A 57,671-nucleotide genomic window follows, 5' to 3' on the forward strand; every position below is an offset into this window, starting at 1 on the left:
CGGCATCGACGCCAACCTGGTGGCCTACTGGGCGATCCTGGCCGACCGGGTCGAGGTGCCGCACCTGCAGAAGTTCGAGAAGCGCCAGGTCAACGACCTGAGCGAGGCCGAGTGGGCCGAGTTGCGGGCGGCCTTCGGCAACCAGCGGATGCTGGGCATGTCGCTGGACGCGGGCGGCCACCTCACGCACGGCTTCCGGCCGAACATCTCGGGCAAGATGTTCGACCAGCGCAGCTACGGCGTCGACCCGGCGACCGGCCAGATCGATTACAAGGCGCTACGGGACACGGCGAAGGAGTTCCAGCCGCTGATCATCGTGGGCGGCTACTCGGCGTACCCCCGGAAGGTGAACTTCGCGACCATGCGCGAGATCGCCGACGAGGTGGGCGCCACCTTCATGGTCGACATGGCGCACTTCGCCGGCCTGGTCGCGGGCAAGGTCTTCACCGGCGACTACAACCCGATCCCGCATGCGCACATCGTCACCACCACGACGCACAAGAGCCTGCGCGGCCCGCGTGGCGGCGCCGTCTTCGCCCAGCCCGAGCTCGCGTCGCAGGTCGACCGCGGCTGCCCGATGGTGCTGGGTGGCCCGCTCAGCCACGTCATGGCGGCCAAGGCGATCGCGTTCGCCGAGGCGCGTGACCCGTCCTTCCAGACGTACGCGCAGAACATCGTCGACAACAGCCAGGCGCTCGCCGAGGGGCTGCGGCGCCGCGGGGTGCAGCTGGTCAGCGGCGGCACCGACAACCACCTGGTGCTGATCGACGTGCACCCGTTCGGCATCACCGGGCGCCAGGCCGAGGCCGCCCTGCTCGACTCGGAGATCGTCACCAACCGCAACGCGATCCCGCAGGACCCGAACGGCGCGTGGTACACGTCGGGCATCCGCGTCGGCACGCCCGCGCTCACCTCGCGCGGCCTCGGCACCGCCGAGATGGACCAGATCGCCGAGCTGATCCACACGGTCCTGTCCAACACCAGCCCGGCCGAGGGATCCAAGGCCAAGTACGTGCTCGACCCGGCCCTCGCCGACCGCGTCTCCAAGCAGGCGACCGAGTTGCTGGCGCCGTTCCCGCTCTACCCGAGCGTCACCATCTGATCCGTACGGGGTGTCCCGCCGCCGAGCGGGGCACCCTCACACCTGCAGGGCCAGCCAGAGCGCCAAGACGCCGGCCACCAGCGCGAGCGGCACGGTCACCGAGCCGAGCCGCAGGAACTCGCCGGCGTCCGGGCGGGCGTCGCGGGTGTGCAGGATCTGCCGCCACAGCAGCGTGGCCAGGGAGCCCACATAAGTCAGGTTCGGGCCTACGTTGACGCCGATCAGCACGGCCAGGATCAGGCCCGGCGACTGATGGACGGCCGGGAGAAGCACCAGCGTGGCCGGCAGGTTGTTGAGCACGTTCGCCAGGACGGCCGCCAGCGTGGCCACCGCCAGCAGCCCGAGCAGGCCCTCGTGGCCGGGGACGAGAGCGTCTACCAGCCGGCCGAGCCCATGTTCGCGGACGGCGAGCACCACGATCCCCAGCGCGACGACGAAGGCGCAGAAGGCCGGGTTCGCCTCCCGGATCAGGGTGCGGGGAGAGGGTCGCAGCGGGACGGCCAAGGCCACGGCGCCGGCGACCGCGATCCACACCGGGGCGACACCCAGCGGTTCGGAAACGGCGAATCCGGCGAGTGTCAGGGCCAGCACCGTCAAGGCGTACCGGGGCAAGGGTTGATCGGTCTGTTCCTCGACCAGGCCGGGGGGCTTGTTCAGGTCGGCGCGGAAGAACCAGCGGAAGACCGCGTATTCGACGGCGATCACGGCGAGCCAGGGCAACGCCATCATCGCCGCGAAACCCAGGAACGTCAGGCCGCTCGCGGCGAAGACCAGCAGATTCGTCAGGTTCGAGACCGGCAGCAGCAACGACGCCGAATTGGCCAGGTGGGCGGAGGCGTACGAGTGCGGTCGCGGCCGGGACCCGATGCGCGCCGCGGTCGCGAAGACCACCGGTGTGAGCAGGACCACGGTGGCGTCCAGGCTGAGCACCGCGGTGGTTACCGCGGCCACCACGAAGACGGTCGTGAGCAGGCGTTTCGGGCTGCCGCGGGAGATGCGGGCGGTGACCCCACCGGCGTACCGGAACACGCCGTGCGAGCCCGCGAGATGCGCGAGGACCAGGACCGCGGCCAGGAACCCCACGGTGGGGCCGAGCTCGCGCACCTCGTCGACCGCGTCGTGCCACGGCACCAGGCCGGTGGCGAGGACGAGTAACGCCGCCGGAACCGCGACGACGGCCTCGGGAAGTCCGCGTGGCCGGCCCACCGCGAACGCCAGGATGCCGGCGAGCAACACCGAGGAGACGACGAGCGGCATGGTTACGCGGCTCGCCTGGTCATGCGCGCGTTAGTTCCCGGAACCCCGGGGGGCTCAAGCACGGGAGTGAGGCTCGTCGCAATTCGGCACCGAGGGTGTTTTCCCTGGCCGCGGAGGGTAATCGTTGACCTGCGGTGTTGCGGATCCCGCCCTCAAGATCCGCTGGGGATATTTGCATTCACGCAAAGTCACTCATACTTTCGGCTAGTCTATGCTCGTCTTCTCGGCTAGGGTCGTCTTATCCGAACGGCCTAATATGCGTGGCCGGCCGGTGGTCCATGGATCACCGTCGACCAGTGATAGGGACACCCGCCCGACCCCCGGGTCCAGCAATGGACCGGCTCTCCGGACAGGTGCCAGGGAGGACCAGAGCATGACTGTCACCGAGACTGCTTCGCCCGCGACCGAGGCGGAGGCGCTCGCCGAACGCGTCGCTTTGACCGGCGCTGCGCTCACCGACAGCGCCGCCGAGCTTCTCGATGCGATGGCGGCGTTGCCGCACAATCACCCGTCGCGCGCCATGCTGCGCGACCGTGCGATCGAGGCGTGGTTGCCCCTCGCACGCCACCTCGCGCACCGCTACTCGGGCCGCGGCGAACCCACCGACGACCTCGTGCAGACCGCGACCGTCGGGCTGATCAAGGCGGTCGACAAGTTCGACCCGGACCGCGGCGTCGACTTCGCCGGGTACGCGATCCCGACCATCATCGGCGAGATCAAGCGTCACTTCCGGGACCGTACGTGGAGCGTCCGCGTTCCCCGCCGGCTGCAGGAGCTGCGGCTCTCGATCACCGAGGCCAACAGCACGCTGACGCACTCGCTCGGCCGCTCGCCGACCGTGGCCGACGTCGCCGGGCACCTCGGGATCAGCGAGGAAGACGTGCTGGAGGGGCTGGAGGGCGCTCGCGCCTACAACGCCACCTCGCTGTCCACGCCGATCTCGGCGGACGGCAGCACCGAGCTGGGCGACACGCTCGGCGGCGAGGACTACGAGTACGAGCTGGCCGAGACCCGGGTCGCGCTCGGGCCGGCGCTCGCCTCGCTGGACGAGCGCGAGCAGAAGATTCTGACGCTGCGCTTCTACGGCAACCTGACCCAGTCGCAGATCGCCGACCAGATCGGTATCTCGCAGATGCACGTTTCCCGGCTGCTCACCAAGGCGCTGACCAAGCTGCGGAACCAGCTTTCGAGCGACGCTCTGTAGCCGCGCTTGATCGCGAGAGCCGGCCCCTTTCGGGCCGGCCTTTCGCTGTGCGGATCAGGGCAGTGAAAGAGCGCTTTCCCGACGCGTACGGGTAAGGAGTATGAGCGCGACGCCGATTGCCGCGGCCTCCATTGCGGCGCCGACCAGCGGGGTCGCGTCGTAGCCCCAGCCCGCGGTGATCGCCCGGCCGCCCAGGTAGGCGCCCGCGGCGTTGCCCAGGTTGAAGGCCGAGACCGCGGCCGAGGAGGCCAGCAGGTTCTGCCCGTCGTCGCCGGCTGCGGTGAGTACGCGCGTGGTGAGGCCGGGGACGGTGGCGTAGGCGGCCACGCCCAGCAGGAACAGCGTGATGGTGGCCGGGGCCTTGGCATGCGAGGTCCAGCCGAACGCGATCAGCACGATCAGCATCGCGATCGAGGCGGTCACGATTGTCCCCATGAGACGGTGGTCCGCGCCGCGGGCGCCGAGGACGTTGCCCAGGACGAGGCCCAGGCCGAACAAAGCGAGCAAATAGGGTAAAGCATCCTTGCCGAATCCCGCTATGTCGGTCATGAGGGGTGCGATGTAGGTGAAAGGCGCGTAGACGGCGCCGAACGCGAGCGCTGTCATCGCGAGGGCTAGCCAGAGCTCGGGCTTCCGGAAGGCGAAGAGCTGGGCGCGGACCGGCGCGGTCGTTGCGGTCGTTGCGGCCCCGGCGGTCGTTGCTTTTCCAGCGGTCGTTGCGGCCCCGGCGGCCCTTGCTTTCCCGGCGGCCCTTGCTTTCCCGGCCGCCGTTTCGGTCCCGGCGGCCGATGGCACCAGCAGCGCCGTCGCGAGCGCCGCCCCCAAGCCGAGCAGCGCCATCGCCCAGAACGTCGCCCGCCAGCCGAGCTGCTGCCCGAGCACGGTGCCGAGCGGCACGCCCGCGACATTCGCGATGGTCAGGCCGCTGAGCATGGCGGCGATCGCGCTGCTGCGGCGCTCCGGGCGTACGAGATCCCCGGCGACAATGGTCGCGAAACCGATGAAAGAGCCATGGCAGAGAGCGGCGACGATCCGTCCGGCCAGCATGATCCCGTACGCCGGTGCGAGCGCACAGATGACATTGCCGGCCACGAAGAACGCGAGCAACACGACCAGCACCGGTTTACGCGGACGCCGCGCGACAAGGGCCGTCACCACCGGTCCACCGATCAGGACGCTGATCGCGTACCCGGAGATCAGCAAGCCGGCGGTGGGGATCGAAACCGCGAAGTCGGCGGCGATGTCCGGCAACAAGCCGGTGATCACGAACTCGGTCATGCCGATCGCGAAGGTGCCGGTGGCGAGGGCGGCGAGGGCGGGTCCCGATCGCGTGCGCACCGGGAAACCTTCACATCTGAGAGCGGTTTTGTCACGACTTGAAAAAAGCCGGGCTGTCACTCTCCCAGGTAACGGAGCCGAACCTGCGGCTACCGTGTACCCCGATGCCTCCTACAGCGGACCTTCCCGGATTCCTCCACGGAGTCGCCCCGATCCTCGACCGATGGGGGTACCTCGCCGTCGCGGCGGTCATCGGTGTCGAGAGCTTCGGGGTCCCCGCGCCGGGTCAGACCATCATGGTGGCCGCGGCGATCTATGCCGGGGCGGGCCGGCTGAACATTGTCGCGGTCGGCGCGATCGCCTTCATCGCTGCCGTGGTGGGCGACAACATCGGTTATTGGATCGGCGTCCGCGGTGGCCGCAAGCTCGTGCACCGCTGGGGCAAGTACGTCTTCCTCACGCCGGAACGGCTCGCCCGGGCGGAAGGGTTCTTCGCGCGTCGCGGCGGCCGGGTCGTCATGATCGCCCGATTCATCGACGGCTTACGGCAATTCAACGGGGTGATCGCCGGCATCTCGGCGATGCCCTGGCGCACATTCCTTCTCTTCAACGCGATCGGGGCGGCCCTCTGGGTCGGTTGGTGGACGACGATCGCCTACTTGCTCGGGACGCATTTGGTGGAAATCATCGAACATGCGCACCGATACAAATGGTGGGCGATCGCGCTGGCCGCGGTCGCCGTCGCGACTTACGTGACGCTGCATGTCCGGCACATCAGACGACGCCGAGCCCGGTCCGCCGCAATAGTGGTCGAAAAGACAACCACCTGAGAGATTTGCGGAGAGCCGCCCGGGTAGGGCGACAAGGGAGTACGGAAGGAGACACCGTGACCCAGACACAGCTCGACCGGCGCCGCGAACAGTCCGCGGCCGCGAAAGACGCCGCCGAGAAGGCCCGTTCGGCCGTAACGGACTTGGCGAACCGGCTCCAGACGAACGCCGATCTCACCGAACAGCAGACGCTGGCGCTGCGCAACGCCGAGGCCGAGGCGAAGCGGCTCAAGCGTTCCTTGAAGACCCAGCAACGCGACCGCGACCGCCTGGCGAAGGCCCATCAGAAGGCGGTCGGCAAGGCGTCGAAGGCGTCGCGCCGCGCGGAGAGCATGGACGACAAATACTCCAAGAGCGTGCTGGACGACCTGGTGCAGCGCGAGAAGGAGAAGGACCTGCGGGCCGCCGGGGTCACCTCGTCGCCCGCGCCGGAACGGGCCGCGGCCACCGAAAGCCCGGCCCGGCAGACCGCCGCGCGCACGACGACGGCCCGCGCTGCCAAGACGGCGAGCTCGTCCGCAACGACCCGGTCCGCAAGCACGGCGAGGTCCGGTCGTACGGCGTCCGGCCGCGCCACCAAGGCGACCAAGGCCACGAAGACGACCGGAACCCGTACGCGCCGAAGCTGATTCGTCCGGTGTGACGGCCCCGACCTTTGGGCCGGGGCCGTCCGCTCCGCGTGCGAGTCTTGAGGCATGTCCGACTTAATCGCATCCGAGATCGAGGCCATCCTTTTCGACATGGACGGCACGCTCGTCGACTCGGACAAAGCGGTCGAGCGCGCCTGGCTGACGTGGGCTGGGGAGTACGGAGTGGACGGCCCGACGGCGTACCGCTTGGCGCACGGGGCCCCGAGCCAGTACGCGGTCCGCCGCCTGTTCCCCGCCTTCGACGACGCGCAGATCGAGGCCGCCTCGGCCCGCCAGCTGGAACTCCAGTACGACGACCTGGCCGACGTGGTCGCCACGCCGGGCGCGCTGCCGCTGCTGGCCGCTTTGAAGCTCCCGTGGGCGGTGGTCACGAGCGCCGACGCGCGCTTGGCGAAGGCCCGCCTGGACGCGGTCGGCATCGAGCCCCCGGTCCTGGTGACGACCGACGACGTGGCCGAGGGCAAGCCCGACCCGGCCGGCTACCTCCTGGCCGCCCAGCTCCTGGGCGTTCCGGCGGCGAGCTGCCTGGTGGTCGAGGACGCCGAGGTCGGCCTGCAGGCGGCCCGCGCGGCGGGCGCCCACACGGCCGCCGTCCGCGGCCTCCCCGCCGACCTCCCGCTGACCTCCCTCACCGACCTGGCCACCTTCCTCAACGAGGGATAGACGGCTCACTCGTGCGGCCATTCGGGGGTGCGGAACCGTAAGCTGCGGCTCATGACCGAGCCCCGCTCCCTAGCGCCGCGCGTTGACCCGCAGGCCGTGCTGGCCCCGCTCACCGACGCGGCGATTTTTCTCGTGGTCACCGTGCGGCCCGGGGGTGAGCCCGTCGTACGCGAGCTGCTGGAGGACCTGAGCGCGTTACAGCGTACGGTCGGCTTCCGCCTGCCCGCCGCGAAGCTGTCGTGTGTCACCGGCATCGGCTCCGACCTGTGGGATCGGCTGTTCGCCGGGCCCCGGCCGGCCGAGCTGCACAAGTTCCGCGCCTGGAAGGGCCCGCGGCACGTCGCCCCGGCCACCCCGGGCGATCTTCTCTTCCACCTGCGGGCCACCCAGATGGACGTCTGCTTCGAGATGGCCGCGAAGATCGGCGAGCGCCTCAAGGACGTGGCCGACGTCGTCGACGAGACCCACGGCTTCAAGTATTTCGACGAGCGGGACCTGCTCGGCTTCGTGGACGGCACGGAGAACCCGACCGGGCACACCGCCGAGAACGCGGTGCTGGTCGGCGACGAGGATCCGGACTTCGCCGGCGGCAGCTACGTCATGGTGCAGAAGTACGTGCACGACCTGACCGCGTGGAACAGCCTGAAGGTCGAGGACCAGGAGGCCGCGATCGGCCGCACCAAGCTGGACAACGTCGAGCTCAAGGACAAGGCACCGAACTCGCACGTCGCGCTCAACACGATCGAGGACGCGGACGGCAACGAGCAGAAGATCCTGCGGGACAACATGCCGTTCGGGTCGATCAAGTCGGGCGAGTTCGGGACGTACTACATCGCCTACGCCGCGACGCCGGACGTGCCCGAGCTGATGCTGCGCCGCATGTTCATCGGCGAGCCGTACGGCAACTACGACCGGATCCTCGACTTCTCGACGGCCATGACGGGCACGCTGTTCTTCGTGCCGACCGCGGAGTTCCTCGACGACCTGCCGGACGCGCCCTAGAACACCGCAAACCGGCGCCGCTCCTGGCCGGCGATCAGCGTGAAGTCGCCGCCGGCCTGGAGCGTGCCCTTGCTGAGCGCGAGCACGCGGACCCCGATCACCCCATTCGCCTGCGGCGCCCACGAGGCCAATTTCCCCGTACGCGTCACCGCCGCCAGCTTGTACCGAGGCTCGGACCCGTCGGTGCACGCCCCGTGCGCGCCGTTCTTACTGGTCAGGCAAGCGCTGTCGAAGTGGCCGCCGACGTAGGTGAGCCCGCCGGCCGTGACGATCGCCGCCGCGTCCCCGTCGAAGACCCGCTCCCAGCGCACCTTCCCGGCGTACGAGTAGGAGATCGCCCGCCCGCCCACGCCCGCGGTCGCCGCGTACACCCCGTCGCCGTCGACCGCGATCGCCCGCACCTCGGCCGGCGCCCGCGGCAGGAAGTCGTCGTCCACCTCGCCGGTGGTGCCGTGCACCGCGGCCAGCCGTAGCGTGCCGGTCACCTCCGCCACGGTGTGGAAGCCGCCGCCCAGGAACACCTTCGGCCCACGCACCGCCAGCGCGTGCACGGCGTCGTCCGCGTCCGGCCGCCACCGCCCGTCCAGCTTCCCGGTCACCAGCGAGAAGGCGGCCAGGTTGGCGCGCCGGTGATCATCCACGCGGGTGAAGCTGCCGCCGAGGTAGAGCAGCCCGTTTCCGCTCGCCAGGGCGTACGCGGTGCCGGTCAGATCGTGCCGGAAGGACCGCACCGCGCCGGTGTCCGGGTGCAGCCGGGCCAGCGAGTCCCGGTCGAGCCCGCCGACCCGGTGAAAGTCGCCCGCGGCGTAGACGCTGTCGCCGGCGGCGGCCAGCGCACGCACGGTCGCGTCGGCCGGCGGCGCCCAGGGCAACAGCGTGCCGCTGCGCGTGTCGAAGGCGGCCAGCCGCAGCCGCGGATAGGTGCGGCCGGCCGAGGTCGCGGTGGTGAACTCGCCGCCCACGTAGGTCACGTCGCCGCGGTGCGCGATGGCGTACACGCTGCCGTTGAACGCGGGTGTGATCTCGCGTGCCCGGACGCCGACCGCGGTCGCCGGGAGTCCGGCGAGGACGAGGACAGCGACCACCGCTGCCCGTGGCACGAAATATCGAACGAAGGGCACAAACCACTAACCGTCGTGCGTACGGGAAAGTCTCGGGTTTTCTTGATCGAGAGTCGGCGGTTGCTCGAGGTGGGTCTCCAGGGCCGGCGGCGTGTGCTTGCGCAGGCCCAGCATGGCCAGCCACTCGACCAGCTGCTTGTGGATGGTGTCCGGCCCGTCGAGTTCGGGCTGGGTGATCGGCCAGCGGGCCGGGTGGACCAGCACCGCGTCGGTCTGCCAGCCGCCGAGGCCACCGTGCGACCCGACCAGTTCCTCGAACGCGGCGACCTCCTCGGTCACCGGGTCCACCGAGCTGATCAGCACCAGATCGCCGTTGTGCACCGCTTCCTGGTGGCGCAGCAGGTCGCGGCGGGCGTGCGGACCGTACGGGAGCAGCGGGTCCAGCCCTTCGACGCGGCCGTCACGCAGGTGGTGGCTGCCGGAGGTGCCGAGCGCCACCGGACCGTCCGCGTCGCGCACCACCACCAGGCCGATGCCGGGATGCCCGGCCAGCCCGTCGATCAGCCGCGGGTAGGCGCTGTCGATCCCGGCCCGGTCCGCCCGCTCCTTGATCTTCGTGAGGTAGACCAGTGCCAGGTTGCCCGACGGCACGACCAGCAGCGGCGCGACCTCACCCAGCATTTCCGACTTGTCGCTCTTGACGGTCAGGGCGGCCTCACCACCCAGCCGGGTCACCACCTCGCCCAGCGTCTCGCCGTACCGCTGCCGGAACGTGGAACCCTGACTCTGCCCGTGGTCCGACAGCACGACCAGGTGATAGCGCCGAGCGGCTTCGGGGGCGAGCCGTTCCAGCACCCCGAGCATCCGGTCCAGGCTTTCCAGCTGCCGCATCGACTCCGGCCGGGCCGGGCCGGCGTGGTGCGCCACCTCGTCGTAGTCGACCAGGTCGCAGTAGACGGCCGGCGCGCCGAGCGCCATCTGCTCGGCGATCAGCGAGATGTTCACGTCGCGCAGCAGCATCGAGGCGGGCCGCAGCGCCAGGTACGCCCCGGACCGGCTCACCCGCGGCAGCAGGTTGCGCCGGCGCTGCAGACGCGCCTGGTGCAGTTCGGTGATGACCTCGCCGACGCCGAGCACCAGCGCGCGGGTGAACCCGTACGGCGAGGCCATGAACGCCGCCCAGCCACGCGCCGAGCGGCCGGGCAGCGCCGCGTGGCTGACCGTCAGCAGGTTGACCGCCGCGTCGCCGCTGAACGCGTTGCCGATGCTGACCCCGCCGTCGCGCAGCAGACCCTGCCCGTTGCTGAGCCGCGGCTGCAGCACCGCCGCGTCGCGCGGCCGGCTGGTGACCAGGAGCTTGCCGGAGTCCTTCTCGAACCAGCGGAACGCGGGGATCTGCCGGGACGCGCCGTGCAGGATCCCGGCCTGCGAGGCGGGGGTGGTGGAGGGCAACCCGGTGTGCCAGCCGCGCATCACGTGGCTGCCGGAGCGCAGCCAGTGCCCGAGCGTCGGGAGGTTTCCGGCCCGGACCGCCCAGCGCAGCACCGGCTCGGAAAGCCCGTCGAACTGCACCATGAGCAGGCCCGGCTCGGTGCCCTGACGCGGCCGGCGCAGGGTGAGCAGCGGCCCGCCGTTCTGCCGGGCGATCCGCCGCCGGATGCCGCGCATCAGCCGCTTCGACTCCCGGACGAACGTGTCCTCGGTACCGCTGTCGAGCATCCAGTCCAGGATCGCGGCGAAGATCACAGCGAGGATCGCGGCGATGACCAGGGACGGCAGCCCGCTGATCCGATTCGCCGGGTCGAGCTCCAGGGCCACCACGATGACGGCGATCTGGGCGACCACGCCGAGCAGCATCGCGCCCCAGCCGCCGAGCGCGACGATGCCGACCAGCAACAGCGGACGCAGGACCGCGCCGACGCCGGCCACCACCAGCACCAGGCCGATCGTGTCCAGAATGTCCGCTCCGCCCACTCCGGGCATCAACCAGAGGGTCGCGGTCAGTACCACAAATGTGACGAGCGCCGCTCGCAGCACAGCTCGCAACCGATTGACTACACGGTGCAGGCTGAGCAGGGCGCGAAGATCCTTGCGCCAATCCCGCACTGTGGGTGCGGACGGGGGTTCATGCGGGCTGATGGCCACCGAGAAACGATCGCATAACTGAGAGTTTTCTTTGCCCACCGTGCCGGGAATCACCCCGGCATGGATCTGATACACATTCGAGGGATGGCCTGACCGCCGGTCCCCCTAGCCCGGATAGGTTCAGCACGGTGCGCCTTCGACCAGTATTGCTCGTTATCGCCTTGTTAGCTCTCGTGGCGGCGTGCAGCGACGATCCCGCCCAGACCGCCAAACCTACCGAATCGACGAAAGTCGTCGGATACTTCACCAATTGGGGCGTCTACGACCGCAACTTCCAGGTGAAAGATCTCGACACGGACGGCGCCGCCGGCAAGCTCACCCATCTCCTGTACGCCTTCGGGACCGTCAAGGACGGCAAGTGCGCCGCCACCGACGCCTGGGCCGACTACCAGAAGCCGATCACCGCGGCGGCCAGTGTGGACGGTGCCGCGGACGCGCCGGACGCCCCGCTGCGCGGCAACTTCGGTCAGCTCCGCAAGCTGAAGAAGAAGTACCCGCAGCTCAAGGTCGTCTGGTCGTTCGGCGGGTGGAACGATTCGGGCGGCTTCACGACCGCCGCGAAAGATCCGGCCGCGTTCGCCGACTCCTGCCGCCAGCTCCTCGACGATTCACGCTGGAAGGGCGTCTTCGACGGGGTCGACGTCGACTGGGAGTACCCGAACGCCTGCGGCCTGACCTGCGACAAGAGCGGGCCGGACGGGCTCGCGAAGGTGCTGACGGCGCTGCGGTCCGCGCTCGGCAAGCAAGCGGTGGTGACCGCGGCCGTGCCCGCCGACGTGGAGAAGCTCAAGGCCAGCGACTACCAGGCCGCGGCCGCCCAGGCGGACTGGCTCGGCGCGATGACGTACGACTACTTCGGTACCGGCGGCGACGGTGACGCCAACGGTGCGGACGCGCAGGACGAGCACCACACCGCGCTCCAGTCCCCGCTTTCCGGATATTCCGGCATTCCCCGGGCGAACGCCACCACCACCGCCACCATCGACCAGCTGCTCAGCATGGGCGTCCCGCCGGCGAAGATCCTGCTCGGCGTCCCGTTCTACGGCCGCGGCTGGACCGGGGTCAGCTCGGCCGCACCCGGTGGCACGGCGAGCGGTCCGGCCAAGGGCAAGTACGAGACCGGGCTCGAGGACTACGCGATCCTCGCGGACCGCTGCCCGCCCACCGGTGACGCCGGCGGTACGGCGTACGGGCACTGCGGCAGCGAATGGTGGTCCTACGACACCCCCGACACGATCAAGGCGAAGATGTCGTTCGCCGCGAGCAAGTCGCTGGGCGGCGCGTTCGCGTGGGAGCTGTCCGGTGACACCGCGAAGGGCGACCTGCTCAACGCCGTCGTGACCGGCATGGGCCGCTAGCCGATTCGCACCCAGACGTTGTCCAGGGCCCCGTTGAACTGGTCGTTGTCGCGATAGGCACCCTTGCCGCCGATGCTCAGCGGCCGGCTGTTGCGCACCGACAGGTTCGCCGGGACCCGGACGCGTCCGGACACCCCCGCGTCGACGCGGACGCTCAGCGTGGTCCGCGTCCGCACGCACTCCACCCGGTGCCAGCGCCCGTCGGCCACGCTGACCGCGCTGGTGGCGATCCAGATCTTCAGCGTGTGCCGGTCGACCAGCACGCAACTGGGGCGGCCGGCCACGCCGTCGACCTGCAGCTTCCACTGGCTGCTCGTCGCCGAGTAGCCCTTCTGCATGACGTTCTGCCCCTTGCTGGTCTCGTCCGGCTCCAGCAGGACGTCCGCCCCGTACGCGATGTCCCTGGTCCCGGGGTTGAGATCGGCGGTGGTCGGGGCCTGCAGGGCGACGTGCGGGCAGACGTGCGCGGCGCACCGCGACGGGAAGGCGATGGCCGTGCCGCGCCCGTGCACGACCGTGCGCACCCGCCCGCCGTGCCGGGAGATCACCCGCAGGGTGTGCCGGTTGCCGGCGTCGGAGAAGATCGACCCGCGCCCGTTGAACAGGTATCGGGCGATGGTGGTCGGGTCGGCGTCGCCGGGCGGCCCCGCGTGGGCCGGGACCGGACCGGCGACGGTGAAGACGGCGAGCAACACGCCGAGCCAACGTGATCGCATGCCCGAATTATGTCTTGTGTGGTGATTGGCGGATGAACCAGCCGCCGGGTCACCCGACCGGGGCGCCGGCGTTCTCCACCGGCAGGTCCTCCTTGTGCGCCCGGACCAGCACCGCGGTCACCACCGCGGCCCCCAGGATCAACGCGGCCGCCCAGGTGAACGCCGCCGAATAGCCGTCGATCTGGGCGAGCAGCCCGGTCCGCACGGCGCCCTGCGGCGAGGTCGGCACGTGGCTCACCAGGTATGCCGCGATGGCGCTGGTCGCGATCGTGTTCAGCAACGCCGTGCCGAGCGAGGCGCCGACCTGCTGGGTCGCGTTCAGCGCCGCGCTCGCGGCACCCGCGTCATGCCCCGGCACCCCGATCAGCGCCAGACTGGACAGCGGCACGAAGGTCAGGCCGAGCCCGAGCCCGAGCAGGATCTGAGCGGGCATGAGATGCAGCCAGAACGACGTGTCCAGGCCGACGAAGCGCAGCAGGAACATGCCGCCGGCCGCGATCACCGGGCCGACGATCATCAGCGGGCGCGGGCCGGTACGCGGTATCAGACTGCTCGCCAGCGTCGCCGAGATCAGCACACCGATGGTGACCGGCAGCGCGGCGAACCCGGCCTTGAGCGGCGTGTAGTGCAGCACGTTCTGCACGTACAGCGTGAGGAACAGGAACGCGCCGAGCAGCCCGGCGCCGACCAGCATCGAGGCGATGTACGCCCCGCCGCGGTTCCGGTCGGCCAGGATGCGCAACGGCAGCAACGGATTCTTCACCTTGCGCTCGATCAGGAAGAAGATCGCGATCAGCGCGAGCCCGCCGAGGATGAACGCCAGAGTCACCGGTGCGTCCCAGCCCTTACCCGGCTTGGCCGCCTCGGTGAAGCCGTAGACCAGCGACGCCAGCCCGGCCGTGACGATAACCGCGCCCGGAATGTCGTACGAGGTGTCGCCGCTCGCCTTGCTCTCCGGCACCAGCGGGATCGCCAGCCCGAGCGCCAGCAGCGCGACCGGAATGTTGACCAGCAGGCACCAGCGCCAGCTCGCATACTCGGTGAGCACGCCGCCGAGCAGCAGCCCGACCGCCGACCCGCCGCCGGCGATCGCGCCGTACACGGCGAACGCCTTGGCCCGCTCTCGCGTCTCGGTGAACAGCACGGTCAGCAGGGCCAGCGAGGCCGGGGCGAGCAACGCACCGAACGCACCCTGCAGCGCCCGCGCCGCGAACAGCATCTCGCCGCCGTTGGCCAGACCACCGATCGCCGAGGCGGCCGCGAACCCGATCGCGCCGACGATGAAGGTGCGCTTGCGCCCCCAGTAGTCGGCGACCCGGCCGCCGAGCAACAAAAGACCACCGAAAGTCAGCGTGTACGCCGTGACGACCCACTGGCGGTCGGCGTCGGTGATGTCGAGAGCCCGTTGGGCGCTCGGTAACGCGATATTCACGATCGTCGCGTCGAGCACGACCATCAACTGGGCAATCGCGATGACTCCGAGGGCCACCCAGCGCCTCGGATGCAGATTATTGCCGACGGAATCGGTTCCCTGAACTTCCGCGGTCGCAGACATATAGCGATCCCTCCCCCAAGGCTCGGCTATAGCCGTCGATGCTAGGGACAATCAAAGATCACTTATATGCCCTGACCAGGGAATGTGTCGCGCGTCTCGTTATTGACGATCTTATTTGGCTGCCGTCATCCCGGTGTTCGGGGCGGCGCTGTCCAGCGGAACGGCCTCGCTCGGCACCAGTCCGAGCTGGACACCCTGCCGCGGCAGGACCGCGTCCAGCAGCCAGTCGGCCGCCACCCGCACCCGGTTCCCGGGCATCGACAGCAAGTGATAACCCCTGGTCACCACCTTGGCCGGAAGGCCCTTCAGCGGGACGCCCACCGGATTGGCCGCCGAGTCCAGGCCGCCGAGGTCGACCACGAAACCCAGATCGTGATGCCGGTACGGGCGACGGCTGCCCTGCCCGTACGAGGCCGCGATGTTCTTGGCCGCGGTCTTGCCCTGCCGGGTCGCGTGCTGCGCGGTCATCCCGGTGATTTCACCCGGCCGGGTCAGGTCGGGCACCGCGGCCGCATCGCCGATCGCGTACACGTCCGGGTGACCGGGCACGTTGAGGAACTCGTCGACGACCAGCCGGCCCTGCTCCAGCGGCAGGCTCAGCCCCGCGACGACCGGGTCGGGCCGCACCCCCACGCACCAGATCAGCGACTTCGTCGGCAGCATCTCCCCGGTGGACAGCAGCACGCCGTCCGCGGTGGCCTCCTTGACGCTCGTCCGCATCAGGACCTCGACGCCGCGCTCGCGCAGCACGTCGTCGGCCGCGGTGCCGAGCCGCTCGTCGAGCGTCGGCAGCACCCGGTCGGCCGTGTCGAGCAGCAGCCAGCGTGGCTTGCCCCAGAGCGCCGGGAACTTCTTGACCAGCGTGTCCGTGTAGAGCACGCCCTGCGCGGCCACCTCGGTCCCGGTGTACCCCGCGCCGGAGACCACGAAGGTGCAGCGGGCGGCCTGCTCGGCCGCGTCGGTGGCGTTGGCCGCCATCTCGATCTGCCGGGTGATGTGGTCGCGCAGGTAGAGCGCCTCCGGGATGCCGCGGAAGCCGTGCGCGAACTCGGCGACCCCGGGCACCGGCAGCAGCTTGTTCACGCTGCCCGCGGCGATCACCAGCCGGTGGTAGCCGATCGTGGCGAGCGCGCCGTCCGGATCCCGGTAGGTGACCGTGCGCCCGTCCAGGTCGAAATCGTCGACGTGGCCCAGGATGACCTGCGCCTCCGGCAGGGTGGCGGCCAGCGACACGCTGATCCGGCGCGGCTCCAGGATCCCGGTCGCGACCTCGGGCAGCAGCGGCAGGTAGAGGAAGTAGTCGGTGGGGTTGATGACGACGATCTCCGCGCCGCCGCGAGCCAGCTTGAGCAGTTCGCGCGCCACCGTGAAACCGGCGAAACCGGCCCCGACGACCACGATTCGAGCTCGTGCCATGCGCGTCCTCCGTCCTCCCGGGCGCGATCGCCCTTGCAAACAGGTCCGGATTGCCCATCCCACGCTAGTGGAAACCGCCGGGTGCCCGAACGGTCGAGCCGGAATTGGGCCGAACGGCCGTCGTCCGTCCATCGACGCATGCGCGTCTGAAGATGTGCCGCGCGGTGCCCACACGGGGAGGCATCGAACGGCGAACGGCGGAGGGGGAGACGTGAGCGACGGCACGGTGGTTGAGCCGCGACGGTACGCTCACGTCTCCCCGCACTCCCCGATCGGACATCTCCGCATGGACGCCCGCGAGGCCGACTACGCGCTCTTCGTCCGTACCCGGACACACGCGTTGTTGCGCTCGGCGTACCTGCTGACCGGCGACCAGCACCTCGCCGAGGACCTGGTGCAGGAGGCACTGGCCCGCACCCATCGGGCGTGGGCGCGGCTGGAGCGGGCGGAGAACGCCGAGGCGTACGCGCGGAAGGTCATGTACCACGCGCAGGTCTCGCTGTGGCGCCGGCCGAAGGTGGCCGAGGTGCTGCCCGGCGAGCTGGACCCGTCCGCGGGCGGCTTCGACGACCCCACCGAGGCGGCGGTGCAGCGGCTCGCGCTGCAGCGGGCGCTGCTCACGCTGAGCGCCAAGCAACGCGCGGTCATCGTGCTGCGCTATTTCGAGGATCACACCGAGGCCGAGGCTGCCCAGCTGCTCGGAGTCTCGATCAGCACGGTCAAGACGCAGACCGGTCGCGCGCTGGACAAGCTGCGCACGCTGGTGCCCGAACACCGGAGCCCGGCCGATGACCTCTGAGCAGCACGGCGACCTGCGCGAGTCGCTGCACGAGCTGGCCGGCACGGTCGAGCCTGCCGACCTCTACGACCGGGCTATCCGCCGGTCTCGCCGCATCGCCCGCCGCGAGGCCACCGTGGGGGGCACCGCCGCCGTGCTCGCCCTCGCCGCGCTGACCAGCGGCCTGTGGTGGCTGCCGGCACGCGTCACCGACGCGCCCTCCGGAGCGCTGCCGGCGCTCTCCCCCGGCCCGGCCCAGCCCACCTCGGGCCCGGCCAAGGAGTCCCACGCGTACGCCTCCCCGTACCACCCGACCCGTTCGGTGGCCTCGCCGCGACCCTCGCCGAGCCGATCCCGCGATGCCCGGCGGATCCCGTCGAGTGCGCTGGCCGACCTGCCCGGTCACGTCTTCTACGAGCGGCCCGGCGACAACCCGGACGTGCTACGCCTCTCCCCCGGCGACCGCACGGTCGAGACCGTGCTGTCGGACGCCCCCTCGCCGGTCGGGGTCTCGCCCGACGGCGACAAGATCGCGTATACGGACGACGGCGCCCTGGTGGTGCGGGACACCGAGGACGGCCGGGCCGAGCGGGTCGCGGACGGCGTGACCACCACCGACCAGCCGCCGGTGTGGTCACCCACCGGCGACCGCGTGCTGGTCGACCTGGACACGCCCGCGGTCGTCGACGTGGGCTCGGGGGCGATCACCCGGCTGCCCGACGACCTCGAGACCAAGAGCCTGCATTGGTCGGCGAACGGCAGCACGCCCGAGCCGACGATGACCCGGACCCCGGCGCCGCAGGCCACCCTCCCGGTCCGCGGAACGGTCATCGGCGAGGTCGCCACCCCGGACGGTGAGCTGCTGATCCGCACGGTGACGGCGGACCGGACGCGCCTCTGGCTGATCGGCGCGGACAACACGCTGGTGCTGGCGGCGGACGAGCCGCCCGGCCTGCGTGATCTCAATCTCCTGGCCTACACCCGCTGATCGGCCGCACGGCCCACCGGGGAATGCGAGCATTGTTCCGATGGCCGTGCAGCAGGAGAGCGCCCGGCCCGCGACCGACCCTCCGCCGTGGTGGCGACGGGGACCAGCCGTGGCCGTGCTCGCGTTGGTAGTGATCGGCGTCGAGCTGTGCATCGGCTGGCGCTCGCTGGTGGGCGCGTTCACCCAGCTCCGCGAGCCGCGCTGGGGGTGGGTGGTGGCCGCGCTCGCCGCCGAGATCGCCTCGATGGGCATGTTCGCCCGGATGCAGCGCACCCTGTTACGCGGGGCCGGCACCAAGGTCAAGATCTCCCGGCACATCGCCACGGCGTACGCGGCCCACTCGATCAGCTCGACCCTGCCCGGCGGCCCGGTCTTCTCCACCTCGTTCAACTTCCACCGCATGCGCAACTACGGCGCCTCGGCGGCGGTGGCGTCCTGGTGCATCGCGCTCAGCGGCGTGCTGTCGACCGGTGCGCTGGTGGTGATCGGCGCGGCCGGCGGCCTGCTCACCCGCGACGCCGACAGCTGGCACACCCTGGTGGCGTACGGCGTGGGTGCCGTCGTGATCGCTTTTGGCGTACGCCTCGTGGCCGAGCACCCGGAATGGCTGGATCCGCCGGTCCGGTTCGTCCTGGGCGGCGTGAACCGGATCCGCCGGCGTCCCGCCCGGCAGGGGCACGACACCCTGATGGCGTTCGTGGACCAGCTGCGCGAGGTGCGGGTGCATCCGGTCAACTTCGTGCTGGCCGTCGTCCTGGCGCTGCTGAACTGGCTGTTCGACGCGCTGTGCCTGTGGCTGTGCTGCGTCGCGGTGGGGGCCGGCAGCATCAACCCGGTGCACCTGGTGATCGCCTACTGCGCCGGGATGGCCGCCGCGAGCGTCCCGATCGTGCCGGGCGGCCTGGGCGTGGTCGACGGCGCGCTCATCCTCGGCCTGGTCGCGAGCGGCATGAACGGCACCTCCGCCACCGCCGCCGTGGTGCTCTACCGCCTGATCAGCTTCGGCTTCATCATCGGCACCGGCTGGGTGTTCTGGCTCGGCATCAAGTCCCGCACCCGCAAAGAACTCACCGCTTCCCGAACATCTTCCAGCCGCCGCGCTTCTTCTTCTCCGGATGTTCCGGCTGGGCCTCGCCGTTGAGCACGGCCAGCCGGTGCTGGGCGACCGGGTTGCCCGGTTCCATCCGCAGCGAGGTGAGCAGCGCCTGCCGGGCCTGATCGATGTGCCCGAGCTGCTCCAGCGCGACGCCGTGCGTGAAGTGGTGGTGCGCCTCGTCGGGGGCCAGCCCGATCGCCGTGCGGGCGGCCTGCTCGGCGTCCGAGATCTGCCGGTCGGCGGAGATCAGCGCCCAGGCGATCCGGTCGTGCCACAGCGGGTTACGCGGGTCGGAGACGACCGCCCGGTAGGCCATGTTGATGGCTTCCTCGTGCCGGCCGAGCAGCGTGAGCGCGCGGCTGGCCAGCGCGAGCGGCCGGGAGTCCTCGGGGGCGAGCGGCATCGCCCGGGTCGCCGCCTCCAGCGCCTGGTCCGGCTGGGCGAGTTCGAGCTTTAGCCGGGCCATCAGGATCCAGCCGTCGGCCGAGTCGGGCAGGTTGTTGAGCACCGGCTCGAGGATCGTCCGGGCCCGCTCGAAGTCGGACTGTTCGTAGAGCGCCGCCGCGCGCGCGACACCGAGATCGGTCCGGGCCGCGGCGGGGGCACGATCCGTCATCGGCCGGGTCCGGGGTAGGCGGTCACACGGACATCGTCGGACGTCCCGATCGCTTTATGAGGTGATTTCCGGAAAAGTCGCCTTAGGGGGGCCTAGGTGCGGACCCGCGTACGCCGGCGGCGGACCAGGGTGGCGAAGGCCATCGCGGCCACCCCGAGCAGCACCACCCCCGCTCCCAGCAGCACCAGACTGGCGTCGCCCAGCCCGCCCACCAGGAAAAGCAGCCCGATCGTGCCGCACCCGGCGGCGACGATCCAGAGCGTGGCCACGCTGACCCGGGGCACGTCGATGCCGGCCGACCGCACGTGCGCGTTCGACGCCGACACGGTCAGCAGCCGCGCCGCGAACCCGCCCGCCGCGGCCAGCCCGAGCAGCCAGGACAGCCACGGCCGGGGCGCCGCCGTCGCGGTCAGCAGCATCAGCACGCCCACCCCGGCGACGATCGCCGATCGCGTAGGTGATCCGGAAGTCGGCCTCGTTCGGGTCCAGCGCCACGGCCTGGCGGGCGGCGTGCTCCGCCTCCACGGCACGGCGGCCGTCGCCGAGCATGGCCCAGGCCAGCCGGTTGTGCCGGTAGGCGTTCTCCGGTTCGATCCGGGCCGCCTGCAGCGCCAGCTCGACCGCCTCGTAGTGCCGGTCCAGCCCGGTGAACGCCCGGCTGAGCGCGCTGAGCGCCTCGGCCGACTCGGGCGCGACCTCCACCGCCCGGTACGCCGACTCGTACGCCAGTTCCGGCTTCTTCAGCGCGAGCTGGGCGTGCGTCATCAGGACCAGGGCGCGGACGTTGTCCGGCTCGGCGGCCAGCACCGGAGCGAGCAGCTCGGCCGCGGCCGCCGCGTCACCGAGCTGGAACCGGGCGGCCGCCATCGCGATGGCCGCTCCACTCTCACTCATGTCGTCGGTTGCCAGCCCGCGGACCGGGTGTGGTCGTGCGGTTCGAAGTACGGCAGGGAGGCGTACGCGCGTACGGGAAAGGTGCCGAAAGCGGTGATCCTGGGCGGCACCGCGGTGAATCGGGCGCCGGTAGGCGGCAGCTCGGCGAGGTTGGTCAGGTGCTCGACGATCGGGATGCCGGCCGCCAGCAGCACCGTGTGCACGGGACGCTCGCCGTTCGGGGTCATCTCGTCGATGTTGATCGAGTCGATGCCGACCAGCGCGGCGCCGCGTTCCACCAGCAGCGCCGCGCCCTCGGCGGTGAGATAGGGCGCGTCCGTCGTGTACTGCGGGGTGCCGAAGTGACGATCGTTACCGGTGTGCAGTAACACCGCCCGGCCCGCCACGGTGAGCGGTTCGAGATCGGCCGCCTCGACCACGCGGCGACCGGTGCCGGCCAGCCGGAGCACGACCGCGGGCAGGTCGGCGAGCCGTTCCAGCGGCAGGCCGGCCAGGTCGGTGCCGCCGCGGTAGCGATGCCGGGGACTGTCCACGTACGTACCGGTCTGTCCGACCATGGTGATCCGGTCGACGCTGAACTCGGTGCCCTCGGCGTAGTGCGAGCGCGACTGCTCCCAGGTCTCGTGCTCCTCGACGATCGGCCCGGGCAGCCCCGGGAACGTCGGCATCCCGCCGCTGATCACGTGGTTGAGCTCGACGAAGCGCATGCGCACCGGGTTGGGCGCGCCCACCGGCACGCCCTCCTCCTCGAACACGCGCAGGCCGGTGATCTCGACACTCTCGGCCGCCGGCCGGCCCAGCGCCTCGACGAAGAGCCGGGTGATCTCGGCATGCGTCGCGTCGGCGCTGGGCACCGTCAACCGGAAACCCCGCGTCCGCAGGTCGCCGCCGCTCGCGAAAGTGATCTCCGCGTCGAACTCGGCTCGGTACTGCACCATGCCGTCCAGCCCCCTAGAGCACCTTGATGAAGCCTTCCACGATCAACCAGATGCCGAAGATAGCGAAGAGTACGGCCGCACCGTACTTGATGAACTTTTCCGGCAGGTGGCGACCGAGAAGGCGGCCGACCAGGATGGCGAGCGCGTCCGCCACGACCATGCCGAGCGTCGAGCCCAGCCAGGTGCCGAACCAGCCGTGCTGAGTGGCCAGCGTAATCGTCGCGAGCATCGTCTTGTCGCCGAGCTCGGCCAGGAAGAACGCGCCGCCGACGGCGAGGATGGCCGAGCCGGTGGTGCGTTCGGCCTTGCCCTTCTCCTCCTCGGTGAGCTCGTCACCGCGCAGCGTCCAGGCTCCGAAGATCAGGAAGGCGACGCCGGCGATCAGCGAGATCCACCCGGTCGGCAGGGTGGCGCCGAGCCCGTAGCCGATGCCCACCGACACCGCGTGGACCAGGGCGGTGGCCGCGGTGATGCCGACGAGCACCGGCCAGGGCTTGAATCGGGTCGCGAAGGTCAGGGCCATGAGCTGTGACTTGTCGCCCAGCTCAGCCACGAAGATCACGCCGAAGCTGAGCACCAGCGCGGCGACGAATCCATTCAACGGTGACTCCCGGTATCGAGGACCGGGGAGAAGTTGCGCAGGGCGACCTCGACCCGGCCGTCATGTGCACAACGACCAAGCCGAAGGTCTCGCTCGCCTCGTTTGGAGGCCGTGCGGCCGGACACCAGAGAACCGGGCGTCAGCATGTCGACCGCGACGTTAGGAGCTACTCCCCTTCGCGGGCACCAGTCTATCTCACCGACCCAGGACCTCCCGACGAAGATCACCATGTTCGGCTGTGACCGGCACCATAGCGGCGGCCGGCGGCGGGATCGGGTCGCAGCGCTTGTCCGACCGCTCGCCGCCGCGCCGCTTCGGCAGGGCGCCGGTGGCCAGGTACTTGGCGATCGTGCTGTCCACACACGCGGCGCCGAACAACGACCCGGCGTGCGTGGTGCCGCCGACCCCCTCGACCAGCACCGACCGCGGGAACCGTTTGCGCACCTCGAGGGCGCCGCTGAACGGGGTCGCCGCGTCCTTCGTCTCGCTGATCAGCAGCACCGGGGGCACGGTCTCACCGGACACGTTGGCCGGGATGCCGGGCTTCGCTGCCCAGTCCAGGCAGGGCGCGTTGTACCAGGCGTTGGCCCAGGTCTCGAACGGCGCCTTGCGGTGCATCTCCCAGTTGTCCGAGGTCCACTTTGTCCAGCTCCGCGGCCAGGCCACGTCGGTGCACTGCACGGCCAGGTAGACCGCGTAGTTGTTGTCGGCGTCCTTGGTCCGCGGGTTGTTCGCGTCGTAGAGCGCCTTCATCGGGGCGGCGTCCCGCTTGTGCACCCAGGTGCTGAACGCGCTCGCGATCTTCGCCCAGTCGAAGACGTAGTAACCGGCCTGCAGGAACACGTCGGTGAGCTCGGACGGGCCGATCACCCCGCCGGCCGGCTTGGTGGCCAGGCGGCTCTGTTCGGTGTCGAAGCGGCGCTGCACCGCGTGCACGGTATTGCCGAGGCCGTACACCTTGTCGTTCTTGGCGATCCAGCCGAAGTAGACCTTCATGTTGCGGTCGAACGCGAAGTCCTGGTCCAGATTGGCGTCGTACCAGACCCGGGCCGGGTTGACCACGCCGTCGAGCACCATCCGCCGCACCCGCTCCGGGTAGCGCGTGGCGTAGACCTGACCGAGGTACGTCCCGTACGAGTAGCCGTAGAAGTTGATCTGGCGGGCGCCGAGCAGCTGCCGGATCAGGTCCATGTCGCGCACGGTGTCCAGCGTCTTGAGATGCTCGAGCAGATCGCCGCCGGCTTTCGCGCAATCCTTCGCGTACGCCTCGGTCCGCTGCAGCCACGTCTTCTCGATCGACGCGGTGGACGGCACGTACCGCGGCCGGTTGTACCCGGCGTAGTCGCTGTCGCAGCTCAGCGACGGCTTGCTGGCGCCGACACCCCGAGGGTCAAACCCGATCCAGTCGTACGCCGCCCCGGCTCCCTCGGGCACCAGCGAACCGACCACGGACAGTCCGAAGCCCTTCCCGCCCGGCCCGCCCGGGTTGACCAGCATGACGCCCTGGTACTTGGCGTCCGGCACGGTGTGCTTGACCCGCGAGACGGCCAGCTCGATCCGCTTGCCGTCCGGCTTCGCGTAGTCGAGCGGCACGCTGGCGAAACCGCACTCCGCCTGGTGGGCCCGCAGCGTCGGGTCCGTGCACGCCCCCCATTTGATCGGCGTGTACGGGGTCCGGACGCGCACCTGCTCGGCCTGGGCGCCGGTCGCCGCAGCCCCGACCATCACCAGGGCAATCGTGGTGGCCGCCGCCAGAAGTCTTCTCATGCCAGCCTCTCGTGTCCGTTACGCCCCCATATGCTGCGGCGTGGACGGCCCCAAAGGGGACCGCCCACGCCGGGGCGTCACGAAAGAGCTAGGCGAGGCGCTGCGTGTTGCGCTTCCGCAGGGCCTGGGCGCCGAGCGCCAGAGCGCTGAGCACCGCCACCCCGAGGCCGTAGACCAACGCCGTGCTGTGCAGCCCGTACGAGGTGTCGGCGAACCCGGCGATCACGGCCGGGATACTGAAGGCCACGTACGCCACGGTCAGCGCGACGGCGAGCAGCTCACCACGCTCGTGCGGGGCGGCCATGGCCGCGACCGCGCCGAACTGGGCCAGCGCCGCGGCACCGAATCCGATGCCGGACAACACGGCTCCGACGGCGGCGACCCAGATGTTCTCGACCTGGACGCCGAGCACGCCCACCAGGCCACCGACGGTCAGGAACGTCCCGGCGAGCGCCAGCACGGTCTGCGGACGCAGCTTGCGCATGGCGAACGAGGTGATCGCACCGCTGGCGCAGAGCAGCGTGACGACCAGGCCGCCGATCACGTGGTTGGTCAGCCCGAAGACCGAGGCCGCGACGGACGGGCCGAGGGCCAGGTACAGCCCGGCGATCGCCCAGCTGGCGATGATGATCGGCACGATGGCGAGGAAGTCACCGCGCAGGTGGCTGGGCACCTTGGCCTTCGGCGCGAGCGAGGCCTTCGCGCCCGGCTTACGCGCCGACGTCTCCGGGATCCCGGCCAGCGAGATGCCGGCGAGAATCATGGCGGCCAGCAGCAGGCCCCAGATCAGGTGGGTGGGCGCGGGACCGAACTGGACCAGGAACCCACAGCCGAGCGCGCCGATCGACAGACCGGTGGTCGGCGCGATGCCGTTGATCAGACCGGCGCGACCAGGCGAGTGCGGCGGGTTCAGGTCCACCAGGGTGGCGCCGAGCGTGGTGAACGCCGCACCGGTCGCGATGCCCTGCAGCAGTCTCGCCACGAGCAGGACGGTCACGTCACCGGCGGTGAGGAACAGGATGAGCGAGACCGCCTCGAGCGCGATGGCCGCGGCGAGCACCGGCCGGCGCCCCACGTGATCGGAGAGCGCGCCGAGGGTGAGCAGCGCTCCGACCAGGCCGACCACGTACACCGCAAAGATGAACGTCAGCGTGATCGCGGAGAAATGGAAGAGCTGCTGGTAGACCACATACAGGGGGGAGGGGGCCGCGGAGGCCGCGGCAAACGTCACCAGGATCGCGGCGATCGCGGCGAAGGCGACCGGCCGGGACAGGCGACGGGAGCCCGGGGTGGCAGGCGGTGCGTCGACAACGGTGGTCATGGGACTTCCTCCCCGAAAAGTGACAGACAGATCTGTCTGTTCGCACAACACTAGACAGGTCTGTCTGCTATCGTCAAACGCATGTCTGCTGCATCACCCATCGCACCCGCCAAGGTCTCGGCGCGAGACCGATTGCTGGCGGCTGCGGACGAGTTGTTCTATGCCGAGGGCGTGCACACGGTCGGCATCGACCGGATCATCGAGCGCGCCGGCGTCGCCAAGGCCTCGCTCTACAGCACCTTCGGCAGTAAGGACGAGCTGGTCCGGGCATATCTCGAAGCCCGGCACGAGCGTCGTCGCTCCCGCATGCTGGCGGGGCTCGCGCAATTCGACTCCCCGCGGGAGCGGTTGCTCGGCGTCTTCGACGTCCTGAGCTCGCAGACGGTCAAACCTCAGTACCGCGGCTGCGCCTTCTACAACGCTACTGCGGAGTCGCCGCCCGGCAGCGTCTCGGAGGACGTGGCGAAGAAGTCACGCGCCTGGACGCGGGGGCTGTTCACCGAGCTCGCCGCCGACGCCGGCGCGCACGACCCGGCGGCGCTGGCCGGCCAGCTCCTCCTGCTGTATGACGGCGCCATGGTCGGCGGCCGGATGGAACCGGAGCTGGACCCGGCGGTCGCCGCCCGCGCGATCGCCGCGACCCTCCTGGACGCGGCCACGGATTAAGCGGGTGGCAGCGGTGTGGGGATTCCCGACGCCCGAAGCGGTCTGAGTCCCCACACCAACATGCGTGCCTGCCCGGTGTGGGGAGCGGCGACGCCCGGAGCGGCCGGAATCCCCACAGCGCTCAGCGTGACCGGACGGCGTCGTCGTCGCCCTCGTCCAGGGGCTCGGCCACGGCTGTGGCCGGGTTGAGCGGCTCCGCCTCGGACAGCTCGGCCGCGATCTCCGCCTCGCGGGCCACGAGCTCGCCGTTCGACGACTCCAGCCCGCCGTCCAACGGCTCCGGCAGGGCCACCGGCTTGCGGCTGCGCAGCAGCGAGAACCCGGCGCCGATCAGCGACATCGCGATGGCGAGCCAGAACACGATCACCAGTCCATCGTGGAACGGGCCGGAGATCAGCGACGGGAAGTACTCCAGGCCGGTCAGCTTGTCCGCGTTCGCCTTCGGCAGCGAGCCGAGCACGTTCGGACCGAGGAGCTGGGCGATCGGGTTGTAGCCGAGGAACGCCGCGAACAGCGTGCCCACCGGCGGCAGGTGCGCGATCGACGACGCGGTGTCGGCCGGCACGCCCTGCGCGGTCAGGCCGGCGTTGAGCGATCCCGGCAGAGCCTTCGCCAGGCCGGCCACCATGAGCGAGAAGAAGATGCCGATCGACAGGACCTGTCCGGCGTTCTGGAACGTGGCCCGCATGCCGGACGCCGCGCCCCGCATGTGCGCCGGAACGCTCGACATGATCAGCGACGTGTTCGGCGCCGCGAAGAGCCCGCCGCCCAGACCGTTCACGAAGATCAGCAAGCCGAAGATCACGTAGTTGAAGTCGCCGGGCAACAGCAGCAGGCCGAGGAACGAGATGGCCATCATGATCAGCCCGCCGGAGGCGAACAGCCGCGACCCGAACCGGTCGGAGAGCGCGCCGGCGACCGGACCCGCCACCAGGAAGCCGATGGTCATCGGGACCAGGTAGATGCCCGCCCACAGTGGAGTCGACTCGAAGCTGTAGCCGTGCAGCGGCAGCCAGATCCCCTGCAACCAGATGATCAGCATGAACTGCAGACCGCCACGGGCCACGCTGGCCAGCAGGTTCGCACCGTTGCCGCTGGTGAACGCGATGTTCTTGAACAGCTTCAGCGGGAACATCGGCTCCGCGACCCGCGACTCGATGATCGTGAACACGGCCAGAACCGCGACGCCGCCGATCAACCCGGTCAGCACGTACGGGTTGGTCCAGCCCATGGTGTGTCCGCCGTACGGCTGAATCCCGTACGTGATGGAGGCCAGCACCGCGGTGAGCCCGATCGCGAAGGTTGCGTTGCCCCACCAGTCGATCTTGGACTTGCGCCGGACGCCGGTGTCGTGCAGCGAGCGGTACGCCCAGATCGTGCCGAGCAGGCCGAGCGGGATGTTGACCCAGAAGATCGAGCGCCAGTCCCACTCGGCGAGGATGCCGCCGAGGACCAGGCCGATGAACGAGCCGGCCAGCGCGGACACGATGTTCACGCCGAGCGCCATGCCGCGCTGCTTGGCCGAGAACGCGTCCGTGATGATCGCGGCCGAGTTGGCCATCAGCATCGCGCCGCCGACCGCCTGCAGCACCCGCCAGCCGATCAGCCAGAGCGCGCCGCCACCCCCGTCGAACGGGTCGAGCGACAGGATGACCGAGGTGACCGTGAAGATCGCGAAGCCGGCGTTGTAGATGCGGACCCGGCCGAACATGTCGCCGAGCCGGCCGAGCGTGACCACCAGGACCGCGGTGACCAGCAGATATCCCATCAGCATCCACAGCAGGTAGCTGACGTTGCCCGGCTCGAGCGGGTTGACGTTGATCCCCTTGAAGATCGCCGGCAGCGAGATCAGCACGATCGACGCGTTGACGGTCGCGAGCAGCGTGCCGAGCGTCGTGTTCGACAGCGCGATCCACTTGTAACGCGGATGGTCCGCGGAAAGCATTACAAATCTCTCTTTTCTGTCGCGGCGGTTGGTCGGCCACGCCGTGGTGGGGGAACCGCGTCGTTGCGGATTTGACTCAGGCGGTGGGCCCGCCCTTGGCCAGCTCGACGAGCTTCCGCAGCGCGGGCAGGGCCGCCGCCACCGAGGCGTACTCCTCCTCGGACAGCCCTTCGAGCAACCCGGCCAGCGCCTGGGCGCGACCCTCCTGGCGATGACCCACCGCGGCGCGGCCCTCGTCGGTGACACTGACGACCACCGCGCGGCCGTCGGCGGGATCGCTGCCGCGCTTCGCGAGACCCTCGCGCTCCAGTCGGGTGACCAGCTGGGTCATGGCCGGCTGCGAGATGCCCTCGGGGCCGTGCAGGTCACAGAGCCGCTGTGGGCCGCCGTGTGAGAGCCGCCACAGAGTGGACGCGGCGGTCAGGCTCAGACCGCTGCGCGGGGTGAGCCGCCGGAGCACCTCGAACAGGCTCTCGAAGCCGCCCGCGATCGCGGCATCCTCCGCTGACATGCTCATTACCGCCGGTCGAGTCACAAGAAAATTTATATCACTTCCTTATACAACTAGTTCTGCGGTGTGACGAATCACGCGGCCGGCAACGGACCATTCGCCCGTACGCGCCACCGGGGAAATCCGGCGACACCGCGCCCGGGATGTCACCATGCGGACATGGACGAGCAGACCTTCTGGGAGCTGGTCGACACGATCGGCCACGACCCGGCGGACTACGACCGGCTGGCCGACGAGCTCTCCGACCACGGCGCCGCGGACATCCGCGACTTCGCCGACCACCTGTCGCGGGCGCTGCACGCCCTGGACACCCCGGCCCACTACCGCGCGGTGGACACCTCCGGCACGTCGTTCCTGGGCGTACGCTGCGCGGTCGTCGCCGCCGGCGCGAACGCGTACCGGAAGGTGCTGAGCGCGCCGACCGCCCTCGCCTCCTACGCCGGGCGCCCCGGCTCGCAGCTGCTCCCGGTCGCCGAGCGGGCCTACCGCACCGCCACCCGTACGCCGTGGCAGCACGTCTGCGCGTTCGGCACCGACACCGGCTCCAACGCGGACGCGTGGCGTGACACCTGGCTGCACCCGCACATGGGCACCGCGACCGGCGACGGCCGGGCGCCGCAGGACTATATGGTCGCGCTGCGGCACGTGGCGCTGACCCTGGACGAGGACCCGGACTGGCGGGCCTGGTGGCGGCACTCCGGCCTGGTCGCCTGCGAGCTGGGCATCGTCGCCGAGGGACGGCTGGACCATCTGCGGCCGAGCGCCGACATCCGCCGCTGCGGCGACCGGCTGAAGGCGAACTTCACCTGCGCGCTGCCGACCGGGGTGGACGGCCGGGCCGAGATGCTCGCCCGGGCGGCCGTCGAGGTGCGGGCGATGTTCGAGGTGATCCGCGAGGCGATGACGCTGCCGTCGCTGCCGGCCACTCCCCCGGCGCGGCCGTTGCCACCGGATGTCGACGACGTGCCGGTCACCGCCCGTCCGCTGCCCTCGGTGCCGTACGAGCTGGAACCGCAGGGCTACCTCACGCTGGCCCAGATTCAAGAGTTCTTCGGCTGACTGTCGATCCGCTCCGGCCGGTGCGCGCCCGGGTGGCGCTGCTCGGGCAGCGTCGGCGTGACCACGACCGGCACGCCCGCGTGCCCGATGCCCGCGTAGATCACCGGCCGGGCCAGGCGCAGCACGAGCGCGTGCAGCAGCCCCAGCAGCGCGGCCACGGCGATCGCCACGGTCCAGCGATCCCACCCCGCGCCCAGGTACGCCACCACCCCGAGCCCCACCGCGGCCAGGCTCGGCGCGACGAACCGCGTCCACACGCCCTCGCCGTCCGGAATCCGGTTGAGGTGCAGCAACGCGGCCACCGAGGTAGCCGTCAGGAGGGCCAGCACGCCCAGACCGCCGGCGACGGCGAGTCGCGTGTCGGGCCGGCCGAGCGCGAGCAGCAGCAACCCGCCCATCGCCGACTGCGTGAGGGACGCGAGGTGCGGGGCCCTCGCGCGTCGTGAGGTCCGGCCCAGGTACGGCGGCAGCACGTGCTCGCGGCCCAGGGCGAACAGGTAGCGGACCATCGCGTGATGCACCGCCAGCGCGGCCGCGACCAGGGCGGCCAGCAGCGCGATCCGGCCCAGCGTGACGGTCCAGCCGGGCAGCCGCGCCGCGGCGAGGCCGAACACGAGCTGGTCACCCTGGGACCGGGCCAGGCCGGCGATCGGCGCGGGGCCGGCGGCGACGCTCATCGACCAGGCGCCCGCGGCGCTCAGCATGCCGAGGACGATCACCGCGGCGAACGTCGCGTTGCCCGGGTCACGCCGGGGGCGCATCGACTCCTCGGCGTACGCACCGGTGGTCTCGAAGCCGACGAAGGTCATCGCCCCGATGACCAGTAACAGCCCGAGAATCGGACGGTCCACGATGGAGGGGGTGATGGTCTCGGCGGGGATCCGACCGGCCTCGATCAGGTTCGCCGCCGCGTAGCCCACCGTGACCGCGATCTCGGCCAGCACGATCAGCGCGAGCAGCGCGCCGGTGATCTCGATCCGCACCAGGCCGAGCAGCGTGACCAGCAGCCAGCATCCGCCGGCGACCTGCCACCACGGCACGCCGTCCATCAGTGGCGACAGGGCGGCCGCCGCCAGGCCGTAGAGCGCGAGCTGGATCGCCTGGTAGGACGCGATCGCCACCCAGGCGGCGGCCAGTCCGGCCGGGCGGCCCAGTCCCCTGGTGACGAACGTGGACAGAGCACCGGCGAACGGCGCCCGGCGGACCATCGCGGCGTACGGGGAACTGAACACGAGCAACAGGACGCCGAGCGCGAGAAAGACGAGGGGAACGAGGGGTCCGCCACCGTCCGCGTAGGCGGCGGGCACGACGGCGATCAGGGTGAGGAGCGGTGCGCTCGCGGCGAGCGCGATGAAGGTGACGGCGGACATACCCAGGCGACTCGGGGCGAGGGTGCGTGGCGGCATACCCACCAGGACATCCTTACCCGTTACCGACGGGCAGTCACTATTCACTCACCCATCGGAGTCATCGCGGGCGGCGCCAAACGTCCTCATTGAACCCGTTACGTCAGGAGTTGTGCCGCGCCTTGCGTTTTCGGATCTCCGGCATGCGATCAAGCACCGAATCGAATGAATATCGCTCGACGTTGTCCGTCATTGACATGAAACCGCCTCGTACCGAATGATGCCACCCGGAAGATTCCGGCTTAAGAGAAATCAAGGACGGGCATGGGGGACAGTTTCTTGCCAGGTTGCGGCGGATGAGCTCGACAACGCAGTCCGCGCCGGTGTCGTCCACCGGCGAGACGCCGCGCGCCACGTTCGGTGTGCGCAAGGTTGCAGCCGCGATAATCGGTGGATTGATTGCGCTGGCCGCAATTGTGTTCAGCGCGCGACTCAACTTGAACGGTGACGTCACCTACGCCCTCGGCGGCATCAGCACCGCCAGCGAAGGCGGCGTCAGCATCTGGCAGATATTCATCGCCCGTCCATTGACCTACAAGCTGCTGATCGGCGTAATCGACGATCTTCAGCGGATTATCGTCGGTAACCATTCATTCGCGCTGTCGCACGTGCTGGTGCGTGCGGAAACGGTGCTGTTGATCGCGGCCGTGACCGTCGTCCTGTTCGTGGGCGTCCGCCGATTCGCCGGTGGCCGAGCCGCCGCGGGCGTCTCCATCGCGGCCGGCCTGGCACTCGCCGTCGCGCCCCCGTGGCACTTCCTGGAGCCGGACTGGGTCGCGGCGCTCGCGGGCGCGCTGGCCGTCGGTGCCGCCCTGGCCCCGCGCCGGCTCTGGCTCGGCGCCACCCTCGGCGGAATCGCCGCGATGACCGTCGTCGCGGTCAAGCTCGCCACGTTCCCGATCGCGCTGCTGGCCCTGCTCATGATCTTCCTGTTCCACCGCCGGCGTGCGTTATGGACCGCTGTCGCGACGGTCGTCGCCGTGGCCGCCTGGTATCTGGTGACCAAGCTGACGCTGCCCTGGGAACTGATCTGGCTGTCCGACCAGGCTCAGTTAGTGCAAAGCTCGCCGATCCACAACGGCATCCGCCTGGACGACATCCGCCACCTTCTCTTCAGCGTCGGCGACATGGCCGTGCTCAGCCCCTTCGTGTGGACGGCGCCGGCCGCGGCCGCGGTGTTGATCCACCGCCGTCCGGCCGGGCGCGAACGATGGATCGCCACCGGGATCGCGGTGGTCGCTCTCGGCCTGTCGGTGGCACCCGCGTACGGCCAGGGCGAGTTCTTCCAGTACCACTTCGCGGTGGTCCCGGTCCTTGCCGCATCGGTGTGGGGCGTGGCGTTCGCGGTCTGCACCTCGGCCCGGATCCCGCTGACGGTGTTGACACTGTTGGCCACCGGGCTGAGTGTCGCGCTGCTGCGGCAACCGGCGGCCTGGCGGGACGCCCACCCGAAAGACGTCACGATCGCCATCGTGGTCTTCGCGATCCTCGCCGCGGTAGTCACCTGGTTCTTCGGCAGGTTCACCAGCGTCTCGGTGCCGTGGCTGGCCGGCCTGGCCGTGCTGTGCGTGGCTCTGGTGCAGGCTTCGGTGCCCGGTACGCCGTACGCGTTCAGCACTTTCAACTACAACATCTACGCCAAAATCCAGACGGCCAACCCGTACCAGGCGCTCAGCGACCGGATCGGACCGGACACGCCGGTGCTCTATCTGACCTTCGGCACCATCAACGAGTTCATCGGCAACCCGACCGGTTGCCGCTACCCGTCACCGCAGTGGCTGCAACGGGCGACCTACGTCGACGAGGTGCGCGAGTTCCGCAGCTACGACGACAACCTGCGCTGTCTTTCCCAGCCGTCGGACGCGAAGTATCTCGTGGTGCAGCCGTCCTGGTTCAACATCGGCAAGTCGACCGAGCAGGTGCGCACGCTGATCAACCAGAAGTTCGACTGCTCCCCGGCGGCTCGCATCCCGGCGCCCGCCACGCTCATCGTCTGCCCGGCCCGGCCGTAACGGGTTCCGGTGGGGTGTCGTCCAGGCACCCCACCGGGACTCACCAGATCGTCCGGCCGCCGTCCACCACGATGTTGGCGCCGGTCACATAACTGGTCCGGGGCGACGCCAGGTAAAGCACCGAGGTGGCGATCTCGGACGCGTCGCCGTTTCGCTTCAGCGGGCTCTCCTCGGCGAGCCGGCCCAGCAGGCCGGGATCGCCGTCGCCCGGGAACGACCCCAAGGTCAGGCTGTTGACCCGGATCCCGTCCGGGGCCAGCTCGACCGCCGCGTAGCGGGTCAGCTGGATGAGGCCGGCCTTGACCGCACCGTAGAACGGCGGGTTGCCCTTCTCCGGGGAGTCGTAGAGATGCGGCTTCGGGCTGATCAGGCCGTACTGCGACGCCATGGTGATCACCGACGGCGACCCGTCGCGAGCCGCCGCGACGAGGAGCTCGCGGGTGGCGTCGAGCAGGCGCTGGAACGCCACCAGGGCCAGGTCGGTGGCCTCCATGTAGTCCGCGGCCCGGGACGAGCGCAGCGAGCCGGACCGGCCGACGTGCGCGTTGTGGACGAGGACGTCGACCCGGCCGTGCGCCTCCCGCAGCGTCGCGCCCAGCGCTGCCATGTCGTCGTCCGAGGTCACGTCACCGCGTGCGGACCGGACGTCCAGGCCCTGGTCGGTGAGCTCCTTGGTCAGGGCGTCGAGCCGGTCGGCGTCGCGGGCCACCAGCCAGGTCGTCGCGCCGGCGCCGGCGAGAGCGGCAGCCGTGATCCGGCCCAGCCGCCCGGTCGCGCCGGTCAGCACGGCCACCCGGCCACGAAGGTTGAAAAGCTCGTCGGGCGTCACGGCCGTCATGCCGACCACCGGCTCGGGTCGAGCAGGTCGGCCGGCATCTCGGGCAGCGTGGCGAGAACGCTCTCGCGCTCGGCCTCGGTGAGCGGCGTCCGGCCCGCCAGGTCGGCATTCACGCGAAGCTGGTCCTCGGTCTCGGCGCCGACGACCACCGAGGTGACCCAGGGGAACGACAGCAGGTAGGCGATGCAGAGATCATCGCGGCCGGTTCGACCGAGGTCGTCCACGAGGCCGTCCAGGAGGGCGACAACCGCGTCACGTTCAGTGTCCGGAAGATGAGGCCACGTCACCGCCGTTCCGGCGACGAGCAGACCCTGCAGGTAGGCACTTCGCACGGTCACCACGAGATCCTCGCGGGCGGCCAGCGCCTCGGTGAGCCGCGGATCCAGCCAGCGCCGGTCGAGGACGTTGCATGGCAGCTGGACGTAACCGAGGTCGGGCAGCGGCAGAATCCGGTACAGCTCGGCCGGAGACTGGACGGAGACGCCGATCCGGTTCGCCTCGCCGGAGTGCAGGACCTGCCGCAGATCCGCCCAGCCGTCGTCCACATCGGCCGCCCGGTGCAATAAGACGGTCAGCGGGCCGCGGCGCTCCAGCGCGGCCCGGCTCCTGTCGAGGCTCTCCCGGACCGCGCCGCCGGGCGCGATTTTGGTGATGACGGCCAGATCGTCACGCCCCCGCAGGGCCGTCCCGATGCGCCGCTCGCTCTCGCCGTAGGCACGGGCGGTATCCACATGGGACACGCCGAGGCGGCGGGCCGTTTCCAGGATCCCGGCGACGGTGTCGTCGTCGGGCACGCCGGCGCGATTGGCGATGCCGTACGCCATGCCGAGCTGAGCAGTCCCGAGAACCAGCGATGACTGACGGTAGGCACCGTGCGTGCGGATCGGCAGAACCGATTCCACCGGGTGGGTCATATGCTGGTGTCCAGTTCCCGCGCCCGGACCGGGTAATCGATGTTCCAGCCGAGGTGCACGCGCAGTTCCTCGGGCGGCGCGAGGAGGTCCGCGCCCAGTTCGCTCCGGGCGAGCTCGCGGCCGACGATCGGGTCGGGGTCGTAGCCGTAGACCTCGGGCCACTGACGCTCGAGCCTCGGCTCACCACCGAAGGTCAGGTCGGCGTCCTCGAGAACCATCGGGTCGCCGTACACGGCGGCCTGGCAGCCGGCCAGCAGGCCGTACCAGATCGCGCTGGTCAGCCGGTTGGAGATCACCCGCTTGTGCCGGCGCAGCTCGACGAGCTGGCGCAGCAGGAAGTCGCGGTCGTGATCACGCCACCAGAAGCCGCGGTAGCCGTGCGAGATGACGCGGAACCCGGCCTTCTCGTACAGCTTCCGAATGGCCTTGACGTTGTATTCGTTCCAGTAGAGGCAGGCCGTGATCGGTCCGGACTCGTGCGCCTTGAGCTCGTCGATGAGGCGCTGGTGACTGCCCATCACCTGCTGCCCTTCCCAGCCGTGGAACGGGTAGAAGATGGAGCCCTCACGCGTCGTTTCGGTGGCCTTCGCCTCCTCCATCTCCAGGAGATAGGCGAACGGCGAACCGACCGCGATCACGTCTCGTCGGCCCTGCGACCACGCACGGCGACGCGTCTGCTCGGACCACACGAACAGTTTGCTGCCCGGTACGAAGGGGACGCCCGGGGCGAGTCCGTCGCCGATGTTCCACCCGTGCTGCAGGTAACCTTGAATGCGCGGCGGGTGCATCGGGTCGGCGAGCCCGGCATAACGCGCTAGCACGTGGGCATGGCCGTAGTAGTAGTTGGCGTGATGCATCCTTATCCCCTTTTCGCGCTGGACGGCTGACGATTTCCGCCGGGCGCGGCACGCGGTGGTTTAGGCGACGAGTGTATCGAGGCGTTCGGCGTGGCGTCTCCGGCCAAGGTCATCCGGGGCCGGCCGGTGCCGCTGCCGCGTACCCATGGAATTTGTCTCGGCGACCCTGCTCGTTTGCCTCTAGTTCAACAATGGCCGCCACGTTTGCGAGGTGTCCCTCCGATTGAGCATCGTCGTGCCGGTCCACGGGGTTGAGGATTACCTGGTGCAGTGCCTCGACTCGCTTCGGGCCTCGGGTTCCGCCTCGGTCGAGATTATCGCGGTCGACGACGCCTCACCGGACAGCTGCGGAGACATCCTCGACCGGTACGCCGGGATCAAGGTCATCCATCTGGATGGGAACGTCGGGCTGGGACTCGCTCGTAACGCCGGGTTGGCTCAGGCGACCGGCGATTACGTCTGGTTCGTCGACAGCGACGACTGGGTGCCGCCGGGCTCGATCAAGGCGGTGCTGGACGAATTGGCCGCGAGCGAGCCGGATGTGCTGCTCATCGACCACCTGCGGGCGTACGACGACGGCCGGCGCGAGGTGGACGCCAGCTCGCACCTGCTGGCCGGCCCGGTGACGCTGGACCGCGTGCTCGGCGTGCAGCACACCGCGTGGAACCGGATCGTGCGGCGTTCCCTGTTGCTCGGCCACGACCTGCAGTTCCGTCCGGGCTGGTACGAGGACGTCCCGTTCAGTCTTCCGGTGCTGCTGGCGGCGTCGCGGATCGCGGTGCTGAACCGGGTCTGCTACTACTACCGGATCGGCCGGGCCGGGGCGATCACCGCCACCCGCAGCGACCGGCACTTCGAGGCGTTCACCCAGTACGACCGGCTGCAGGAGTGGCTGGCCGGCCACCACGTCGCGCCCGAGGTCCGGGCCCGGCTGTTCCACCTGATGATCAACCACCTGCTCGTGGTGGCCGGCAACGACGGCCGGATGCACCCGAGCCGGCGCCGCGCGTTCTTCCGGCAGCTCGCCGCGTCGTACCGGCGGTACCGGCCGGCCGGATATCGCCCGGGGCTCCGGCACCGCCTGGTGGCCGCCGGCAACTACCCGCTGTACTCGTTGTTGCGTGCCGCCTACCGAGCGCGAGCCCCGCGGTCCGCGGCCCCGGCGATGGCCGCCCGGTCCTCGGCGCCCACGGTCGCGACCATAGTCTGAAGCCGTGTTACGACCCGCGCTGTACGCCGACCGCGACCTCATCCTGCCGTGGCGCAATCATCCCGACGTGCGTGCCGTCAGCCTGACCACGCACGAGATCAAGCCCGACGAGCACGCCGGGTGGTGGGAAAACCACTGGCACGAGGTGTTGATCTACGAGGATGATCGCGGCAAACCGGCCGGCGTCGTGATCTTCAACGGGAGTACGTGGTCGTTCTACCTGGACGTGGCAGGCTTGGGCGACGGCCTTCTCCGAGCATGGATGCTTCTGGAGAAAGAGGCGGTCGAGTACGCGTTCGGCACGCTCGGCCTGGAAACTCTCGGCGGTGAGACGCTGGCCGAGAACAAGCAGGTGCTCGCGCTGCACCGGCGCTTCGGTTTCAAGGAGACCCGCCGGTACGACCGGGTCGTCGACGGAGTCACGAAGACGGTCGTCTGGACGGAGAGAGGGAAGTAATGACGAAGTTCGGGCCGGAGAAGCGGCCGTACATCGTGGCGGAGATGTCGGGCAACCACAACGGTTCCCTCGATCGGGCGCTCGCACTGGTCGACGCCGCGGCGGACGCCGGCGCGGACGCGATCAAGATCCAGACCTACACCGCGGACACCATGACGGTGGACGTGAAGCACCCCCGGTTCCAGATCTCCAAGGGCCACGGCCTCTGGTCCGGTGAATACCTGTACCAGCTGTTCGAGCGCGCGCACACGCCGTGGGACTGGCACCAGCCGATCTTCGACCGGGCTCGCGAGCGGGGCATCACACCGTTCTCCAGCCCGTTCGACCGCACCGCCGTGGACCTGCTGGAGAAGCTCGACGCGTCGATGTACAAGATCGCGTCCTCGGAGATCACCGACCTGCCGCTGATTCGGCTCGCCGCGAGCACCGGCAAGCCGATCATCATCTCGACCGGCATGGCGTCGGTGAAGGAGATCGCCGCGGCGGTCGAGGCGGCCGAGGAAGCGGGCAGCCCGGACATCACGGTGCTGAGCTGCACGGCGTCGTACCCGGCCCCGCCGGAGGAGACCAACCTGCGGCGCATCCCGGTGCTGCAGCAGATGCTCGAGAAGCCGATCGGCCTCAGCGACCACACGCTGGGCATCGGGGTGCCGATCGCGGCGGTCGCGTTCGGCGCCACGCTGATCGAGAAGCACGTCACGCTGAGCCGGGCCGACGGCGGCGTGGACTCGGCGTTCTCGCTGGAGCCGCACGAGGTCAAGCTGCTGCGCGAGGAGTCGGAGCGGGCCTGGCAGGCGCTGGGCACCACGCACATCGGCCCGACCGAGGCCGAGAAGGAGAGCCTGCGGTTCCGCCGGTCGCTCTACGTGGTGGCCGACGTGAAGGCGGGCGACCAGGTGACCCCGGAGAACGTGCGGTCGATCCGGCCGACCGGCGGTCTCGCGCCCGACATGATCGGGACGGTGCTCGGGCGTACGTTCAGCACGGACGCCGAGAAGGGCACCCCACTCACCTGGGACCTGATCTGAGGCGATAAACCACGATGGCCCCCGGCATCCGCCGGGGGCCATCGTCGTCTTGCTGGCTAGCGCTGGCCGCCGGCCAGTTTCTTGACCACCTTGAGCGCGGAACGGAAGATCCACAGGACCCGGCCCGCCCAGGACTTCTTGTAGAACTGGATCTCCCAGTCCAACTTGCTGAGCGCCAGATCGCGCGACCGGATCATCTGGTCGGTCCAGGCCATCATCTCGACCAGGTGGCTGGCTTCGTAGCGCTGGCGCCAGTTCGCCTCGGCCATCTCCCGGAAGCCGTCCACGTCCACGCTGGGTGAACCCGTCCGCACGGACAGCAGCTGGAGCTGGCGATCGTGCTGCTCGGCCAGCGAGAGCTCGGAGTCGGCCGTCTCCAGCGCCATGTGCAGCTCGACGGCCTCGCGCACCTGGGCGTCGCCGACCGCGATGCCGACCATGCCGAGCACGATGGCGGTGAGGTCGACAGCGGAGAAGTTGAGCGCCCACGGATGCGGGCTGGCCGAGGAGACCAGCTGGACCGCGAACTGCCACCCCGCCCGGATCTCGGCGACCTCGCGTGCGACCGGCTCGATGGGCTCCCACCGGGTGGGCAGCAGCGTCAGCCCGTTCTCGGTGACCATGATGTCGGCGAAACCCGCGAGAGCGGCCGGCCCGGTCAGCAGACCGTCACGTTCCTGGTCGCGCAGCCACGAGTCGTACCGGGCGAGCTCGATCCGCATCTCCCGTACGTCCGCGGTGGCCGCCAGGTGCAGCAGCCGTTCCTCCAGCACGTAGCCGCGGTCGGCGCCGAGTGTCACCGGCTCGCTGATCCGGCGCAGGCCGGCGCGTTCGATCGTGCCCTCGATCTGGTTGAGAACGCTGGTGCGGATCTCGTCGCCGGCCGTCGCGACCTCGTACGCGAACGTGCCGCGCGCGTCGCCGACCAGCAGCTCGTGGGAGAGGACGACCGGGCCGACACCGTCGCCGGCACCGCGAGCGATCACCAGCCACGCGGGGGCGACAGTGTCCTCGGCGCCGGCCCGCAGAGCGCGGTTCGCCAGCTGCCGAGGGTCGCTCAGCACGGCCTTGCCGCGGAAACCGGCCACCAGAGCCTGGTTCACGGCGGTGCCGAGCAGGGGCCGGAGCGGGGAGGACACGTCGCCGATCAGGCTCTCGCCGATCAGCACGGTCGGGACCGCGGGCTCCGGGAAGGTCGCGTACGTCGTGGCCACCCGCAAGCCGGCGCCGGCCAGCCGGTCGACGAGCTGCCGCCGCGAAGCGGGCCGATGCGGGTCGTGGTCGTCGACCGGATACCAGTTGGCGTCCAGCCGTTCGTGGGCACCCGGCTCCAGCCGCACGGTGTGATGCAGCCCGAGGTGGTTGTCGTGCATCAGCACGAGAACACCGTCCGGGTGCACGGCCTCGGCGAGCCGGTCGATCAGCTCGGCCGGCGCCATTTGCTCGCCTTCGACCGAGTTGAGGCGTTCCACGCCGTCGGCCGCGACCACCAGGTCGTAGCGTTGTGCCGGGTCGAGTTTGACGACCGCGCCGGTCAGCACCGTGACCTCGGGGAACGCGCGAGCGGCCTGCTCGGCGTCGAGGAGCGAGCGCAGCAGCCACGTCACGGCCGCGCCGGTTTGAACCAGCCCGGACACGAGCTCGTCGGCGTGCGGCCCGGCCACCAGGACGGTGCTGCCGGGGCGGGCGATCTGGCGTAGCAGGTGTCGCATCGCGGCGCCCCGGGGAAGAGCCGGCCCGCGCTGAGGGTCCCGATCTGACCACGCGAACATCTCGCCACCGATGCGCCGCAGGTTCGGCACGGGCGGGGCGGCGAGAGCGCTGGCGAAGTCCGTGCCCTGCAAGGGGAGCAGAGCAGCGGCGTCCGTCATTACTTATACCTCTCTGTCGAAGCGGGCCACCCCAGAATGGCTCGCAACTCGTCCGGATGGGCCGGCTCCTGCGCACCGAGCTGCGAGTGAGCCAGCTGGTGAACGGTGTCGTAGTCGGTCTGGTGCCCATCGACTGTCGGCGGAGCCGGAGCTCGCCGCCATGCGTGCAATCAGTGTTCTCAAGGATCATCGGATCGCCGCAACCTGCACGTTTCGACCCGCCAACGTGCCGTAACGAGGCAGCACGGCACAACCGGCTTGATATTACTCGGCGATGCCGACCCGCCTCAGCTAGGCGGCTGACCAGAGAACTCCGATAATGGTCACACAACCGGAAACCGCGATGGCGGTCACAAAATATCTTTAATACAACTTTTTGGTATTGATACCGGCACGCCATGACAATTCGTGTGTCTGACCATTACCCGCTGTTCGGCGCGGTTACCACCCGGAACAACTACTCCGCCAGGCCAGGGCCTACAGTGGACATTTGTGCTTTCCGCGGGCGCTGCAACCCCTGCAACGCCGAAGGGCCCGGTCTCGCGACGTCACGCCTGCCCCCGTGAGCCGTGAGACCGGGCCACCTCGCACTGCCGGGCCCTTGCCGTCGCTACCCCATCGGCACCAGTTCGCGCTCGCGCTGCTCGACCGGCGCGGGCGCCTCGTGGGCGATCCGCGGCAACCAGCCCAGCCAGCGGGGCAACCACCAGTTCTTCTCGCCGAGCAGGGCCATCACCGCGGGCAGCAGCACCGCCCGGACGATCGTGGCGTCCAGCAGGACCGCGGCCGCCAGACCGACGCCGAGCTGCTTGGTGGACGCCAGCGGAAGCGTCGCGAACAGGGCGAAGACCGCCATCATCACCACCGCGGCGCTGGTGATCACGCCCGCCGTGCGGCCGATGCCCTCACGCACCGCCTGCTTGGTCGACAGGCCGCGGTCGTGCCCCTCACGGATGCGGCTCAGCACGAAGACGTGGTAGTCCATCGACAATCCGAACAGGATGATGAACAGGAACAACGGCATCCAGTTCGTGATCCCGCCGCTCGCCTTGAACCCGAGCTGGTGCTCGAAATGCCCGTACTGGAAGACCCAGACCAGCATTCCGTACGCCGCGGCGACCGACAGCAGGTTCAGCACCACGCCGGTCAGCGCGATCACGACCGAGCGGAACGACACCAGCAGCAGCAGGAACGCCAGTCCCAGGACGAACCCGAACACCCACGGCAGGCTCGCGTCCAACCGTGCGTTGAAGTCGGCACCACCCGCCGTCTCGCCGGTGACCAGCGCTGTCGCACCCGGCAACCGGCCGAAGGTCGCCGGCACCACGTCCTGGCGCAGGAACGTCAGCGACGCGTCGGCGGGCAACCCGACCGACACCACCGCGACCGTGCCGGCCGGGTTGATCCGCACGTCGACCGGGCCCGCCAGCCGGCCGCCGCTCTTCGCGACAGCGGTCTTGAACGCGCCCAGCTCCCGGTCGAACGCCGCGCCCTTGACCGTGGGCGCCTGGACGACGATCTCGGCCGGGGTGGTCTCGCTCGGGAAGGAACGGTCGATCGCCGCGAACGCCACCACCACCGGCGCGTTCGGCGACAGATCCTCCACGCTCTCCCCCTTGGTCTTGAGGTCGAGGGTCGGAGCGGCCAGCGCGGCCAGGGCGGCGATCGCGATCAGGGCGGAGATCAGCGGCTTGGCCAGCACGACCCGCAGCACCGCGTTCCACACTCGGCCGCCCTCGCGCCGGCGGTACAACCCGGGGATCTTGACGGCGTCGACCCGGTCGCCGAGCGCCGACAGCAGCGCCGGCAGCACGGTGAGCGAACCCAGCACGGCCGTGGCCACCACCAGGATCGTCCCGACCGCGAAGCTGGTGAACGTCGCGTCCAGCGTGAAGAACATGCCGGCCATCGCCACGATCACGGTGAGGCCGGAGACCCAGATCGACCGCCCCGATGTCTGCGCCGCGATCACCAGCGCCCGATGCGCGTCGGCGCCGTTGCGACGTTCGTCACGTTCACGCTTGATATAGAACAGGCAGTAGTCGACCCCCACCGCAAGGCCGACCAGCAGCATCACGTGCATCGTCGTGTCGACCGTGGGCGCGAACCGGCTGGCGAACGCGAGCAACCCCAGCGCCGCGACCACCGCCGTGACCGCCAGCGCGACCGGCAGCAGCGCCGCCACGACCGCACCGAAGGCGATCAGCAGAATGCCCAGGGTGACCGGGATGGACAGCAGCGAGAGCCGCTGCAGCCCGCTGTCCAGGGCGTCACCGATCAGCTTGTCGCCGCTGGCGTCGCCGGCCTCCGCGATGTAGAGCTCCGGATGCGCGGCCTGCATCCGCTCGACCGTGTCGAGAGCCGGCCCGACCCGCTCCTTGGCGGTGTCCGCGTCGCCCGTGATGCTGAACGAGATCAGCGACGACTTCCCGTCCGGTGACTCGATCGGCTTGCCGATGCCGGTCACGCCGGCGGTGGTGCCGAGAGCCTTGGTCACGTCCGCGACGGCCGCCGACCGATCCGTGCCGGCCCGGTTCTGCACCAGCACCATCTCACCGGCCGGCTGGTCCGGGAACCCGGCCGCCGCGACGATGCGATCGGCCCGCCCGGAGTCCCCGTGCCCTTGCTCGGCACTCGTCGCCTCGCGGGTCCCGATGTGTCCGCTGAGGACGGTCACCCCCACGACGAAGGCGATCCAACCCAGGATCGCGAGCGCCCGATGACGGGCACTCCACATCGCAGCACGAGCCGCGATCCCCTTGACGTTCTCCGTGTTCCTCATGGCGAAAACGCTATGAAGTCAGAAGACCCCGATCGATACCGCAGACTCCCGTATCCGTGGTAGGGGTAGCACTACTATCCCTGGAGGTAGGCCAGCACGGCCAGCACCCGGCGGTGCTGTTCCTCGTCCTGGAACAGGTTGAGCTTGGTGAAGATGTTGCGCACGTGCTTCTCGACCGCGCCGTCGGTGATGACCATCTTGCGCGCGATCGCGGCGTTCGTCAGGCCCTCGGCCATGTAGGCCAGCACCTCGCGCTCGCGCGGGGTGAGGTTGCGCAGCGGGTCGTCGCGGCGGCGGCGGACCAGCAGCTGGCTGACCACCTCGGGGTCGAGAACGGTGCCGCCGCCGGCGACGCGGGTCAGCGCGTCCAGGAAGTCGGCGATCTGCGAGACCCGGTCCTTCAGCAGATAGCCGACCGCGCCCAGGCGGTCGGCCAGCAGATCGTCGGCGTACGAGACCTCGACGTACTGCGAAAGCACCAGGATCGGGCTGCCGGGCACCCGGCTGCGGGCCTCGACCGCGGCGCGCAGGCCCTCGTCGGTGTGTGAGGGCGGCATCCGTACGTCCACGATGGACACGTCGGGCCGGTGTTCGACGATCGCGTCGACGAGGGAAGGCCCGTCGCCGACAACGGCCACCACCGCATGACCGTTCTCTTCGACGAGCCGGACCAGTCCCTCGCGCAACAGCACCGCGTCGTCGGCAATCACCACCCGCATGCGGCCATGGTGTCAGATCGGCAATGCGGCCGTGAGCCGTGTGCCCGCGCCGCCCGGGCTGTCCACGTGCAGGACCCCGCCGGCGGCCCGGACCCGGTCGTCCAGCCCGGCGAGTCCGTGGCCCTTGGCCAGGCTGGCCCCGCCGACGCCGTCGTCGGCCACGGTGATCATCAGGCCGGCCGCGAGGCGCTCGACGGTGACCTGGACCTCATTGGCGTGGCTGTGCTTGGCGACGTTGGTGAGCGCCTCGGCGACCACGAAGTAGGCCGTCGACTCGAGGGTCGGTTCCAGCCGCTCGGTGACCGGGGCCTCCAGGTCGACCGGGATGGTGCAGCGTCCGGCCAGGGCGGTCAGCGCCGCCTGCAGGCCCCGGTCGACCAGGATCGGCGGGGCGATGCCGCGGGACAGCGCGCGGAGTTCGTCGAGCGTCTCGCGGGTCTGTTCGAGGGCTTCCTTGACGGTGGCGCGGGCGGCTTCCGGGTCGGTGGCGAACTGCTGCTCGGCACGGCCCAGGTCCATCGCGAGCCGGACCAGTCGTTGCTGCGGCCCGTCGTGGATGTCGCGTTCGAGCCGGCGCAGCGCGGTCGCCTCGGCGGAGACGGCGGCGGCCTTCTGCGCCTGGGCCACCTCGCGGGCCGCGTTGGCCTCGGCCACCTGCTCGCGCAACTCGTTCATGCCGCTGAGCAGACCCCTGGCGAAGTACGCCTCGAGCAGCGCCGCACCCCGCACCACCGGGTAGAGCGTGCCCAGGAAGAAGATGCCGACGGCCAGGTAGAAGAAGACGCGGGTGCCGTAGTCGCCGTTCAGTCCGAGCAGGTCCGGCAGGTCCTGGTCGTTCGGGCCGTTCGGGACCGTCCAGCCCCACAGGCCCCAGGTGAGGCCGCCGAGCGTGCCCGCCCACCAGGTCACCACGAACGCGAACGAGATGGTGCTGGGGATGAACCGGAACATGCCGTGCAGCAGGTCGAGCCAGGTCTGCCCGTCGGTGAACGGGACGAACATCCGCCGCATCAGGTCGCCCTCGGGGCGTTTCTTGTAGTACGGATGCTGCATCTTGTAGCCGAAGACCGGGCCGATCCGGGCGCGCTCGAAGATCGCGAAGCCGCGCGCCATGAACAGGGTGCCGACCAGGATCGGAATGCCCACCCAGATGATGGCGGTGCCCACGCCCAACCAGAACGCGGTCATGAAGAGTACGTTCGCGACGATGCCTAGCGGGAAGCCGACCAGCACGTATTGGGTGTCGATGCCGAGCCGGCGGATAACGCGCAGGGCCGGTGCGGGGGCGTACGGGGCGGTGGCCTGGGTTGTCATGCCTTTGACGCTAGGCATCGGCGTCCTCCCATCCGATCCCGCTGACCGCCCGATCGACAGTAGGGTTAACCCGACCCTAGGCCGGGCGAACAACCCTACGGCAGCTGGTACACGGTCACCGGGCCGTCGGAGAAACGCGCGGTCGCGACCTTGCCCAGGTCGGGCGAGACGCCGCCGGTGGCCCGCTGGTCCGCGAAGAGCCACCGCACGTTGAACTGCCGACGCAGCTCGGCGACGTCGGCCGCCCGCGCACTCTGGAAGACCCGCTGGTTGAGCTGGTACACGGGCTGTTCGGGAGCGGGCTGGAAGTTGTAGCGCTGCCCGTTCACGCCGTCCTGCGCCACCGCCTGGTCGGTGTAACCCCAGCTCTCGACCACCGCGCGGCGGCCGCTGAGCCCGCTCACCCAGAACGCCCGCGCGTCGCAGAGGTCCGGCGAGGAGATGGCGACGCAGTGCACGTTGGTGGCGATCACGTCGTCGTCGCCGGAATGCTTCTGCAGCCAGAGCGCGGCGGTCATCTCGGCGCCGGTCACCTCGCTGGCGGGTTTGTTGGGCGTCGGCGGCGGGTTGGTGAGCGCCCGGTAACCGTCCTGGACGCGCTGGTCGAAACCGCTGCCCAGGCCGGCGCCGACCACGGCGGCGAGCAGCGCGATCGGGATCGCCCGCCACGCCATCCGCTTGGTGGCGAACCGCCAGACCGCGAGGCCGATCGCGATCACCACGGCGGCCAGCAGCGCGGTCCGTAGGAGCGGCCAGGTCAGCGCCCACGCCCAGGACACCACCTTGTGCGGCGGGATCGCCACCGGTGGCGCGAGCGCGGACCACAACCCGCCGGCCAGCAGACCGGCCACCACCGGCCGCCACCCTCGTTCGTGGTCGGCGAGCAGCCAGACGGTGCCGACCGTGGCGAACGGGATCACCCCGATGAAGAAGTAGGCCTGGCTGAGCGACGGGTGCCAGAGCAGCCAGGCGGCCCCGAGCCCGGACAACGTCATACCGGCCAGCAGCCAGGCGGCGGGCTCGCCGCGGGTGCGCCGGGTGCCGATGGCGGCGAGCGAGAGCAGGCGCGGGCCTTGCATGAGCATGCACCACACGGTGATACCCGCGATGAACACCAGACCGGCCGCGGACGCGTTGGCCACCCCGAACGGGAGGAACCGGCTTCCGTCGATCTTGTCCTGGTAGCCGATCGTGGCCTTGTACGGCGCGAACCCGTTGAGCAGGGCGAACGGCTGCAGGCCCAGGACGCTGGCACCGCCGCCCGCGAAGAGCTTCGTCTGCAGCACCGTCGCCGCCGCGACGACACCGAGGAACGTGAGCGCACCGGCGAACCGCTCCCGGTGCTTGAACCACAGCATGACGGTGACCACCAGCATGCCGGCGACCACGGGTGGCAACGCACTCGATTTCGCGCCGGCGCAGGCCAGCGCCAGCGGGCCGACCAGGAGCCAGGCCCACCGCAACCTGCGACCGCGGACGAGGTCGACCGCGAGCAGCACGAGAAGGCCGACCAGCGGGAGCGCGTAGACCTGGGACGGGCTGAGCAGGACCAGCGGCGTGCCGCCACCGGCCGGGCCGACCGGAGCACCCAGCACGAGGGGTCGCCCGAGGATCGCGACCACCCCGCCGAGCGCGCCGGCCCACCATTTGCCGGCCAGATCCCGGGCGAGCACCGCGGCGACGAAGACCGCGGTCGCGGCGACCGGCAGGATCCAGAGCCGGAACAGCACGACGGACGGGTCGATCCGGGTGACCATGCTGCCGACGGCCATGTCGGCGTCGGCGAGATACGTGTAGCGCAGCGTGTTCCCGGCCAGCTGCGGCACCTGGAACGGCATCGACCTGGTCATCTCGTGCACGAGCGCGAGGTGGTACATCAGGTCCTGGTAGTAGACCGCGGTGACCGGCGGCAGCGGATTGGACCGCCACCACGTGTAGATGATCACCACGACCACCACGAGGCCACCGGCCATGATCCAGGACCAGCGCACCGGCAGCGGCTCCGGCTCGGCGATCCGCCAGTGACCGCGCAGCCTCGGCACCGCGGCGAAGAGCACCAGAATCAGCAGCGGCCAGCCGGGCAGCAGCGCCTGCAGTCCGGTGGCGGCCGCCAGGGCCCAGCCGACGAGCATGACGAGCAGGCCGGTCGCGGCGCCCAGGCCGAGGTCCTCGGGCCAGTTGCCGCGGCTGCCGCGCAACGCGCGGTGCACCAGGGTGCCGGGCAGCACGACGCCCAGGCCGAGATAGAGCACGTAGAGCGCGATATCGGGGATCGGGGTGTCGGTCTGCACGAGACCGCCCACGGCGAGCGCCGCGGGCACGATCCAGGGAAGAATCCTGGGGAAGAGCTGGGTCTTCTTACGCCTGGGAACCTGTGCCTCAGCCGGTTCGGCGGAAAGGACCGTCGTCGTCACGCGGCGAGCGTAGTAAGGCGCGTAAATTCACGCGGCAGGTCGTACCCGTCCCAGATCGCGCCGAATGTCAGGGCCGACCCGAGCGGAACGATCCGGTCCACCCCGCGACCGCCGAGCGCTAACGCGAACTCCCGCAACTCGTCCGGCTGGAACCCGAAGTGCGCGAACGTCTGGTCCTGCCGGTTCATCGCCGGCACCAGGTCGAGCAGCGAGCCGACCTCGGCGAACGGGAACGCGCCCGCGCCGATCCAGTACCGCGGCGCCTGCGGGACCGCGGTGAGCGACAGCGACGTGACGGTGTTGGCCGGGAAGTCGATCGCCGAGACGGCGCCGGTGGCGGCCAGCTCGTACGCGTTCACCCGTTTCTCCACCGCCATCGACGCGTCGACCGCCCAGCCGCGCTGGTCGACCACGTCCAGCAGCAGCTCGACGAACTGCTCGCGGACGTCACCGGTCTCCGAACCGACCAGGAAGACTGTGCGCGGGGACGAGCAGGCGGCCTGGTCGAACCAGTAGGAGTCGTTGCTGAACCCGACCACGGCGTCGCGCCGGGCCTTCGGGGAGGCCGCACGCCACCCGTCCGCCGAGATGGCGGCCCAGGAGGTGCGGTCGGCGAAGGTCATGTCGCGCGCGGACGGACGCAGCGGTTGCTTGCGGATCGAGTTGATCGCGTTGTCGCCACCCCAGATCACCCGCAGGTCGCACCACTGGCTCAGCGCCGCGGTCACGGCGTCGTCCCGGCCGTACGTGATCATCCGCTGGGTCCGGGCGATCACCGGGTCGGCATCGGCGAGCACCTCGTTGAGCGCTTCCAGGATGGTGTCGGCCGCGACCGCCGAGCGCTCCGAGATGCGCACGACGTTGTGGTTGCCGGCCAGCGCGGAGAGCGCCCACGAGTACACGAAGATGGTGTCCACGTTCGCCGGCGGCACGTGGAAGACGTTGCCGCGCGGGAAGACCAGCGCGTCCGGGTGCTGCATGCGGGCGATCGCGCGGTGCAGCTCGGCCGGGCGCAGGAAGAAGCCGAGCGAGCCCAGCTCCGGGTGCCGCCGGGCGACGGCGGGCGCGAGCAGCTTGCGGGCCAGCTTGGTGAGGAAGTCGACGACCCGGGGGTCGCCGACGGCCAGCCGGTCGTCGGACGGCGCGGTCAGGTCGCCCTCGACGCCGAAGCGATACCGGATCATGCGGCCTCCTTGTACGTGTCCGAGCAGCCCCGGGCCTCGGCCCGGGGGAGCCGGCCGAGCACCGAGAAGCGCTTGCCGGGCCAGTCGCCGTCGTCGATGCCGTGCACCACGCCGAGGTCCTCGGTGAGCAGCACGTGCCCCGGGTACGAGGTGGGCAGCGTGCTCACCACCTCGATCAGGCCGGGTTTGCCGGGCGGTAGCTCTTCCCACGTCTCCGGGTCGCGGATCACCACGTCGGCGAAGTCCGGGCAGTAGAGCGAACCGCCGGACGGTCCCTCCAGGAAGATCGTGCCGATCTGCTCGACCATGCCGTAGAAGTTGTGCGTGCGGGTCAGGCCCACGCCGGCCAGCCTGGTCCGGAACTCGTCCGGCGACACGGCCTGGTCGATCAGCTTCTTCCAGCCGCCGGAGTGGATCAGGATGCCGTTGCTGAGATCGAGCCCCTGGGCCAGCGCCACCTCGTAGAGGTGCAGCCACACCATGTAGGTGAACCCGAAGATCAGGAACGGCTCGCCGCCGTGCTTGGCGAGGAACTCCCGGATCGCGTCGACGTCGACGTGCCCCTCGCCGTCCAGCGCCCACACGTGGTCGCGGCCGAAGGTGGCCATGCCGAGCACGCCGGCGCCGCGCGCGCTGAACGAGCGGCGGTCCTTGAGCATCGCCTTGGTGTCGACCAGCAGCATCGGCAGCCGCTTGGGCCCGAGCACCGACTGCACGGTGGCGCCGAGCTGCTTGGTCTGCGTCGCGGCGGCCGCCTTGTCGAGGTAGATCTTGCTGACCTCGCCGGTGGTGCCGCTGGACGTCAGCACCTTGAAGACCTCGTCGTCCGGGATGCTCTTGAGCTCGAGGTTCTTGAACAGGCGGACCGGCAGCCAGGGCAGGCCGGCCACCGAGGTGGCCGGTTCGTAGCCGGAGGCGGCCAGGATGCGGTCGTACGGCTCGCAGTGCTCACGATGGTGCTCGACCAGCGCGGAGAGCTCCTTGAGCAGAGCCTCCTCCTTCGCCGCCTGCGGAAGGGTGAAGACACTCACAGCGACGCCTCCAGGGCGCGGTAGTCGATCTTGCCGTTGGGCAGCAGCGGCAGTGCGTCCACACTACGCACCGAAACCCCGCTGAAATGCGTGCCGAGCCATTCGGCGATCTTGGTGCGGAGGTCGCGGACCTCGTCGTCCGACGCGCCCTCGGCGAAGACGTTGAGCTTGTCGTCGCCGGCCACCGCGGCCACCGGGAAGTTCTTCTCCACGTCGTCCAGGTTGATCCGGACGCCGAAGACCTTGCCCATCCGCTTGGTGCGGCCGGTGAGGTAGAGGAAGCCCTCCTCGTCGAGCCGGCCCAGGTCGCCGGTGCGCAGCACGCCGCCCTGCTCGTCGCCCTTGGCCAGGTCGGCGGCGGTGTCCGCGTAGCCCATCATGACGTTGGGACCGCGGTAGACGACCTCGTCGTCCTCGATCGCGAAGGAGCCGCCCGGCAACGCCTGGCCGACCGAGCCGAGCTTCTCGTCGAGCCGTTCCGGGGGCAGCGTGGCCATCCGCGGCGCGGCCTCGGTCTGGCCGTACATGACGAACAGCCGGCCGCCCGCCGCTGCCATCCGCTCGGCGAACTCGGTGACCCGGTCGGTGCGCAGCCGGCCGCCGGCCTGGGTGAGGTTGCGCAGCGCCGGGTACTTCGCCGGGTCGAACCGCAGCCGGCGCAGCATCTCGTACTGGTACGGGACGAAGGCCATCGACGTGACCTCGTGCTCGGTCACCGCGGTCCAGAAGTCGCGCTGCATGATGCCGGTACGCTCCAGGACGAGCGTGGCACCGCGCAGCAGATGCGAGTTCAGCACCGACATCCCGTACGAGTAGAACAGCGGGAGCGTCGTGATCGCCACGTCATCCGGGCCGATCCGCAGGACGTCGGCGATCTGCTCGGCGTTCGCCCGCACCGCGTCCGCGGCGAGGCGGACAAGCTTCGGGTTACCGGTCGAACCGCTGGTGGTCAGCAGGACCGCGAGGTCGGGGTGCACCGACGTGGTGGTGAAACGCTCGATCAAGGCCGAGTGGTCGGCGTCCGGGTCGAGGAGCACGACGGGCCGGCCCAGCCGCAGCGCCGCCAGGTACCGCGCGATCGCGCCGACGGTGGTCTCGAAGGGCAGGAAGACGACGCCGGCGGGCAACGATGCCGCGGCCGCCTCGATCATTTCCTCGGTCAGCGTCTCGCCGGTCGCGGCGTCGATCACGCGCGCGCCCGGATGAAGCAGATTCACAGCGAAATGCCCCCATCGACCCCGAGCACCTGGCCGGTCACGAACCGGGCCTGCTCGGAGAGGAGAAACACGATCACGTCGGCCACCTCGTCGGCGTCGCCCAGACGGCGCAGCGGGGTCGCGGCGATGCGCTCGGCCCGGCCCTTCTCGTCGAGCGTGTCGAGCATGTCGGTGGTGTGGAAGCCGGGCGCCACCGCGTTCACCCGGATGCCCTGCGGCCCGAGCTCCTTGGCGGCCGACTTGGCCAGGGCCGTCACGGCGCCCTTGGACGCCGCGTAGATCGACTGCCCGGCCAGGCCGTAGGTCGCGGTCACCGACGACAACAGGACCACCGCCGGCGTACGCCCCCGGGCCAGCAGCCGAACCGCACCACGCAGCGTGTACGCCGCACCGGCCGCGTTCACCGCGAACAGGCGCGCGATGCTCGCGTCGTCGGTCATCCCGAGCAGCCCGGCGCTGTGTGTCCCGGCGTTGACCACCAGGGCGTCCAGCCGCTTGAAGTTCTCGAACGCGAGCCGCATCAGGTTCTTGCTGGTCTCCGGCTCGGCGATGTCGCCGGCGCCGGTCACCACGGTCACCCCGAACTTGTCGGCGAGCTCGGTGGCGACGCTCGCAACGCCGTCCGCGCTGTGGCCGTGCAGCACCAGGTCGTGACCCCGCTCGGCGAGACGCGTGGCGGTGGCCCGGCCGATCCCCCGGGAGGCGCCTGTGACCAGGGCCACCCGGTCAGCCATCGATGGTCACCCCGTACTTGCCGAGAATCCGCACGGCCTCGGCGAAGCTGGACATATTGATTACGTCGTCTGTGTCGATCATCACGCCGAACTCGTCCTCGATAGCGGCGATCAAGGACATGTGAGCGAGCGAATCCCACTTCTCGTTGTCCTGGTACCGCAGGTCGTCCACGGGAGCGTCCGCCGGAAGATCCAATGCGGTGCGGAACGCATCACGCAGTCTCTGCAGTTCAGTCACGGGACAGCTCCAAAGGGGTGGTGGACAGAGGACTCCAAAGATCATCGAGACCTCGGACGTCGCGGCTAATGTTAGCTGAACCGCAGGTTAATGCCGGTTGCCGTTTTGTGTTGGCTCTCGAAGCGCCAGGTGAGCTTGTTATCGTCTCGGCTCGAACTGCCTTCTGCCCACCCCCCGGGAGAACATCAAGTGTCTGTACTCAGCGGATCGTCGATCCTGGTCACCGGAGCGACCGGTTCCTTCGGTAAGGCCTTCCTGAACTACGCCCTCGACAACCTGGACCCGCAGCGGATTGTCGTCTTCTCCCGGGACGAGCTGAAGCAGTACGAAGTCCGGCAGATGTTCGGCGACGACCCCCGCCTGCGCTTCTTCCTGGGCGACATCCGCGACTCGCGGCGCCTCGAGCGGGCGATGCACCAGGTCGACTACGTGGTGCACGCGGCCGCCCTCAAGCAGGTCGACACCGCGGAATACAACCCCTCCGAATTCGTCGCCACGAATATCAACGGGTCGCAGAACGTGATCGACGCCGCGATCAACGCGGGCGTCAAGAGGGTCGTGGCCTTGTCGACCGACAAGGCGTCGAGCCCGATCAACCTGTACGGCGCCACGAAGCTCGTCGCGGACAAGCTCTTCATCGCCGGCAACCACTACGCGGCGACCCACCCGACCCGTCTCGCGGTGGTCCGCTACGGCAACGTGATGGGCAGCCGCGGCTCGGTCGTCCCGCTGTTCCGCAAGCTCGCCGCCGAGGGCAAGAGCCTGCCGATCACCGACAAGCGGATGACCCGCTTCTGGATCACGCTCCCGCAAGCGGTGAAGTTCGTGGTCGACTCGTTCGACGTGATGCAGGGCGGCGAGCTGTTCGTGCCGCGCATCCCCAGCATGCGCATCCTCGACCTGGTCGAGGCCGTCGCGCCGGACTCGGCGACCCACGAGGTGGGCGTGCGGCCGGGCGAGAAGCTGCACGAGGAGATGATCGCCGCCGACGACAGCCGCCGCACGCTGCGCTTCCCCGACCGCTACGTGGTGCAGCCCGTGGTGGCGAGCTGGGGCTACGAGACGCCGACCGGTGGCGAGGAGGTCGCCGACGGGTTCAACTACCGCTCGGACAACAACGACCTGTGGCTGAGCGTGGAAGAGATGCGCGCGCTGCTCGGGGACAACTGATGCTGCCCTACGGACGGCAGTCCATCGACAACTCGGACGTCGAGGCGGTCGTCGCCGCCCTGCACAGCGACTGGCTCACCACCGGTCCCCGGGTCGCCCAGTTCGAGGCGGACATCGAGGCGGTCGCGGGCGCTCCGGCGGTCACCGTGACCAACGGCTCGACGGCGCTGCACACCGCGTACGCGGCGGCCGGGGTCAAGGCCGGCGACGAGGTGGTCACCACCCCGATGACCTTCGTGGCCACCGCCTCGACGGCCACCATGCTGGGCGCCACCGTGGTTTTCGCCGACATCGAGGACGAAACGGCCAACCTGGACCCGGCCGCGGTCGAGGCGGTCGCCGGTCCGCGGACGAAGGCGATCGCGGCCGTCGACTACGCCGGGCACCCGGCCGAGTACGACGCGCTCCGCAAGATCTCCGAGCGGGTCGGCGCGGTGCTCCTGGGCGACGCCGCGCACGCGATCGGCTCGACGTACCACGGCCGGCCCGTCGGCACGCTCGCCGACCTCACCACCTTCTCGTTCTTCCCGACGAAGAACCTGACCACGGCCGAGGGCGGTGCGGTCGCGTCGATGCGGCCGGAGCTGCTCGAGCGGGCGCGTACGTTCCGCGGGGTCGGCATGGTGCGCGACCCGGGCCGGATGCGGCACCAGGACGAGGGCGGCTGGTTCTACGAGGTGCCCGAGTTCGGCCAGAACTACCGCCTGCCCGACCTGCTCTGCGCGCTCGGCAGCTCGCAGCTGCTGCGGCTGCCCGAGTTCAAGGCGCGCCGCCAGGCCCTGACCGCGCGGTACGACGAGCTGCTGGCCGACGTGCCGGGGCTGCGGCTGCCGATCCAGCGCGAGGGCGTGGACCCGATGCGCCACCTCTACCCGATCCGGGTGCTCGACGGGCGGCGGCGCGAGGTGTACGACCGGCTACGCGCGGCCGGCATCGGCGTGCAGGTCAATTACATCCCGGTGTACTGGCACCCGGCGTACGAGGACCTCGGATACCGTCGCGGTATGTGTCCGGTCGCGGAGGCGTTCTACGCTGAAGAGCTGTCATTGCCGCTCTTCGCCGACCTCTCCCACGCCGACCAGGATCGTGTCGTGGAGGAGCTGCGCAAAATCCTCGGGAGCTAGCGGGTGCACCACGCCAACCACTTCTACGGCCACGCCCACATCATGGCCGAGTATTGCGGACTCGACCCGGCCGATCCGCCGCGGATCGACGGGTACCTGCAACACGGCTGGAACGTGGTGGACGGTCTCGGCATCGGTACGCCGTACGTCCCGGGCCGTCCGATCTTCGTGTGGTCCGAGCAGACCCGGCGCCGCGCCTGGTCGATGGGCCGCCGGCAGGCGACCGTCATCGGGGCGCCCTTCCTCTACCTGTTGCGGTTCGCCGAGCCGGAGCCCGCGAAGGCGGTGCGCGAGGGCACCATCTGGTATCCGTTCCACGGCTGGGAGGGCCAGCAGGTCCAGGGCGACCACCAGCGGCTGATCGACGAGATCCGGGAGACCGAGCCGGGCCCGCTGACCATCTGCCTGTACTGGAACGAGTTCCGCAACGACCGGGTCCGGGCGTGGTACGAGCAGGCCGGACGCGTCATCTCGCACGGCTACCGTGGGTATCAGTGGCGCGACACAGACGCCAAGTTTCTCCACAAACAGCTCGCTGAGCTGCGCAAACACAAGCGGGTGGCGTCCAATCGGCTGAGCAGCGCCATCTTCCACGGCGTTGCGGCGGGGTGTGAGCCCGCGGTCTACGGTGACCCGATGTATTTGGACAAGGAGCACGTTCCGACGGCCGAGCGCATCCGGCGGAACTGGCCGGAGCTGCATGGCAAACACCTCGACCAGCAGGCCGCGTACGCTTCGGCGATGTCCGAGCTGGGCGCCGACTACGTAGCGTCGCCCGCCGAGGCCCGGGTCATGCTCGGCTGGGCCGCGCCGGGAGGCTCCGCGTGATCCAGATGATCGGCGGGGAGATGCCGGACTGGGTCGAGGATCGGCTCCCGGTCGGTGGCGCCCTGTTCGAGTACATTGCCGGGCTGGTCCCGGCCGGCGCGCGCGTGCTCGTGGCCGGCCCGCACGACGACGGCCTCATCGACGCCCTGGCCGCGCGCACCCGGCTGACCGTGCTGGTGCGCTCCCAGCCGCGGGCGATCGAGCTGGACACCCGCGGGCTGTCCGTCCTGTGCGGCACCCTCGCCAAGGTCACCGACACCGACCGGTACGACATCGTGGTCGCGCTCGACGGCGTGCGCCGGCTCTGCTCGGTCGAGGGACCGCAGCTCGACTGGGTGGAAAGCCTTCAGTCGCTGCACAAGACGCTGCGACCGGGCGGCACGCTGCTGCTCGCGGTGGAGAACGAGCTGGGCGCCCACCGGCTGGTCGACCCGTCCAGCGCCACCGCCGCGCAGGGCGACGGCGACTGGTTGCCGCTCGGCGAGTTCGACACCAAACCGGGCAACCCGACCCGGCTGGCCGAGCGGCTCGTGACCGAGGGCCTGGCGGTCGACTGGCTCGGCACGCTCTGGCCGTTCCCGGCGGCGCCGACGTTGATCGCCACCCCGAGCGCGCTGCGCAACGGCCCGGTCGACGCCTTGGCAGCGGCGACCGCGGGTGCGGTCGGCCGGGCGTACGCGAACCGCGAAGTGCTCAGTGATCCGCGCCGGCTCGCCGCCGCGGCCGTGCGCGGGGGTCTCGGCGCGGAACTGGCGGCCGGCTGGCTGGTCGTCGCGCACCGGGCGCCACGGCCGATGGCCACGCTGAACCTGCCCGCGGTGCTGTTCGGCGACGGTCCCGTGGTCGAGCTGGCCGCGGACGAGACCGGCACGTGGGTGCGCCGGCTGGTCCGCGAGGATCCCGATCGCGAGACGACCGCGGCGACCGGGCCGCTGCCGGCCGGACGGCTCCTCGAGGAACTGCTGCTCACCGCCTGCCTGCGGCACGACCTGCCATTGGTACGCCGGTTGCTCGCCGGATGGATGACCGCTTTGCCGCGCTCGGCTGCCGACAACGTGGTGGTGCACGGCGACGCGTACGCGGTGCTCGACCCGACCGTCCCGGCGCAGGGCGACGTGCTGCGCCAGTTCGCGCATACGCTGCTCGGCGGCGGGTACGCCCACCCATGGCCGGCCGCGACCGACGTGGCGACGCTTACTTCTTTACTGCACGGCGCGGCCGGGCAGCCCGGGGTCATCGCGGACATTTCGCCCGCTGAGGACGAGCCGCTCCCCGATTCGCGGCGCGAGCACGACGAGCAGCTGCGAGCACTGCGCAGGCAGGTGGCGGACGCCGCGTCACGTGCGCAATGGTTCGAACGTGAGATCGAACGCCGGGACAGAGAACTTCGTAAACTTCGCCTGCAGACCGCCGCGTTCAGCGGCACGGTGGGTTTCCGCGCCGCCAAGATCAGCTACGGCGTAGCCCGCAAGGTCCGCAATCGCCTCCGTAAAGGACTTTCATGACGACCCTCGGCATAATCCAGGCCCGCATAAATTCCTCGCGGCTGCCCGGCAAGGTGTTGCGCCAGCTCGGCGGCGGGACGGTGCTCGCCCGGGTGGTCCGGGCCGCGCGGGCCAGCGGCGTGCTGGACGAGCTCGTGGTGGCCACGACCGTCGAGGCGGCGGACGACGCGGTGGTCGCCGAGTGCGAGGCCATCGGCGTACCGGTGTACCGCGGCCCGGTCGACGACGTGCTGGCCCGGTTCCTCGGCGTGCTCGACGACATCGACAGCGACGTGGTCATGCGTTTCACCGCGGACAGCCCGATGCTCGACCCCGAGCTGATCACCCGGGTCCACCAGGTGTTCACGGCGTCCGGCGCGGACTACATGACAACTTCCCTCAGCCGTACGCTTCCGCTGGGTCTCGACGTCGAGGTGGTGCGCACGCCGGTGCTCCGCATGATCGACGCGCTCGCCACCGACCATCACCGCACCCACGTGACGTCATACATCTACACGCACTCCGAGGAGTTCGACGTGCTCGGGCTGACCCTGCAGCCCGACCTGTCGCACCTGCGGCTCACGCTCGACACGCAGGACGACTGGAAGCTGATGGAGGCCATCGTCGAGCGGTTCGGCGACGAGCCGGTCTCGATCCGCGCGCTGGCCGGTTTCCTGGACGGGCGCCCGGATCTCATCGAACTGAACGCACACGTACTGCAGAAGGCACTCGTCCAAGCATGAACCAGGCAAACACCACACGCGCGGGGGCGGGCCCGGCGTGACAGTGGTCGGAATCCGCTGCGATGCCGGTCCCCGCACCGGCGTCGGGCATCTCGTTCGTTGTGTGGCACTGGCCGAGGAACTGGTGGCGCGCGGCGTCGGCGTGCGCTTCCTGGCCGACCTCGGCGGCGTGGAGTGGGCCGAGGCGCAGCTCACCCAGCGGGGACTCCCGTGGAACCCGGCGCCGTTCGACCCGGTCGGCCTGGTCGCCGCCGCCGAGCGGCTCCGGCTGGACGCGCTCGTCGTCGACTCGTACACGTTGCCGTCGCAGCACACGGTGGCGGTCCGCAAGACCGGCCGGCCGGTACTGGCCATCGTGGACGGTGAGTTCCGCGGGCAGACCGCCGACATCTACGTCGACCAGAACCTCGACGCGCACATCGAGGTCCCCGGGGCGCTGGGTCTGGCCGGGCTCGACTACGCCCTGCTGCGCGGCTCGGTGCGCCAGTTGCGGCCGCTTTCGGCGCCGGTGCACTCCGCGACGCGTACGCCCAAGGTCGTGGCCTTTTTCGGCGGCACCGACGCCTACCATGCCGCACCGCAGGTCGCCGCACTGCTCGCCCGGACCGGGGTGCCGTTCGAGGCCACGATCGTCGGGGCGACCGAGGAGCTGCGCCGCGAGCTGAGCGCGATCACGCCG

General features: G+C 70.2%; 51 protein-coding genes (2 of these 51 cut by a window edge). 22 read left to right on the plus strand and 29 right to left on the minus strand.

Going from position 1 to position 57,671, the window contains the following annotated elements:
* A protein-coding gene (locus tag HH310_RS27915; RefSeq protein ID WP_169178643.1) for a glycine hydroxymethyltransferase crosses the window boundary here: on the plus strand, nt 1–1,102 show its 3' portion. 320 nt of this gene lie to the left of the window's left edge; only the last 1,102 of its 1,422 coding nucleotides appear in the window; its start codon lies off the left edge, out of view; it ends in the stop codon at nt 1,100–1,102.
* Nucleotides 1,103–1,138: 36 nt separating this feature from the next.
* Here HH310_RS27915 and HH310_RS27920 read toward each other — a convergent pair whose 3' ends face one another.
* Nucleotides 1,139–2,359 (minus strand): SLC13 family permease, encoded by a 1,221-nt coding sequence (locus HH310_RS27920; RefSeq protein WP_169178644.1) that lies wholly within the window; start codon nt 2,357–2,359, stop codon nt 1,139–1,141.
* A gap of 373 nt (nt 2,360–2,732) precedes the next feature.
* Here HH310_RS27920 and HH310_RS27925 point away from each other — a divergent pair, with 373 nt between their 5' ends.
* Entirely contained in the window at nt 2,733–3,563 is an 831-nt protein-coding gene (locus tag HH310_RS27925; RefSeq protein WP_169178645.1) for an RNA polymerase sigma factor SigF, read from the plus strand.
* A 54-nt stretch (nt 3,564–3,617) separates the two neighbouring features.
* On the opposite strand, the gene HH310_RS27930 is transcribed toward HH310_RS27925, so the two are convergent.
* Complete coding sequence (locus tag HH310_RS27930) at nt 3,618–4,901, minus strand: MFS transporter (RefSeq protein WP_312034365.1); 1,284 nt, start codon at nt 4,899–4,901, stop codon at nt 3,618–3,620.
* Nucleotides 4,902–5,005: 104 nt separating this feature from the next.
* Here HH310_RS27930 and HH310_RS27935 point away from each other — a divergent pair, with 104 nt between their 5' ends.
* From HH310_RS27935 to HH310_RS27950, 4 genes are all read left to right on the plus strand, one after another.
* Entirely contained in the window at nt 5,006–5,671 is a 666-nt protein-coding gene (locus tag HH310_RS27935) for a DedA family protein (RefSeq protein ID WP_169178646.1), read from the plus strand.
* 56 nt (nt 5,672–5,727) lie between these two features.
* Nucleotides 5,728–6,300, plus strand: a complete 573-nt coding sequence (locus tag HH310_RS27940) for a hypothetical protein (protein WP_169178647.1) — start codon at nt 5,728–5,730, stop codon at nt 6,298–6,300.
* Nucleotides 6,301–6,366: 66 nt separating this feature from the next.
* The gene (locus tag HH310_RS27945; RefSeq protein ID WP_169178648.1) at nt 6,367–6,984 is read left to right on the plus strand and encodes an HAD-IA family hydrolase; all 618 of its coding nucleotides are present in this window, start codon (nt 6,367–6,369) and stop codon (nt 6,982–6,984) included.
* 51 nt (nt 6,985–7,035) lie between these two features.
* Nucleotides 7,036–7,986 (plus strand): Dyp-type peroxidase, encoded by a 951-nt coding sequence (locus HH310_RS27950; RefSeq protein WP_169178649.1) that lies wholly within the window; start codon nt 7,036–7,038, stop codon nt 7,984–7,986.
* On the opposite strand, the gene HH310_RS27955 is transcribed toward HH310_RS27950, so the two are convergent.
* Nucleotides 7,983–9,107: a hypothetical protein gene (locus tag HH310_RS27955; RefSeq protein ID WP_211192707.1), complete on the minus strand. Its 1,125-nt coding sequence runs from the start codon at nt 9,105–9,107 to the stop codon at nt 7,983–7,985. The two genes, HH310_RS27950 and HH310_RS27955, sit on opposite strands and share 4 nt — an antisense overlap.
* A 6-nt stretch (nt 9,108–9,113) precedes the next feature.
* Complete coding sequence (locus HH310_RS27960; protein WP_248294484.1) at nt 9,114–11,030, minus strand: alkaline phosphatase family protein; 1,917 nt, start codon at nt 11,028–11,030, stop codon at nt 9,114–9,116.
* A 323-nt stretch (nt 11,031–11,353) separates the two neighbouring features.
* Between HH310_RS27960 and HH310_RS27965 the strand changes: the two genes are divergently transcribed.
* Complete coding sequence (locus HH310_RS27965; RefSeq protein WP_248294485.1) at nt 11,354–12,550, plus strand: glycoside hydrolase family 18 protein; 1,197 nt, start codon at nt 11,354–11,356, stop codon at nt 12,548–12,550.
* Here the strand turns inward: HH310_RS27965 and HH310_RS27970 are convergent.
* The 3 genes from HH310_RS27970 to HH310_RS27980 all read right to left on the minus strand — a co-directional run bounded on the left by HH310_RS27970 (nt 12,547) and on the right by HH310_RS27980 (nt 16,237).
* Nucleotides 12,547–13,266, minus strand: coding sequence for a LamG-like jellyroll fold domain-containing protein (locus tag HH310_RS27970; protein WP_169178652.1), 720 nt, complete (start codon nt 13,264–13,266; stop codon nt 12,547–12,549). The genes HH310_RS27965 and HH310_RS27970 overlap by 4 nt on opposite strands.
* Before the next feature lie 49 nt (nt 13,267–13,315).
* On the minus strand, nt 13,316–14,821 hold the full coding sequence (locus tag HH310_RS27975) for an MFS transporter (RefSeq protein ID WP_169178653.1): 1,506 nt from the start codon (nt 14,819–14,821) through the stop codon (nt 13,316–13,318).
* A gap of 111 nt (nt 14,822–14,932) precedes the next feature.
* Nucleotides 14,933–16,237 carry an NAD(P)/FAD-dependent oxidoreductase gene (locus HH310_RS27980; protein WP_169178654.1) on the minus strand — a complete coding sequence of 435 codons (1,305 nt, stop codon included), beginning with the start codon at nt 16,235–16,237 and terminating at the stop codon, nt 14,933–14,935.
* Between the two features lie 286 nt (nt 16,238–16,523).
* On the opposite strand from HH310_RS27980, the gene HH310_RS27985 reads away from it, so the two are divergent.
* From HH310_RS27985 to HH310_RS27995, 3 genes are read left to right on the plus strand one after another with little or no spacing between them, the layout of a single operon-like run.
* Nucleotides 16,524–17,036: a SigE family RNA polymerase sigma factor gene (locus HH310_RS27985; protein WP_169178722.1), complete on the plus strand. Its 513-nt coding sequence runs from the start codon at nt 16,524–16,526 to the stop codon at nt 17,034–17,036.
* Entirely contained in the window at nt 17,026–18,003 is a 978-nt protein-coding gene (locus HH310_RS27990; protein ID WP_169178655.1) for a hypothetical protein, read from the plus strand. The genes HH310_RS27985 and HH310_RS27990 overlap by 11 nt, the downstream gene beginning before the upstream one ends.
* 40 nt (nt 18,004–18,043) lie before the next feature.
* Nucleotides 18,044–19,144 (plus strand): YbhN family protein, encoded by a 1,101-nt coding sequence (locus tag HH310_RS27995; RefSeq protein ID WP_169178656.1) that lies wholly within the window; start codon nt 18,044–18,046, stop codon nt 19,142–19,144.
* Here HH310_RS27995 and HH310_RS28000 read toward each other — a convergent pair.
* From HH310_RS28000 to HH310_RS28025, 6 genes are all read right to left on the minus strand, one after another.
* The gene (locus HH310_RS28000; protein ID WP_169178657.1) at nt 19,071–19,715 is read right to left on the minus strand and encodes a tetratricopeptide repeat protein; all 645 of its coding nucleotides are present in this window, start codon (nt 19,713–19,715) and stop codon (nt 19,071–19,073) included. The genes HH310_RS27995 and HH310_RS28000 overlap by 74 nt on opposite strands.
* Nucleotides 19,716–19,807: 92 nt before the next feature.
* Nucleotides 19,808–20,146: a hypothetical protein gene (locus HH310_RS28005; protein WP_169178658.1), complete on the minus strand. Its 339-nt coding sequence runs from the start codon at nt 20,144–20,146 to the stop codon at nt 19,808–19,810.
* A 459-nt stretch (nt 20,147–20,605) separates the two neighbouring features.
* A complete protein-coding gene (locus tag HH310_RS28010; RefSeq protein WP_169178659.1) occupies nt 20,606–21,547 on the minus strand; it encodes a cyclase family protein in 942 nt (313 codons plus the stop codon).
* A 13-nt stretch (nt 21,548–21,560) separates the two neighbouring features.
* Nucleotides 21,561–22,148 carry a TMEM165/GDT1 family protein gene (locus HH310_RS28015; protein ID WP_169178660.1) on the minus strand — a complete coding sequence of 196 codons (588 nt, stop codon included), beginning with the start codon at nt 22,146–22,148 and terminating at the stop codon, nt 21,561–21,563.
* A 195-nt stretch (nt 22,149–22,343) separates the two neighbouring features.
* Nucleotides 22,344–23,915, minus strand: coding sequence for an alpha/beta hydrolase (locus tag HH310_RS28020; protein ID WP_169178661.1), 1,572 nt, complete (start codon nt 23,913–23,915; stop codon nt 22,344–22,346).
* A gap of 88 nt (nt 23,916–24,003) precedes the next feature.
* Entirely contained in the window at nt 24,004–25,236 is a 1,233-nt protein-coding gene (locus HH310_RS28025; RefSeq protein WP_169178662.1) for an MFS transporter, read from the minus strand.
* A gap of 81 nt (nt 25,237–25,317) precedes the next feature.
* On the opposite strand from HH310_RS28025, the gene HH310_RS28030 reads away from it, so the two are divergent.
* Nucleotides 25,318–25,902, plus strand: coding sequence for a TetR/AcrR family transcriptional regulator (locus HH310_RS28030; RefSeq protein ID WP_169178663.1), 585 nt, complete (start codon nt 25,318–25,320; stop codon nt 25,900–25,902).
* A 121-nt stretch (nt 25,903–26,023) separates the two neighbouring features.
* Here HH310_RS28030 and HH310_RS28035 read toward each other — a convergent pair whose 3' ends face one another.
* Together HH310_RS28035 and HH310_RS28040 are read right to left on the minus strand one after the other, a co-directional pair.
* Nucleotides 26,024–27,847: an MFS transporter gene (locus HH310_RS28035; RefSeq protein ID WP_169178664.1), complete on the minus strand. Its 1,824-nt coding sequence runs from the start codon at nt 27,845–27,847 to the stop codon at nt 26,024–26,026.
* A 76-nt stretch (nt 27,848–27,923) separates the two neighbouring features.
* Nucleotides 27,924–28,358: a MarR family winged helix-turn-helix transcriptional regulator gene (locus tag HH310_RS28040; RefSeq protein WP_248294486.1), complete on the minus strand. Its 435-nt coding sequence runs from the start codon at nt 28,356–28,358 to the stop codon at nt 27,924–27,926.
* Nucleotides 28,359–28,517: 159 nt separating this feature from the next.
* Here HH310_RS28040 and HH310_RS28045 point away from each other — a divergent pair, with 159 nt between their 5' ends.
* Nucleotides 28,518–29,417, plus strand: coding sequence for a DUF4240 domain-containing protein (locus tag HH310_RS28045; protein WP_169178666.1), 900 nt, complete (start codon nt 28,518–28,520; stop codon nt 29,415–29,417).
* Here HH310_RS28045 and HH310_RS28050 read toward each other — a convergent pair.
* Nucleotides 29,399–30,823, minus strand: a complete 1,425-nt coding sequence (locus HH310_RS28050) for an APC family permease (RefSeq protein ID WP_169178723.1) — start codon at nt 30,821–30,823, stop codon at nt 29,399–29,401. The two genes, HH310_RS28045 and HH310_RS28050, sit on opposite strands and share 19 nt — an antisense overlap.
* Before the next feature lie 296 nt (nt 30,824–31,119).
* Here HH310_RS28050 and HH310_RS28055 point away from each other — a divergent pair, with 296 nt between their 5' ends.
* Nucleotides 31,120–32,835, plus strand: a complete 1,716-nt coding sequence (locus HH310_RS28055; protein ID WP_248294487.1) for a hypothetical protein — start codon at nt 31,120–31,122, stop codon at nt 32,833–32,835.
* Nucleotides 32,836–32,875: 40 nt separating this feature from the next.
* On the opposite strand, the gene HH310_RS28060 is transcribed toward HH310_RS28055, so the two are convergent.
* The 3 genes from HH310_RS28060 to HH310_RS28070 are packed head-to-tail and all read right to left on the minus strand — an operon-like array spanning nt 32,876 to nt 35,444.
* Entirely contained in the window at nt 32,876–33,673 is a 798-nt protein-coding gene (locus HH310_RS28060; protein WP_169178667.1) for an SDR family NAD(P)-dependent oxidoreductase, read from the minus strand.
* On the minus strand, nt 33,670–34,575 hold the full coding sequence (locus tag HH310_RS28065; protein ID WP_169178668.1) for an aldo/keto reductase: 906 nt from the start codon (nt 34,573–34,575) through the stop codon (nt 33,670–33,672). Before HH310_RS28065 ends, HH310_RS28060 begins: the two co-directional genes overlap by 4 nt.
* An 8-nt stretch (nt 34,576–34,583) precedes the next feature.
* Entirely contained in the window at nt 34,584–35,444 is an 861-nt protein-coding gene (locus tag HH310_RS28070) for a hypothetical protein (RefSeq protein ID WP_169178669.1), read from the minus strand.
* Between the two features lie 211 nt (nt 35,445–35,655).
* On the opposite strand from HH310_RS28070, the gene HH310_RS28075 reads away from it, so the two are divergent.
* From HH310_RS28075 to pseI, 3 genes are read left to right on the plus strand one after another with little or no spacing between them, the layout of a single operon-like run.
* Nucleotides 35,656–36,654 (plus strand): glycosyltransferase, encoded by a 999-nt coding sequence (locus HH310_RS28075; protein ID WP_312034367.1) that lies wholly within the window; start codon nt 35,656–35,658, stop codon nt 36,652–36,654.
* A gap of 4 nt (nt 36,655–36,658) precedes the next feature.
* Nucleotides 36,659–37,111 carry a GNAT family N-acetyltransferase gene (locus tag HH310_RS28080; protein ID WP_169178670.1) on the plus strand — a complete coding sequence of 151 codons (453 nt, stop codon included), beginning with the start codon at nt 36,659–36,661 and terminating at the stop codon, nt 37,109–37,111.
* Nucleotides 37,111–38,139 carry a pseudaminic acid synthase gene (pseI, locus tag HH310_RS28085; RefSeq protein ID WP_169178671.1) on the plus strand — a complete coding sequence of 343 codons (1,029 nt, stop codon included), beginning with the start codon at nt 37,111–37,113 and terminating at the stop codon, nt 38,137–38,139. The genes HH310_RS28080 and pseI overlap by 1 nt, the downstream gene beginning before the upstream one ends.
* A 56-nt stretch (nt 38,140–38,195) precedes the next feature.
* On the opposite strand, the gene HH310_RS28090 is transcribed toward pseI, so the two are convergent.
* The 10 genes from HH310_RS28090 to HH310_RS28135 all read right to left on the minus strand — a co-directional run bounded on the left by HH310_RS28090 (nt 38,196) and on the right by HH310_RS28135 (nt 51,643).
* Entirely contained in the window at nt 38,196–40,010 is a 1,815-nt protein-coding gene (locus HH310_RS28090; RefSeq protein ID WP_169178672.1) for a hypothetical protein, read from the minus strand.
* A gap of 610 nt (nt 40,011–40,620) precedes the next feature.
* Entirely contained in the window at nt 40,621–42,792 is a 2,172-nt protein-coding gene (locus tag HH310_RS28095) for an MMPL family transporter (protein WP_169178673.1), read from the minus strand.
* Nucleotides 42,793–42,866: 74 nt separating this feature from the next.
* On the minus strand, nt 42,867–43,511 hold the full coding sequence (locus HH310_RS28100) for a response regulator transcription factor (RefSeq protein WP_169178674.1): 645 nt from the start codon (nt 43,509–43,511) through the stop codon (nt 42,867–42,869).
* 12 nt (nt 43,512–43,523) lie between these two features.
* Nucleotides 43,524–44,825, minus strand: a complete 1,302-nt coding sequence (locus tag HH310_RS28105) for a sensor histidine kinase (protein WP_169178675.1) — start codon at nt 44,823–44,825, stop codon at nt 43,524–43,526.
* Between the two features lie 95 nt (nt 44,826–44,920).
* Nucleotides 44,921–47,239 (minus strand): hypothetical protein, encoded by a 2,319-nt coding sequence (locus tag HH310_RS28110; RefSeq protein ID WP_169178676.1) that lies wholly within the window; start codon nt 47,237–47,239, stop codon nt 44,921–44,923.
* Entirely contained in the window at nt 47,236–48,423 is a 1,188-nt protein-coding gene (locus HH310_RS28115) for an acyl-CoA reductase (RefSeq protein ID WP_169178677.1), read from the minus strand. Before HH310_RS28115 ends, HH310_RS28110 begins: the two co-directional genes overlap by 4 nt.
* Nucleotides 48,420–49,454, minus strand: a complete 1,035-nt coding sequence (locus HH310_RS28120; RefSeq protein WP_169178678.1) for an acyl-protein synthetase — start codon at nt 49,452–49,454, stop codon at nt 48,420–48,422. The genes HH310_RS28115 and HH310_RS28120 overlap by 4 nt, the downstream gene beginning before the upstream one ends.
* Nucleotides 49,451–50,671, minus strand: a complete 1,221-nt coding sequence (locus HH310_RS28125) for an AMP-binding protein (protein ID WP_312034369.1) — start codon at nt 50,669–50,671, stop codon at nt 49,451–49,453. The genes HH310_RS28120 and HH310_RS28125 overlap by 4 nt, the downstream gene beginning before the upstream one ends.
* Nucleotides 50,668–51,405: an SDR family NAD(P)-dependent oxidoreductase gene (locus tag HH310_RS28130; protein ID WP_169178679.1), complete on the minus strand. Its 738-nt coding sequence runs from the start codon at nt 51,403–51,405 to the stop codon at nt 50,668–50,670. The genes HH310_RS28125 and HH310_RS28130 overlap by 4 nt, the downstream gene beginning before the upstream one ends.
* A complete protein-coding gene (locus HH310_RS28135; protein WP_312034370.1) occupies nt 51,398–51,643 on the minus strand; it encodes an acyl carrier protein in 246 nt (81 codons plus the stop codon). Before HH310_RS28135 ends, HH310_RS28130 begins: the two co-directional genes overlap by 8 nt.
* Nucleotides 51,644–51,832: 189 nt before the next feature.
* Between HH310_RS28135 and pseB the strand changes: the two genes are divergently transcribed.
* The 6 genes in view from pseB to HH310_RS28165 are tightly spaced (at most 37 nt apart) and all read left to right on the plus strand, a layout consistent with a single transcriptional unit that may run on beyond the window.
* The gene (gene pseB / locus HH310_RS28140) at nt 51,833–52,813 is read left to right on the plus strand and encodes a UDP-N-acetylglucosamine 4,6-dehydratase (inverting) (RefSeq protein WP_169178681.1); all 981 of its coding nucleotides are present in this window, start codon (nt 51,833–51,835) and stop codon (nt 52,811–52,813) included.
* Nucleotides 52,813–53,937, plus strand: a complete 1,125-nt coding sequence (locus HH310_RS28145) for a DegT/DnrJ/EryC1/StrS aminotransferase family protein (RefSeq protein ID WP_169178682.1) — start codon at nt 52,813–52,815, stop codon at nt 53,935–53,937. Before pseB ends, HH310_RS28145 begins: the two co-directional genes overlap by 1 nt.
* 3 nt (nt 53,938–53,940) lie before the next feature.
* Complete coding sequence (locus HH310_RS28150) at nt 53,941–54,765, plus strand: hypothetical protein (protein WP_169178683.1); 825 nt, start codon at nt 53,941–53,943, stop codon at nt 54,763–54,765.
* A 5-nt stretch (nt 54,766–54,770) separates the two neighbouring features.
* Complete coding sequence (locus tag HH310_RS28155; RefSeq protein ID WP_211192726.1) at nt 54,771–56,270, plus strand: hypothetical protein; 1,500 nt, start codon at nt 54,771–54,773, stop codon at nt 56,268–56,270.
* Nucleotides 56,267–56,992, plus strand: coding sequence for a cytidylyltransferase domain-containing protein (locus HH310_RS28160; protein WP_169178685.1), 726 nt, complete (start codon nt 56,267–56,269; stop codon nt 56,990–56,992). The genes HH310_RS28155 and HH310_RS28160 overlap by 4 nt, the downstream gene beginning before the upstream one ends.
* A gap of 37 nt (nt 56,993–57,029) precedes the next feature.
* Nucleotides 57,030–57,671, plus strand: the 5' portion of a protein-coding gene (locus HH310_RS28165) for a PseG/SpsG family protein (RefSeq protein WP_169178686.1). The gene runs 378 nt beyond the window's last position; only the first 642 of its 1,020 coding nucleotides appear in the window; the start codon lies at nt 57,030–57,032; its stop codon lies beyond the right edge, outside the window.

Source organism: Actinoplanes sp. TBRC 11911 (assembly GCF_012933445.1).
Taxonomy (GTDB): Bacteria; Actinomycetota; Actinomycetes; order Mycobacteriales; family Micromonosporaceae; genus Actinoplanes.

Excerpts from the sequence above, each read along its gene's own strand:
- HH310_RS27920 (WP_169178644.1), bottom strand. The coding sequence starts at position 2,359 with ATGCCGCTCGTCGTCTCCTCGGTGTTGCTCGCCGGCATCCTGGCGTTC.
- HH310_RS27925 (WP_169178645.1), top strand. The coding sequence starts at position 2,733 with ATGACTGTCACCGAGACTGCTTCGCCCGCGACCGAGGCGGAGGCGCTC.
- HH310_RS27935 (WP_169178646.1), top strand. The coding sequence starts at position 5,006 with ATGCCTCCTACAGCGGACCTTCCCGGATTCCTCCACGGAGTCGCCCCG.
- HH310_RS27945 (WP_169178648.1), top strand. The coding sequence starts at position 6,367 with ATGTCCGACTTAATCGCATCCGAGATCGAGGCCATCCTTTTCGACATG.
- HH310_RS27950 (WP_169178649.1), top strand. The coding sequence starts at position 7,036 with ATGACCGAGCCCCGCTCCCTAGCGCCGCGCGTTGACCCGCAGGCCGTG.
- HH310_RS27960 (WP_248294484.1), bottom strand. The coding sequence starts at position 11,030 with ATGCCCGGAGTGGGCGGAGCGGACATTCTGGACACGATCGGCCTGGTG.
- HH310_RS27970 (WP_169178652.1), bottom strand. The coding sequence starts at position 13,266 with ATGCGATCACGTTGGCTCGGCGTGTTGCTCGCCGTCTTCACCGTCGCC.
- HH310_RS27975 (WP_169178653.1), bottom strand. The coding sequence starts at position 14,821 with ATGTCTGCGACCGCGGAAGTTCAGGGAACCGATTCCGTCGGCAATAAT.
- HH310_RS27980 (WP_169178654.1), bottom strand. The coding sequence starts at position 16,237 with ATGGCACGAGCTCGAATCGTGGTCGTCGGGGCCGGTTTCGCCGGTTTC.
- HH310_RS27985 (WP_169178722.1), top strand. The coding sequence starts at position 16,524 with ATGGACGCCCGCGAGGCCGACTACGCGCTCTTCGTCCGTACCCGGACA.
- HH310_RS27990 (WP_169178655.1), top strand. The coding sequence starts at position 17,026 with ATGACCTCTGAGCAGCACGGCGACCTGCGCGAGTCGCTGCACGAGCTG.
- HH310_RS27995 (WP_169178656.1), top strand. The coding sequence starts at position 18,044 with ATGGCCGTGCAGCAGGAGAGCGCCCGGCCCGCGACCGACCCTCCGCCG.
- HH310_RS28000 (WP_169178657.1), bottom strand. The coding sequence starts at position 19,715 with ATGACGGATCGTGCCCCCGCCGCGGCCCGGACCGATCTCGGTGTCGCG.
- HH310_RS28010 (WP_169178659.1), bottom strand. The coding sequence starts at position 21,547 with ATGGTGCAGTACCGAGCCGAGTTCGACGCGGAGATCACTTTCGCGAGC.
- HH310_RS28020 (WP_169178661.1), bottom strand. The coding sequence starts at position 23,915 with ATGAGAAGACTTCTGGCGGCGGCCACCACGATTGCCCTGGTGATGGTC.
- HH310_RS28025 (WP_169178662.1), bottom strand. The coding sequence starts at position 25,236 with ATGACCACCGTTGTCGACGCACCGCCTGCCACCCCGGGCTCCCGTCGC.
- HH310_RS28030 (WP_169178663.1), top strand. The coding sequence starts at position 25,318 with ATGTCTGCTGCATCACCCATCGCACCCGCCAAGGTCTCGGCGCGAGAC.
- HH310_RS28035 (WP_169178664.1), bottom strand. The coding sequence starts at position 27,847 with ATGCTTTCCGCGGACCATCCGCGTTACAAGTGGATCGCGCTGTCGAAC.
- HH310_RS28040 (WP_248294486.1), bottom strand. The coding sequence starts at position 28,358 with ATGTCAGCGGAGGATGCCGCGATCGCGGGCGGCTTCGAGAGCCTGTTC.
- HH310_RS28045 (WP_169178666.1), top strand. The coding sequence starts at position 28,518 with ATGGACGAGCAGACCTTCTGGGAGCTGGTCGACACGATCGGCCACGAC.
- HH310_RS28050 (WP_169178723.1), bottom strand. The coding sequence starts at position 30,823 with ATGCCGCCACGCACCCTCGCCCCGAGTCGCCTGGGTATGTCCGCCGTC.
- HH310_RS28055 (WP_248294487.1), top strand. The coding sequence starts at position 31,120 with ATGAGCTCGACAACGCAGTCCGCGCCGGTGTCGTCCACCGGCGAGACG.
- HH310_RS28060 (WP_169178667.1), bottom strand. The coding sequence starts at position 33,673 with ATGACGGCCGTGACGCCCGACGAGCTTTTCAACCTTCGTGGCCGGGTG.
- HH310_RS28070 (WP_169178669.1), bottom strand. The coding sequence starts at position 35,444 with ATGCATCACGCCAACTACTACTACGGCCATGCCCACGTGCTAGCGCGT.
- pseI (WP_169178671.1), top strand. The coding sequence starts at position 37,111 with ATGACGAAGTTCGGGCCGGAGAAGCGGCCGTACATCGTGGCGGAGATG.
- HH310_RS28090 (WP_169178672.1), bottom strand. The coding sequence starts at position 40,010 with ATGACGGACGCCGCTGCTCTGCTCCCCTTGCAGGGCACGGACTTCGCC.
- HH310_RS28095 (WP_169178673.1), bottom strand. The coding sequence starts at position 42,792 with ATGAGGAACACGGAGAACGTCAAGGGGATCGCGGCTCGTGCTGCGATG.
- HH310_RS28100 (WP_169178674.1), bottom strand. The coding sequence starts at position 43,511 with ATGCGGGTGGTGATTGCCGACGACGCGGTGCTGTTGCGCGAGGGACTG.
- HH310_RS28105 (WP_169178675.1), bottom strand. The coding sequence starts at position 44,825 with ATGACAACCCAGGCCACCGCCCCGTACGCCCCCGCACCGGCCCTGCGC.
- HH310_RS28115 (WP_169178677.1), bottom strand. The coding sequence starts at position 48,423 with ATGATCCGGTATCGCTTCGGCGTCGAGGGCGACCTGACCGCGCCGTCC.
- HH310_RS28130 (WP_169178679.1), bottom strand. The coding sequence starts at position 51,405 with ATGGCTGACCGGGTGGCCCTGGTCACAGGCGCCTCCCGGGGGATCGGC.
- HH310_RS28145 (WP_169178682.1), top strand. The coding sequence starts at position 52,813 with ATGCTGCCCTACGGACGGCAGTCCATCGACAACTCGGACGTCGAGGCG.
- HH310_RS28155 (WP_211192726.1), top strand. The coding sequence starts at position 54,771 with ATGATCGGCGGGGAGATGCCGGACTGGGTCGAGGATCGGCTCCCGGTC.
- HH310_RS28160 (WP_169178685.1), top strand. The coding sequence starts at position 56,267 with ATGACGACCCTCGGCATAATCCAGGCCCGCATAAATTCCTCGCGGCTG.